We start from the raw sequence: 55,143 nt of genomic DNA, 5'->3' as shown, positions 1-55,143 counted from the left end.
GGGAAAGTAGTCCTGCAGGAAGGTCTGATCCGTGCGCCGCCAGAAGGCGCCGGGGGTGTCGAGACGGGCCATCATGGCGTCGAAGGTGGCCTCGGACGGGCGCGCGGTGAAGACACCGGAGTTCATCCGGTGAAAATCACCGAGGCTTTCGTAGACGTTCGGCGCCGCGCAGAACTCGGGGAAGTCGAAGAGCCTGTCGATATTGCGCAGGACCAGCGTATCGGCATCCAGAAAGACGACACGGTCATAGTCCAGCTGCCAGAGACGCAGCTTGCAGAAATTGTCGAGCGGCGTGTGGAAAGCCGGCTTTTCGCCCTTGGTGAAGGGCGCGGCCCCATGCAGGGCCTCCCGCGCGTGGGCGGCGTTGAAACCCTCCGAGGTGGGCAGGAGGTCGGTTTCCACCAGTCGCGCGCCAAGGGCGGCGAGCGGCGCCAAAGCCTCGGCAGGGGCGCCGCCGGTGTGCAGGACGACGCGCTCCGCCGTTGTGCCCGTCGCATCAAGAGAGTGCAGCAATGCCTTGGCGCCCAACGCAAAATCCGCGTTGGTCACCAATGTCACATAGGCAAGTTTCACGACACGGACCGCAGCGCCTTGCCCTCGGGGTCATGGTCGACCTTGGCCGCGATGTCCTTGGTCCAGGCCGAAACGGCGGCCACGCGCGACCGGTCGATCCGGTGGGCGTATTTCTTCGCCACGTCCACGACTTCGGACAGCAGGCCTTCGGCCAGTGTCGTCGGGTTCAGGCCCAGGGCCAGGAACTGGTCGTTCTTGACGATCAGGTCGTTCTCGGGCGCTTCCTTGCGCGGGTTGGGCAGGTATTTCACCTCCGCTCCGGTCAATTCCGCCACCTTTTGTGCCAGGTCGCGGACGCGGTGCGTCTCGGTCATCTGGTTGAAGATCTTGACGCGGTCGCCCCGCTCCGGCGCATCCGCCAGCGCCAGTTCGATGCAGCGCACCGAATCCTGGATGTGGATGAAGGCCCGTGTCTGCCCGCCGGTGCCGTGCACGGTCAGCGGATAACCGATGGCGGCCTGGATCAGGAAACGGTTCAGCACCGTGCCATAGTCGCCGTCATAGTCGAACCGGTTGATCAGCTGTTCGTGGCGGCGGGTCTGGTCGGTGTGCGTGCCCCAGACGATGCCCTGGTGCAGGTCCGTGATTCGCAACCCGTCGTTCTGGGCGTAGAACTGGAACAGGATCTGATCGAGGCTCTTGGTCATGTGGTAGACAGAGCCGGGGCGCGTCGGGTAGAGGATTTCCTGCTCTTTCGGACCGTTGGGCGTGTCGATGGTCACGTCCAGGTAGCCTTCGGGGATCGGCGCGCCGACCGAGGAATAGCCGTAGACGCCCATCGTGCCGAGGTGCACCAGATGTGCGTCGATGCCCGATTCCACCATTGCGGCCAGCAGGTTATGCGTCGCATTGGTGTTGTTGTTGACGGTGTAGACCTTGTGGCGGTCGGTTTTCATCGAATAGGGCGCGGCGCGCTGTTCGGCGAAATGGATCACCGCCTCGGGACGATGTTCGCCCATCCATTGCTTCAGGCGCTCGTACTCATTGGCGAGGTCGAGCAGGTGGAAATGGATGGTCTCTCCGGTGACGTCCTTCCAGATGCGGCAACGCTCCTGGATCGAATCCATCGGGGTCAGGGACTGCACGCCGAGTTCGGTATCGATCCAGCGCCGGGACAGGTTGTCGAGGATATGCACCTCGTGCCCCTGGGCCGAAAGATGCAGACAGGTGGGCCAGCCGACGAATCCGTCGCCGCCAAGGATCGCGATACGCATCGGGGTCTCCTCATGGATGTTTTCGCGCGCTCAAAGCCGCATTAACGTTTGCCCGTAGGGTGCACAACCGGGGAAGTAAAATGAAGCTTTCTTGACAATTGCTGCCGTGGGAATGCCTCTTTCCAATTGAAAATGCTTTGTTTTCAAAGGCGGGACGCGGAATTGATACAGGGGTGATATCGGCGGATCGCCGCCGCCCGGTATATCGGGCGGCGGCGTGGAGCTATTGCCGGAACCGGATCGTGATCTGTTCGGGATAGTGGCGGGACGCCGTATCCGCCGGGTCTGCGATGGCCGTTTCGGGCAGGTGGCGCAGGGTCGTGCGGGCCAGCCGGGGGCCAATCTGTGCGCTGCAGTCGATGTCCAGCGGTTCCTGCGCTCCGGCATGGACCGGGATCGAGAGCATCACCGGGGTCGTGACGGTGACCGTCTGCCCTCCGCGCGCGATCTCGCAACGCGCGGTGTTCAGTTCCGCCAAAGAGGACGAGGCGCCAACCAGAAAGGCGCTGACGGTCACGGTTTCGCGTTGAAGGACAGGTTTGCTGGGCTCGGGCGGCAGCGCCACCGGCGTTGCCGGCGGATCGTAGTCCGCGGCGCAGGCCGAAAGGGCAAGCACGGCGGCCACAAGCAGCAGGCGCAGGGACATCAATCCTCGACCCCCAGCACCAGGTGGATATTTGCCGGGTAGTTGAACTCATCCTTGAGCGGATCGCGCGCGGCCTTGGCGATCCCCTTGGCGGCGGCGGTCAGGGCAATGCCCAGAATCCCGCCCGAGGTCGTCGAGGACTGGTTCATCCGCAACAGCGTCATGTTGATTGGCTTGACGGTCTTGTCCGTCCGCTCCTTGTCGGTGCGGCAGGTGACGGTGATCGGGTCCGCCGCACCCTTATAGGCGGGCATCTTGACGATTGCGGGGGTGACGAAGGCGGCTTTGAAGCCGGTCCCGGCCAGGGTGCAGCGTACACCGACCAGTTCCTGGTTGTCCTTGCGGCCTTTGGCGGTGCTGCGGAAGCTGCGGAAGGTGGTTTCGGAATAGCCCTGAACCGCCGCCTGGGCGCGTTTCTGGGTAAAGCTGACGGATTGCGGCGGGGTCTTCACCTCGGCGTAGTCGACACAGGCGGCCAGCAACAGCGGCAGGGCCAGGGGCAGGTAACGGATATTCATCGTCATTCGGCTCTTTGAAATTGCAATGGCGCGCTCTTAGGGGTGACGCCAAATGGCGTCGAGCCTGCGCAGAGTGTTTTTTTTATACGTGATACGGTCTGTGTGATCTTCCAGGCACGGGTATAATTTCCTGAATTGGGAATGACCCGTGTTTCCCGCGGGTTTCTCCGCAGATGGCGTGCGTGGCGCGCGTCCGGGACGCAATGGGCGGTTGCACACCGGGGGGCGTAAGGTCATGCTGCCCATCCAGGGCGAAGAGGTGCGTGCTTGAATTCCGGCGCAGTAACCCCATCTTTGACCCTCATGACCGGAGGCGACCTCAAGCTGCCGCGAAGCGGGGCAGGGACGTCTTGCCAAGAACAGGACACGAGCATGAAACAACCCCTCAATCCTTCCTACCCGGTGCTGCCGCTGCGCGACATCGTCGTGTTCCCGCACATGATTGTGCCGCTCTTCGTTGGGCGCGAAAAATCCGTGCGTGCGCTGGAAGAGGTGATGAACGATGACAAGCAGATCCTGCTTGCCAGCCAGATCGACCCTTCCGACGACGATCCGGACACCAGCGGTATCTACAAGGCTGGCGTGCTGGCCAATGTGCTGCAGCTGCTGAAACTGCCCGATGGCACCGTCAAGGTGCTGGTCGAGGGCCAGAGCCGCGTGCGCATCGACGAATACCTTGAAAACGAGAACTTTTTCGAAGCTAAGGCTGAGCACCTGACCGAGATGCCGGGCGATACCGCCTCGATCGAGGCGCTGGTGCACACCGTCGGCGAAGAGTTCGAGCGTTACTCCAAGATCAAGAAGAACATCCCCGAAGAAGCCCTGTCCGCCGTGGGCGAGGCCAACGACCCCGCGCAGCTGGCCGACCTTGTCGCCGGGCACCTGGGCGTCGAGGTGGAGCAAAAGCAGGAATTGCTTGAGACGCTCTCGATCAGCGAGCGGCTGGAGAAGGTCTATGGCCTGATGCAGGGCGAACTGTCTGTCCTGCAGGTCGAGAAAAAGATCAAGACCCGGGTCAAGTCGCAGATGGAGAAGACCCAGCGCGAATATTACCTGAATGAGCAGATGAAGGCCATTCAGAAGGAGCTGGGCGATGGCGAGGACGGCGAAGGCGAAATCGCCGAGCTGGAAGAGAAGATCTCTGGCACCAAGCTGTCCAAGGAAGCCCGGGAAAAGGCCGATGCCGAGCTGAAGAAGCTCAAGAACATGTCGCCCATGTCGGCCGAGGCGACCGTCGTGCGCAACTACCTCGACTGGATGCTGAACATTCCGTGGGGCGTGAAGAGCCGCGTGAAGAAGGACCTGAACAAGGCTCAGGAAATCCTCGATCACGACCACTACAGCCTGGAAAAGGTCAAGGAGCGGATCGTCGAGTATCTCGCCGTGCAGGCGCGCTCGAAAAAGCTCAAGGGCCCGATCCTCTGCCTCGTCGGCCCTCCGGGTGTCGGCAAGACCAGCCTCGGCAAATCGGTGGCCAAGGCCACGGGACGTGAGTTCATCCGCATTTCGCTGGGCGGCGTGCGGGACGAATCCGAGATCCGCGGCCACCGCCGGACCTACATCGGCTCGATGCCCGGCAAGATCATCCAGGCGCTGAAAAAGGCCAAGACCACGAACCCGCTCATCCTGCTCGACGAGATCGACAAGATGGGGCAGGACTTCCGTGGCGACCCGGCCAGCGCGATGCTGGAGGTTTTGGACCCCGAACAGAACGGGACATTCGTGGACCACTACCTTGAGGTGGAATACGACCTGTCGAACGTGATGTTCGTGACCACGGCCAACAGCTACAACATGCCTGGGCCGCTCTTGGACCGGATGGAGATCATCCCGCTTTCGGGCTACACCGAGGACGAGAAGATCGAGATCGCCAAGCGGCACTTGCTGGACAAGCAGGTCAAGAATCACGGGCTGAAGGCCAAGGAGTTCTCGATCACCGATGGCGCGCTGACCGATATGGTGCGGTACTACACCCGCGAGGCTGGCGTGCGGAACCTTGAACGCGAGATCGCCAAATGCGCGCGCAAGGCCGTGACCAAGATCGTCAAGAAAGAGACGGATGTGGTCGCGGTGACCTCGGACAATCTCGATGATTTCCTGGGCGTGCGGAAGTTCCGCTATGGACTGGCCGAAGACGAAAACCAGGTCGGTGTCGTCACTGGACTGGCCTATACCTCGGTTGGTGGCGATCTCTTGCAGATCGAGGCGCTGAAACTGCCGGGCAAGGGCCGGATGAAGACCACTGGCAAGCTGGGCGACGTGATGAAGGAGTCGATCGACGCCGCCTCGTCCTACGTTCGGTCCATCGCGCCGGAAATCGGGGTGAAGCCGCCGAAATTCGACAAGCTGGACATCCACGTCCACGTGCCCGATGGCGCGACGCCCAAGGACGGCCCCTCGGCGGGTCTGGCGATGGTGACCTCCATTGTCTCGGTCCTGACCGGCATCCCCATCCGCAAGGACATCGCCATGACCGGCGAGGTCTCTCTGCGCGGCAACGCCATGCCCATCGGCGGGTTGAAGGAAAAACTGCTGGCGGCCCTGCGTGGCGGAATCAAGACCGTTCTCATCCCCGAAGAGAACGAAAAGGATCTGGCCGAACTGCCGGACAACGTGAAGAACGGGTTGGAGATCATCCCGGTCAAGCACGTCTCCGAGGTGCTGGACATTGCCCTGGTCGGCAAGCCCGAGCCGGTAGAATGGGACGAGGCGGCGGAAGAAGCGGCCGCCGCAGCATCGGCCAAGAAGGCCGAGGATTCGGTGGCAGGCGCAACCGCGCACTGATCACTGGCCCGAAGGGTCTGAAAACAGGAACGCGCGGTGGGCAACCACCGCGCGTTTTCTTTTGTTCGAATAGGGGCCGAACGGCCTGTTAGTAAACAGGGTAGAAATAATGGTGCCCGCCGTTGCCGGAACTGGCCGCCGTCGCAACGATAACCAACAGTAACAGCGGAATCAGCAGCGCCGCGCCTGACGATGTGGTGCCTAGTTCGGCGCTTTGCGACGAGACGATCATGTCGTTGCGCAGTTGCTCCGGGCTCATCTTGGGCGCGGGCTTGCCGTCTGCAAATGCGGCATTGGCCACCGACAGGCACAGCGCGGTGGTGAGTACGAGTTTCTTCATCTTATCCCCCGTGATTAATGCAGTAGACAGTCAACTGGATATGGAACCAATGCGCCCGAAGGCGCTGTTGATATCTTGAACCTAATTGACGTTGGGGCAAGGTGGCAACGCGTGCCAGCTATCTTGCCGCGACCAAGATGCAACAGGCACTCTTGCCCGTGTCGAAACGGACCATACAGAAAAGGGCCCCGCAGCCATGCTGCGAGGCCCTTGTCCCCGGTTGGTCCCGTGCTGGGGTCGGTTTCGTCCCCGCGTCCCCGGGCCAAGACCCCACGGTATCGCCGTGAGGCCGGAACGGCCGGGCGTGGCGCCCGGGCCGAACGTGCCTTACTGGCTGGCGGCCACGCCGAAGACCACGATGGTCATCAGCGCAAGCAGCATGCCGGCGCTGCTGCTGGTCTGTTGCGTCTCTTCGACGACGACCGGCGGCGCGACATAGGGGGTTTCATAGCTTCCGGCGATCGATGTGGTGGTCGTTGCAGCGATCAGAAGACTTGCGGCAGCAATTGTCTTTTTCATGTGAGTCTCCAAACCCAAGTGGCAGATAGGAAAACCCTGCATTGGAGATTCGCTGCAAGTCAAGCGACCCACAGCCGCGCTGTTGTTTTCGCGCATCGACTGTGCTGATGCTGCCTCTCTGGGCGCGCGATCCAGGGAGGCTGCAAGAGGGTCATTTTTTGGGCGCCAAGCCTCTTGCGCAGGGCTGCGCTTGCCGGTAATAGGACCGCCACCGGGTGATTAGCTCAGTGGTAGAGCGCTTCGTTCACATCGAAGATGTCGGGAGTTCAAATCTCTCATCACCCACCAGGTTTCCCGGAAAGCGCGCCCCGAACGGCGCGCTTTCCTGCTTTCTGGGCCCTTCCTTCAGGGCTGTTGCGGGTCACGGGGCAGACTGCCGGCGGGCCACCTCCCGCAGGGCGTCGGAGAGGCGCATCGTGGCCAGTTCTTCCTGCACCTCCCGGCATAGCTGGCCACAGCGCGGGGCTGGGGCGATGAGGCGGGCAAGGAAGCCGCTCATGACCGGCCTCCCTGATCCAGGTCCTCGGGCTGCAATCCGACATCCCGCAAGAGGCGGGGATCGGCGCGCAGTTGCGCCTGTCTGCGGCGGTCGGTGCCCCGGCGGAACAGGCGGGCCATGCGGTTGCGCCACCGCGCCGGACGCCTGCGCGACCGGTGCCTTTCGTCGAGTTGTTTGAGCGCTTGGGCGGACATTGCGGTTCTCCTTGCAGATTCGGTTTGTTTCCCTAGGCTGCTTCCTCAAGTGAACTTGAGGTCAAGAAGAATGTCCGGAAAGACTGGCCCGCGCCGCGTGCGCAGCAATGATCTGACTGTCGGGGAAATGGCGCGCCGTGCGGGCGTTGCGGTGTCGACCCTGCATTATTACGAGGCCGAGGGGCTGATCCAAAGCTGGCGGACAGAGGCCAACCATCGCCGCTATGACCGGCGAGAGCTGCGCCGCGTGGCGGTGATCCGGATCGCCCAGACGCTTGGCATTCCGCTCGCCCAGGTGCGCGAGGTGCTGGCGCAGGTGCCAACGGGGGGCGCCGTGCGCAAGGCTGACTGGCAAGGGGTGTCCGAGATCTGGCGCGAAGAAATCGACCGTCGGATGGAGCTTCTGGCACGGTTGCGGGGGCAACTCGATCACTGCATGGGGTGTGGCTGTCTTTCGTTGGAAAACTGCCCGCTCTACAATGCGCAGGATCGTCTGGGCGAAAACGGCGCGGGCCCGCGTCGCTGGCTGGGAGAACAGGAAGAACGCGAAGCACCACCAGACCCACTTGCGCGCTGAGCCGTCCTTCGCTACATCGCCTCCTGCCGGGTGATTAGCTCAGTTGGTAGAGCGCTTCGTTTACACCGAAGATGTCGGGAGTTCGAGTCTCTCATCACCCACCATTCCCCCGTGGTGCGGCGCAAAAGTCCCGAACCGGGTCGAGTGTCTTTGTGCCGCTTACAATGCCCTCATCCCGGTGGGATTGGCCGCAGTCCGGGTGCCCCCTGTGGCGGCTGTGCATAACATCCTCGCGAGCTGTGCCGCGAGGGTTGCTTTCACACCCTCAAACTTGTCATTTGTAACTTTGACTGTCCGTGCCCGCCCGGCGCTGCCGGGTGTTTGTCCAGCCAGGCGGGATGCGGAGAAAATCGTTCATTTCCTTTGAAGGCGGCAGGCCGCTTTCCCGGGACAACGCGAGAGGAAAATCGTGCGACCCAATAGCTTTATTTGCGCCACAGCGGTGGCGGGTATTTCCGCCGCATTCCTGCAGACCGCGCCCGCACTGGCAGAGGCTGGCGGTGTGTTGGACCCGCAGACGCGCGCGCTTCAGATGCAGCAATACAACGAGGACCGCACAAAAAGCATTCTCGAACTGCAACCCTTCCGTACCACCCAGACGGCCCAGGGTGCCGACGGCACCAATTATGAACTGGTCTCGCTGAACCCGGGCATCAATTCCTGGTACCTGCTGACCGTCAGCTCCGAGGGGTTCTGGTCCAGCACGCGCCAGTTCCACCTGGAACTGGCCGATCCGGAACATTCGGTCATGGCCCTGGCCGGTGGCGCCGACCCCGAACTGGTCATCACCGGAGAAGCCACCGAATACCGCTGCGCCCCCTGGTCGGGCCGCAGCCCCGAGCTGGACGAGGCCCAGTACCGGGGGCTGCCTTTCGCGCCGATCTGCGAGGAACGTGTGTTCTTGCGCAACCAGGTGCGCGGCAACTCCACCAACCGCGAGGCGGTGGCGGAATTCCTGCGGGACAACGTCGTCTTTGGCGAAAGCATCGTGAACATGATCAAGGGCTCCTTCTACGAGGACGCCTTCATGAACTCCGGCCCCGTGGTCGAGGGCGCCGATGCGGGCGAGACGGTCAAGGCGCTTGGCAAGGCCAAGCTGGACAATGCGCCGGTTTTCCGCGCCAGCTTCAACTTCGATCTCGAAGGCGCCGAGGGAGGCCGCGTCGAGGCGGGCAGCTGGTACGCCATCAAGGACGTGCCCGGCGTCTATGCCAGCGCGATGAAGCCCGGCATGATCTCGCGCGACGTTCTCAGCCGCCCGGGCGAGACCCACGGGCTGGACGGGGTGGAACGCGGCGCCGACGTCTACATGCTGGCCTTCGACCTCGAACAGTTCGAGCTGGGCTATGAACTGGGCACCGAACACCCGCGTGTCGGCTGGTCGCCTCGGCCCTCGGGGGCAGGGCGCAACTACCGCATTCCCGGCCCCGACGGGATCGACGATGTCGCGCCGCTGGTGCGCTCTGGCATGCTCTCTCCGGCCAAGACCGACCGCGTGGTGGGCACCTTCGCCGCCGGGTTCAAGCGCAGCCACGGCGCCTGGCGCCTGACGGAGAAGGCCTATACCAACTACGGCCACCACTACGGGTTCATCAGCGAAGGCGTGGTCTTCTCCAAGCTGCAGCCCGACCTCGTCACCATCCTCGTCATGGATGACGGCACCATCGACATGCGCAAGTGGACAAAAGAGGATGAAAAGTTCTTGCCGCGCATCCGCTTTGCCCGTCAGAACGGCGTGCCCCTGGTCGAGCCTGATCCCGTCACCGGCGAGGGCGTGCCCGGGAGCGAGGTGCGCAGCTGGATGGGCGGCAACTGGTCCGGCGACGCGGACGCCAAGCTGCGCACCCTGCGCGGCGGCGCCTGCATGAAAACCGCCGCGGGGCGCAAGTTCCTGATCTACGCCTATTTCTCGACCGCGACGCCTTCGGCGATGGCGCGGACCTTCCAGGCCTATGGCTGTGACTACGCGATGCTTCTGGACATGAACTCGCAGGAACACACCTATGCCGCCGTCTACACCCAGGAAGACGGCACCGTGGTGCCGCATCACCTGGTCAGCGGCATGGCCTCGATCGACGACCGCCGCCGCGACGGAACGCCGATTCCGCGTTTCGTGGGCTTCGCGGACAACCGTGACTTCATCTACCTGTTGAGGAAGTGAGCGACATGACGAAAAGGCGCAAGGTGATCGGAGCGGCCCTGGGGGTCGTGCTGGCGGGGCTGATGGGCGCATCCGAAGGCGCCGCCCAGACCCTGCAACAGAACAACGAGGCGATGTTTCGCCAGATGCAGGCGGCGCGGGGCGTGACCAATGCCGAGATCCAGCGCATCCGCCAGATCTTTGCGGGCTCTCGCTGGATCGGGCAGGGCAACCCTGCAGTGACGCGCCACCCGCTGACTCCGGAACAGGCGCAGGCGCGCTTGCCCGCACCGGCGCTGGAGTTCTATCGCAACAAGCGGTTCGAAAAGATCTGCGGCGAGAAGTACATGGCGCCGCTCTACGATCCGGCGACACAGCAGCCCGAGGATGCCAAGGTCTGTGCCGACATGTTCGAATGGCCGAACGTGCCGCTGGCCTATCCTGTGACCTGGGTCCGCGCCCGCGAGGCGGCCGAGCTTTGCTGGGCAGAGGGCAAGCGGATCGGTGACGCGCATGAATGGGAGGGCGCCTCGCACGGGGCGCTGACCCCGCCGGACTATTTCTTTGGCATGAGCGTGCAGGCCGCCCGGGCGGCCCACAATCGCAAGTATCAATCCAGCGCCCGCTACAGTATCGGGCCAACCTGGAAGAGGGGCGTCTGCGCCACCGGCAGCTCCAAGAGCGGCGGTTGCAACGGCGGCAGCTTTACCGGTTGTGGTTCCAACACCTATCCGGCAGGCAGCTTCCCGAACTGCAAGAGCCCGCTGGGTGTCTACGACATCGACGGCAATGCCGCCGAGCACATGAACCTGCCGCTGGCGGCCGACCAGATGGCCAGCCGGGGAAGTCGCAAGCTGGGCGTGACCGAGATGAAGGGCAGCTGGTTCATCTGGGATACCGTGCGCGCCCATACCCACTGGAGCCGCTGGCGCGCGCCCTACTGGCACGGCTCGCGCGTGCTGGCGAAGGGCAGCCACCACAATTATCACCTCGGGTTCCGCTGCTTCAAGGACGTGAAGTAACGCACCGAGTTCCCCAAAAGGAAACGCCGCCCGGCCCCAGGCCCGGCGGCGTTTTTCATGTGGTCATGTCTGTCAGCTTCAAATGCTCTGAAACGCTGTCCCGATAGCGGGCGCGTCCGTGTTTCTTTGGGCCGAAAAATACCTCCGGGGGTGAATTGGCCATCAGGCCAAGAGGGGGCAGAGCCCCCTCTCTCCGGTCGACACTGACGGAGCGCTACGGAGCGGCGCGCCTTCAGTTGGCGCTTGCGACCCGCAGTTGCGCGGCGCGGATCGGACCCTCGTCGCTGATCACAGAGGCATAGTCCGGGTCGGCCATCAGGTCGGCCAGGCGCACCGGGCGACCGTTCAGATAGGCGGTCTGGCTGATCAGCCGGACACCGTGGCTGTAGTCGGCATAGGTGGCGCCGTGGACGGTGCTCAGTGGCTGGATCGCCCGGCCGTTGGTCCGATGCCAGCCATAGATCGCCACACGGCCGCGGTTGCTGCTGAGACGGTTGGTCAGCACCAGGTCCTTCTTGTGGCCCGAGGTCAGGTGCCCGGCGACGGAGGCGCCGCGCAGCTGGCCTTCGACGGTGCGATTGTGGCGCACAAGATAGTCGGTCGAGGACATCTGCGGACCCGGGGTCATCGGGCGCGGGGCCACGCGCTTGTCGGCGGCGCGATAGATCTGGTCGACCATGCGGCGGGTCGGCAGCATCATGTCGAAACGCCCTGCGATCTGCATCGCGGCGGGCAGGCCCATCGGGACGCGCACGAAATCGCGGTCGCTGCCGACGGCAAGGTAATCGGGCGTCGCGCAGAAGGTGATCCGGATCGGCGATCCGTCGCGGGCCCGGCCCGAAACCTCGACGGGGACCAGGTCCTGCAGGAACGACGGCATGTTGCCGGCCAGAATTTCGCGCGCAACGATGCGGTCACGCTCGGTGCCGCTGGTGCGCATCAGGCCGGCCATGACCGCGTCGCCACCCTTGGCGGACCCGCGGCGGTTCGGCATGGCGCGGGTCAGGCGGGTGTTGCAGGTCGCGCCGGACACGGGGCGCTCGATGGCGCGCGGCAGGGCGGCCAGCGTGGCGGTCGGTGCCTCTGCGTCGGGTGTGGGGGCGATGCTGGGGGCTGGAAATTTCAAACCGTCCGGACGCAGTTTCGGGCGCAGCGACACGGCAACCTGGATGGTTTCCGGCGTTTCGGGAATGTCCAGCTCGGGACGGGCGCGGGGGCGGATCGCCCCCAGCGTCGAGACCTGCGGTACCAGGGAGGATTTCTGCACTTCCTTGTCCGGCTCCGGAGAGGCGTCGCGGGCGAGGTTGCGGGGCAGGGAGGCCAGCGCCAGCGGCGAGCTGTCCATCTCCGGGGCAGGCAGGCCATCCGCGCGCGGGGCCGCAAGCGCGCCGGGTGCGTTGCGTGCGATCCCTGGTGCGGCGAAGCGGGCGCGTTCTTCAGGCAGCTGGTGCGGCGGGTGCCAGGTCTGCGCGCGCGGCAGACGGTGGACCACTTCGCTCAGGATCGCGCGCTTGGGTTCGGCGGCCGTGGGCAGCTTTGCCGTCGGGGCCAGCTTGCTGACCGTGACCGGCGTCGCGGGCGCGGCGGTCGGCCCCTGATCGTCGGGCAGCATGACCAGAACGGTCACGGCGGCGGCCGCGTTGAGGGCCGCGAACCCCAGCGCGGCGGCAACGAAGCCGGGACGACGTGCGGCGGAATCAAGTCTGGATAACCAGCCCTTGCGATCCGCGGTGATTTCTAGTTCGGAGGAGTGTGCCTGCATCATGACGCTGCCTCCTAGTCGTGAAGCGTTAAGCGAACAATGACGATGCGCACAGCAGACCCCGCCTTGGGCGGGAACTCGCCAACCCGGCCTGCAACCATCCTGTGGCTGCAAGGCCGCAAAGCGGATCATGCACCGATGTGTCCGTTGATAGGGTTTGATCTCATCCAATTGGAATGAAAGAGTAACTCTGGATTTAAGTCAAACTGCTTCGGCAACCGGTGGCGGATTTCCGCGAAGACTTGCATCTGGGCAACAACCCACATGTCATTTGCGAAAATTGCGTCGAAAAGTTGAAAGGAACGCGCGGATGATCCGTTCGACACGAGATCTTGCAAAAGTGATTCTTGCTGCGGCGCTGATGCCGCTGGCGGCTCCGGCCCAGGCTGAAGGGGCCGAAGAGGCCGCCAGGCTTTGCCGCGAGTTGGCCGGCCCGGCCACGGCCGAGGCGCCGGTGAGCAAACAGGCGGTCAGTGACTACTTCCGCGCGTTGCGCTCGGCCCGGGCAGCCTGCGAACGGGCGGTCATCGGCGCAAACCCCGACCCGGATGCGCTGTTCCAGGTCGCGGTGCTGATGCAGGCCGATGGCGAACATGCCCTTGCCCTGGAAACCTTCGGACTGGCCGCAGAGGCGGGGGTGGCCGCAGCGCGCACCAAGCTGGGCGATTATTTCAACTTTGGCACCGGCGACGTGCCCGAGGATCTGGATCGGGCCATTGCCGAATATCGCGCGGCTGCGGATGCGGGCGATTTGCCCGCCAAGGCGACGCTGGCGATGATGAGCGGGCTGGGGCGCGGCACATCGCGTGACTTCCGCCAGATGGTCGACCTGCTGCAGGAGAGCGCGGATGCGGGGTATCATTTTGCCCAGCTGCGCCTGGCCTCGATCTATATGAACCCGCGCAGCCTGCCGCGTGCCCTGGCCGAGGAACTGGGCCTGCCGGACGTGGTCAAGGCGGCCGAAATGCTGGAGCTTGCCTCGAAGCAAGGCAACGAGGATGCGGCGCGCGCCCTGTCACAACTTTATTCCGAGGATGGTCCGGTCACCGACCCTGCGCAGCGCGCGGCGCTGATCCGGCGATCGGCGCAGGGCGGCGATCCGGCGGCGATCAACGCGCTTGGCTTCCTTCATGAGCGGGGCGAAGGGGTGGCGTACGACCCCGAGCAGGCGGCGTCGCTTTACGTCCAGGCGCTGGAATCGGGTCAGGTCTCGGTCAACGAGATCCGGGGCCGGGTGGATGGCCGTGCCGTCGCATGGGATCGCGATACGGCGCTGGCCTTCCAGCGCATCCTGCAGGAACGCGGGCTGTATGACGGCGCGCTGGATGCCAAGGTCGGCCCCGGCACGTTGCGCGCGGCACGGGGACTGGTGCAGCAGTGAGCCAGCTTCGACAGGTTGGACAGAAGAGGTCCCGGGTCAAGCCCGGGACTGCGTCTCTCGGGGCCTGAACGTCAGCCCAGCAGGCGGACCCCCCGGTCGATCCCTTCCAGCGTCATCGGCACCATGCGGTCCTCGAAGATCTCGCGGATCATGGTGATTGACTGGGTATACTGCCAGTGTTTCTCGGGCACCGGGTTGATCCAGAGGTGATCGTGCCACTGGTCGCGTGCCCGCTGCAGCCAGACTTGCCCAGCCTCGGCGTTCCAATGCTCATTGGCGCCGCCGGGATAGGCCACCTCGTAGGGCGACATGGAGGCGTCGCCGACAAAGATGCACTTGTAGTCCGGCCCGTAGGTGTTCAGCACCTCCCAGGTCGGCGTCTGCTGGTCATACCGCCGGGCGTTGTCGCGCCAGACACCTTCATACAGGCAGTTGTGGAAATAGTAGTGTTCGAGGTGCTTGAACTCTGACCGCGCGGCCGAGAATAGCTCTTCGACCACTTTGATGAACGGGTCCATCGAGCCGCCAACGTCCAGAAACAGCAGCACCTTGACCGCATTGTGCCGTTCGGGACGGGTGACCACGTCAAGATAGCCATGTTCCGCAGTGGCGCGGATGGTGCCGTTCAGGTCCAGCTCTTCGTCAGCGCCCTGGCGCACCCAGCGCCGCAGCCGTTTCAGCGCCACCTTGATGTTGCGCGTGCCAAGCTCGACGCTGTCATCCAGGTTGCGGAACTCGCGCTTGTCCCAGACCTTGACCGCCCGCTGGTGGCGGGATTCGTCCTGGCCGATGCGCACGCCCTCGGGGTTGTAGCCATAGGCGCCGAAAGGCGAGGTGCCGGCGGTGCCGATCCACTTGTTGCCGCCCTGGTGGCGCCCCTGCTGTTCCTTGAGCCGCTCTTTGAGCGTCTCCATCAGCTTATCGAACCCGCCAAGCGCCTCGATCTGCGCGCGCTCTTCCTCGGTCAGGTGCTTTTCGGCCTGTTTCTTCAGCCAGTCGGCGGGCAGGTTGATCGCCTCGAAGACCTCTTCGGCGCTGATCTGCTCCAACCCCTTGAAGGCGGTTGCAAAGGCGCGGTCGAACCGGTCGAGATGGCGCTCGTCCTTGACCATCGCGCTGCGCGCCAGAAAGTAGAAGGACTCGACATCATAGGTCGCCAGCCCGGCGCGCAGACCTTCGAGAAAGGTCAGGTATTCTCGCAGCGTGACGGGCACGCCGGATTTCCGAAGGGTTTCGAAGAAGGGTACGAACATGGCGCGACGCTATCCCGATTTGCCGGGCATGAAAATGGGCGACATCACGGCAGGTCGATCGCCCGCAGGGCCCGTCATCTTGGCCATTGCCCGGACGCTTCCGCCGATGCCTCAGCCCAGCAGGGACTTTTCCAGTGCGATGGTCACAACCAGCCCCAGCAGGGCGAAGGCGATGGCATAGATCACCGCGTATTGCGCGATGTCGGCCCAGTTGCCCTTGCGCCGTTTGGCGGTCGTTCCGCCGATGATGGCGCCCAGAAGCGCCCCGAGGATCACGATCATAGCGTCCCTTGTCCCTGCCTCGCGGGATTGAGCGATCCGATCTCGCGCAGTTTCGCGCGCACCGCCCAATCAGAGCCGAACCCGTATCGCGCCCAGCCAAGCGAGTCCACCCGGACGCTGCGGCCCTCGGCGACTCGTCCCGACAGTTCCAGCGCCTCGGCCCGCAGCATCAGCAGGGTCGCCAGCAGGGCTGCGTTTTCATGCCGGGCGGCGGTGTCCAGATGCGGGCCGATCAGGGCCAGCGCCTGGTCGGGGTTGCCGGAGGCGATGGCATAGGCCCCCAGTTGAGAGGCGACATAGGCACGGTGCAGCGCGGTGTCCCGGCGGTGGCCAAAGTAGCGTTGTGCAAGAACGAATTGATCCTGCGCCGCCTGCGGGTCGGTGGCTTGCAACAGGCGCCCCATCGCATAGTGGGAAAAGGCCCGGCGGTGATCCGTCCAGCCCATCGCCGAGGCAACCTGCAGCGCCTCGATGGCGGCGGCGCGGCGCTGTGCCGGGTTGGCGCCGGGGCCGAGCGCGGTCTGCACCGAGTCGATCCAGACCCTTGGGGTTTTCGCCAGCCGCTGCGGGATGATCCCCTGACCGCGCGGGTTCACCCGCGCCAGGATGGCGGGCAGACGGTCGGCAACCTCGCGCCGCGTCATGCCGGTGCGCAGCGCCGGGTCGTAGTAGACGCGCAGGATCATCATGTCGTAGCCGGTCAGGACCGTGTGCACGTTGTCGTCGTTGAACACGCTGTCGGGCAGACGATAGAGATCGTTCAGAGGGCCGATGGCCTGGGCCAGTTCCTCGTGCAGGCAGTCGCGGACTTCCTGCGGCGAGGCGTCGTTGGGCAGGAAGATCGCCAGACGTTCGCGCCGTTTCAGCGTCGTCCAGCTAACGGCGCGTGACCGGCGCTTGCTGCGATATTCCGCCAGCGATGAGACGTTGGGCACCACGAAACAGGCGGCCTGGGGCAGGGCGGCGCGGATCTCGGCCCGGCTGACGGCCTGCACGGTGATATTGGCCTGCGGGTCGCCGCTGAGCGCGATGTCGATGCCGGCCTCTGACCGTAGACGGTGCAGCAGGCGGCGCAGGTCCGGGGCCAGCGAGGCCGGGGGCGCGCCGGTGACGCGGACGGTGATTGGCGTGTCGAACCGGGTCAGGCTTTGCAGCGGACGGCCTGATTCAAGCGTAAAGGCCAGGTCGAGGAAATCCCGTGCCACGTCCTGGTTGGAGGCCAAGGGCGCTTGCGGGCGCGGCGCGGCAAAGCTTTTCATCGGGGGCAGGCTGCTGGCCCCGTCGACCGCCGCGCGGGTGGCGGCGGTGTCGGTCGGCGTCGCCGGCATGCAGGCGCCCAACAGCAGGTAGAGCGGGAGCATGAGGCGTCGGGATCTGCGCATCACGTCCTCTGGTACTTGATGAAGGGCGTCAGCGTCCCGATCCGGTCGTAAAGCTGGCGGGCCGTGGTGTTGAACTCCTGCGTCAGCCAATAGACCGTTGCGGCGCCATAGGCGTCGGCCTCGTCGTAGACGCCCTGGATCAGCGCGCGACCGATGCCCTGACCGCGCACATCCGGGACCGCGTAAAGATCCTGCAGGTAGCAGACCTCTTCGATCTTCCAGGCGTGCCGGTGAAACAGGTAGTGCGTCAGGCCGACCAGCCTGCCGTCAAGCTCCGCGACCAGGGCGTTGTAGTCGCGCGGATCGTCGCCCAGAAGGCGTGCGAAGGTGGACGCATAGACCGGTTCGGGAACGGAGCTTTCGTAGAAGGCCAGATAGGCCGTCCAGAGCTCACGCCACGCCGGTTCGTCCGCGGCGGCCAGGGGGCGCACCGTGAGAGCCGTATTTGGGGACACTTTTGAAGCCTGCCTGCTTTGTGTTCCGTGCGGATGCTCTAAGACATCCTTGGATTTTTTGTCCTCTGTGGGATCACTATAGGGCAAAACCTTGGTTTCTGCCCAGTTCTATGCCGGCCTGTGGATAATTTTTTCCCGATTTCGGGAAGGTGATTGAGAAATCTTTAATTTAAAGGGGATTCATCCAATCGGGTGAGTCCGAATTGCCACTGTTTGCGCCTGTTGGTGCCTCCGCCGCCCGGTCAAGAATGGCGGTTTTGGGGCAATTCAGGCCAGCGAGGCCAGAGAAAACAGCGACAGGACGCTGGTCCAGATGATGACCGGCGCGATGGCATCCGTACGCACGCCATAAAGCAACGCCAGCGCAAAGGCCATTGCGCCGGACGGGCCGGCGGCGGTCAGGGTGAACAGGGTCTGCCAGGCCTCGGGTGGCGCTATGGCCCAGACGGCGCCTGCAACCAGCGCCGGGAAGGCCAGGAGTTTCAACGCCGAGACCGTGGCCACCAGCGGCGTCGGCCTCAGCGCGTGGCCAGACAGGATCACCCCCAGCGCAAAGAGGGTCAGCGGCGCGGCTCCGGCTCCGGCAAAGCCCATCGCGGTCAGGATCGGCTCTGCCACCGGCAAGCCGGTGACATTGACCACCATGCCAAGCGCGATGGCAATCAGCACCGGGTTGGCCGCGATGCGCCGCAGCGCCGGGCCGGGACCGGCGCCCCGGTTGGCCATGAGATCGGTCGTCACGATGAAGAAGGCAAAGCTGATCGCCGCGTCCCAGGCCACGATGGCGGTGACCGGCAGGGCGGCGGCCTCGCCATAGATCAGAAAGCTGATCGGCCAGATATAGAGCAGCGTGTTGACGAAGATCGTGGCCATCGCCAGCAACCAGGACTCCAGCAGCTCGCGCCGGAACAGCAGGCGGCAGATCGCAAAAGTCAGCAGGAACAGCGCCACCTGTGAGGCGGCATAACCCGCCAGCGCGCCCACCCGAAAGGACGACCAGTCCAGCGCCGAGATCAGCGGAAAGATCAGCGCCGGTTGCAGGATCAGAAAGGCGATCCGATTGATCGCGCCCGCCTCGGTCTTGCTGACCTTGTCGAGACGGCCCAGCACAAAACCCAGGGCCAGCATCGAGAAGACCGGCAGGATGTCATGGGTCAGGATCTGGAGCATGGGGCCGTCCGTCTTTGTCCCTCGGGACAGAGCATGCCGGGCCGCCGGGTGCAAGGCACCGCCGGGCCCGGCGCCGACGTCAGTCCGCTGTCAAAAGATGCTCGTACCGCGCATCGGTCAGCGTTTTCAGGAAAGCCACCAGCGCATCGATGCGTTCATCGTCCAGCGCCGGGCCGTGGGTCAGCTCCTTTTGTGCCAGCGTTCCGGCGACCGGCGGCGGACCAAAGGGGGCGCCGGTTTCCGGATTGATCTGCCGTGCGGCGGACTTGCTGTTGTAGCGGTTGTAGAACAGGATCACCGTCCGCAGGTCCTGGAAGACGCCGTTGTGCATGTAGGGGCCGGTCACGGCCACGTTGCGCAGGGTGGGCGTGCGGAACTTGCCCCGCTCGCCCGGATCCGTCACCGCCGGGTTGTCCAGCAACCCGTTGTCCACCTGGTCCGGCGGGGCGCCGTTCAGGGCCCGCAGTTCGGCATTCTGCGGCACGCCGATGTTGTGATAGCGGTAGTCGGTAAAGGTCTCATGCTTGTCCATCTGGCCGCGCCCGACCTGGTGGCAAAGATTGCAGTTGGTGAACTGCTGCGAAAAGAACAGCAGCCGTCCCAGCTCTTCCTGCGGCGTCAATTCCACCTCGCCCCGCAGAAAGCGGTCGTACCTGGAATCGAAAGGGGCAAAGGCCTCGGTTTCCTCGAAGGCGGCGATGGCCTGTGTCATGGCCGCAAAAGCCGCCTCGGGATCCTGCCAGATCCCGGCACCGAACAGGTCCGGAAAGGCCGCCGCGTAGGCTGGGTCCTCGCGCAGGCGGTCCACGACCGCCGCCTTGTCGGGCATCCCCATCTCGATCGGGTTCAAGGGCGGGCCGCCCGCCTGGTCGGCCAGCGTCGCCGCGCGGCCATCAAGGAACTGCCCGCCTTTCCATTTGCCCTCGGCATCGCGGTGAAAGGCGGGCGAAAGGGCGGCATAGCTGGCCGTCGGCGCGTTCCGGTCGCCAAGCGACAGACCGTCGTCCCCAAGAGAGGCCATGCCGCGCGGATCGGCAAAGCCGGTGGCGGGATCGTGGCAACTGGCGCAGGATTGAGTCCGGTTGGCCGATAGGTTCACGTCATGAAACAGCAGCGCGCCAAGCTCTGCCTCTGTCTGCGGCGCCTTGGGGCCATCGCCGGAAACCACGGCCCCAAGGGCGCTTACACCCAGGGTCAGGGCGGCAAGAACGGACAAGCGAAAGCTGGGCATGACGACTCCTATTGGCTTGGGTCGTCGCATACGCCGAAAACAGTCCTGAGTAAATTGGTCAGGATCAAGCCCCGGCAGATTGGCCGGGGCAAGACCGCCTCAGCGCTGGCGCCGCGCCATGAAGGCCAGCCGTTCGAACAGATGCACATCCTGCTCGTTCTTGAGCAGCGCGCCATGCAGTTTCGGTAGGGCGCTGGCGCCCTCGCGTTTCAGGTCTTCGGCGTCCAGATCCTCGGCCAGCAGCAGTTTGAGCCAGTCCAGCACCTCGGAGGTCGAGGGCTTCTTCTTCAGGCCCGGCTGGTCGCGCAGCTCGTAGAACTGGGTCAGGGCCGTGGTCAGCAGCGCGGGCTTGATGCCCGGGTGATGGACCTCGACGATCTTGCGCAGGGTCTCGGTGTCGGGAAACTTGATGTAGTGGAAAAAGCAGCGGCGCAGAAAGGCGTCGGGCAGTTCTTTTTCATTGTTCGAGGTGATGATGACGATAGGGCGCTGTTTCGCGCGCACCGTCGCGCCGGTTTCGTAGACGTGGAACTCCATCTTGTCGAGTTCCTGCAAAAGGTCGTTGGGGAACTCGATGTCCGCCTTGTCGATCTCGTCGATCAGCAGCACGACCTTGCCTTCGGCCTCAAAGGCCTGCCACAGCTTGCCCTTGCGGATGTAATTGGCCACGTCGTTCACGCGCTCGTCGCCAAGCTGGCTGTCGCGCAGGCGGCTGACGGCATCGTATTCATACAGGCCCTGCTGCGCCTTGGTGGTGGATTTCACCGCCCATTCCAGCATCGGCAGCCCCAGCGCCTTGGAGACCTGGCGCGCCAGCTCCGTCTTGCCGGTGCCGGGCTCTCCCTTGACCAGCAGGGGGCGTTCCAGCGTCACCGCCGCGTTCACCGCCATTGTCAGATCATCGGTAGAGACGTACTCCTCGGTGCCTTCGAAACGCATGGCGCGACCTTTTTGCTTTAACCTGTCGTCAGAGGGGTAGTGCGGGGCGGGCGCCTTTGCAAGTGCAGCACCGGCGCCCATCCGTGGCGTCACGGCGCCGTCCTTGCTTCAAGGCGAGGGAGGGGACTCGGCTGGACGGCACTGTCCAGACGGACAGGGTCACAGGCGCCGCTGTCGTTTGGGTCAGGTCCATGTCAAGGCGCGTGGGGCCGAGTTCGGCAGGTCCCCGGAGCCGCGTTTTCAGCGTGCACCGGTCGCGCCCGCCCGGCGTGGTTCCGGGCACCGGTGCGGGTAGGTCGCGCCGGAAATCCTGTCCGGAGAGGGGCTTGGCCCGGGCGCCCCAAGCTTGTCACAAAGTTACCCAGGGGCAGCCGCAAATCGGCCGAGGAAAGACGCTAATGTGACGTGACAACGGTCGCGGCTTGCTTTAATGGCTGCCCGCAGGGGTGCCAGATATCTGAGGAATTTCTACATGGCGGATATTGGCGTTGATGAGGGAGCGGATATGAAGCCTGAGACCTTTCTGCCCGATGATTACCGTCCGGCCGAAGACGAACCATTCATGAACGAGCGGCAAACAGAGTACTTTCGCCGCAAGCTGCTGGCCTGGAAGGCCGAGCTTTTGTCCGACAGCCGCGATACCATCGAAGCGCTGCAGGAAGGCACGCGGAACATCCCTGATGTGACCGACCGTGCCAGCGAAGAAACCGACCGCGCACTTGAATTGCGCACGCGCGACCGCCAGCGGAAACTGGTCAGCAAGATCGACCAGGCGCTGCGTCGCATCGACGAAGGTGAATACGGTTACTGCGAAGTGACCGGCGAACCGATCAGCCTGAAACGGCTGGATGCCCGTCCGATCGCCACCATGAGCCTTGAGGCGCAGGAACGCCACGAGCGCCGTGAGAAGGTGCATCGCGACGACTGAGCCGCGACCACATGGACATGACATGGTAAACGCCGGGGCCTTGCCTCGGCGTTTTTCCTTTGCCAATGGAAGCGCATGGAACTGACAGGCCGCGACATCACCATCATTGGCGCCGGGATCGGCGGCCTGACCGCGGCGCTTGCGTTGCGGGCGCAGGGGGCCGAGGTCCGTATTCTCGAACAGGCCGAGGCCATCCGTGAGGTCGGCGCCGGCATCCAGGTCAGCCCCAATGGATTGCGGGTGATCGAGGCGCTGGGGCTGGGCGAGGGGTTTCGCGCCATCTCAGTCGCCGGGCGCGCGGTTTCGCTGCGCGAGGCCCGTGGGCGCGAGGTGCTGCGGCTGGACCTGACCCGGTTGCCTGCGGACCAGAGCTATCGCTTCGTGCACCGGGCCGACCTGGTGGATCTTCTGGCCGCGCGGGCGCGGGCGGCAGGTATCCGGGTGCGCCTTCTGCAGAAGGTAAAGGAGGTCGTGCCGGGCACGCCGCCACGCGTCCTGCTCTGCAATGGCGATGCCACCGAGGCGGACCTGGTCATCGGCGCTGACGGGCTGCATTCAGTGCTGCGCCCGGGTCTGAACGGACGTGCCGACCCCTTCTTCACCGGCCAGGTCGCCTGGCGCGCGGTGGTGCCCAACTCGGTTGGCCATCCGCCCGAGGCCCGCGTGCACATGGGGCCGGGGCGCCACATGGTCAGCTATCCGTTGCGCGGTGGCGATCAGGTGAATGTCGTCGCGGTCGAAGAGCGGCGCGGCTGGGTCGCGGAAAGCTGGAGCCACCAGGACGCGGGCGACAATTTGCGTGCGGCCTTCGCGGGCTTCGGCGGTCTGGTGCCCGGCCTTTTGGCGGGGGCGGACCGCCCGGGCCTTTGGGGGCTGTTCCGGCATCCCGTGGCGGCGACCTGGCATGGCGAAGGCGTGGCGCTGCTGGGCGATGCGGCGCATCCGACGCTGCCTTTCCTGGCCCAGGGCGCCAACATGGCGATGGAGGATGCCTGGGTTCTGGCCGATGCCCTGTCATTGGCGCCCGACATGGCGTCGGCCCTTGGCCGCTACCAGCACCGCCGCCGCGACCGGGTGGTGCGGGTGATCGAGGCGGCCAATGGCAACGCCTGGAAGTACCACCTGCGCAATCCGCTGGTGCGCGGCGTGGCTCATCTGGGTCTAGGCGTCGTGGGGCGCCTGGCGCCGGGAAAGATGCTGCACCAGTTCGACTGGCTCTACGGGCATGATGTGACGCGCGGCGGCTGATCCGTCCGACCATTGAAGGGGGGGACTCCGCGCGCCTACATGATACACAGCACCTGTCAGATGGGAGAGGCATTCATGGATACGGTCGACGCGATTCCCGAACAGGCGCTGGCCTGGCATCGTGCGGGCGAAGGCGCGGTGCTGGCCACCGTGGTTGAAACCTGGGGGTCCGCGCCCCGGCGCGTCGGCAGCCAGCTGGCGATTTCCGGAAAAGGCCAGATCGAAGGCTCGGTTTCGGGCGGCTGCGTCGAGGGGGCGGTGATCGTCGAGGCGCTGGAGGCGTTGGACGCGGGCGAGCTGCGCGAGCTGGAATTTGGTGTTTCCGACGATGACGCTTTTGCTGTGGGCCTGGCCTGTGGTGGCACGATCCGCGTGCTGGTGGAACCCGTGGGCGATGTCCTGCCAGAGGTGTTGCTCGAGGATCTGGTCAAGGCCCGCGCCGCGCGGGACCCCGTCGCCTATGTGGTCGATCTCGACCGCAGCGACCGCTGGCTGGACCGACAGGGCTTTGCCGACCGTTTTCGCATGGACCGCTCGGGGTTCGAGCCGGACAGCCGCGTTTTTGTCGGCATCCACAACCCGCCGCTGCGTCTGATCGTGGTGGGGGCGGTGCATATCGCGCAGGCCCTGCTGCCGATGGCGCGCATCGCGGGCTATGACCCGGCAGTGATCGACCCGCGCGAAACCTTTGCCTCGACCGAGCGGTTTCCCGACACGCGGCTGCTGCACGACTGGCCGGACGAGGCCGTCGAGACGCTGGGGCTCGACACGCGCACGGCGCTGGTGCTGCTGACCCACGACCCCAAGCTGGACGATCCGGCGCTGGAAAAGGCGCTGCGCTCTGGCTGTTTCTATATCGGGGCGCTGGGATCGACCCGGACCCATGCCAAGCGGGTGACACGGCTGACCGAGGCCGGATTCACCGAAGACGAGATCGCGCGCATCCATGCGCCCATCGGGCTGGACATCGGTGCCGCCGGTCCTTCGGAAATCGCGGTGTCGATCATCGCGCAGATGACCCAGGTGCTGCGCCGCGGGGATTTGCGGTGAAATTCGGCGCCATCCCGTTGGATGAGGCCGAGGGCGCGGTGCTGGCCCATAGCGTGGCGCTGGACAAGGGCCGCCTGCGCAAGGGCCGGGTGCTGTGCTCCGAGGATCTCGACAAGCTGCGGGACGCCGGTCTGGACGAGGTCATCGCGGCCCGGCTGGACCCCGGCGACATCGGCGAAGATGCCGCCGCCGCGCGCCTGGCGCAGGCGCTTGTGCCCGATCCGGTGCGTGCCGGATTGAAGATCGGCAAGGCCGCCACGGGCCGGGTCAACCTGCACGCCGACGCCCCCGGCGTCGTCGAGGTCCTGGCGGGCCGCATTCACGCGCTCAACGCCCTGCATCCGATGATCACCGTGGCAACAGTGCCCGAGTGGCAGCGCGTGGCTGCGGGCGGTATGGTGGCGACGGTCAAGATCATCTCTTACGCCGTGCCCGAAGCCGCGTTGGAGGCGGCCTGCCTCGCAGGTCAATCCGGCCTGCGCCTGCGGCCCGTGGTCTGCAGGACCGCGCAGTTGATCCAGACCACGGTCGATGGGACGGAAAGCGGCGACAAGGGGCAGAAGGTGACGCAGGACCGGTTGGACCGGCTTGGGGTTCAGATCGGACCGCAACAGGTGGTGCCGCACCGGGTTGGGCCGCTGGCCAAGGCCGTCGCGGAGGCGCAGGCCGACGCGGTGCTGATCCTGACCGGTTCCGCCACCTCTGACCTGCACGATGTCGCGCCCGAGGCGGTGCGGCAGGCGGGCGGGTCTGTCACACATTTTGGGATGCCGGTCGATCCCGGCAACTTGCTGTTCTACGGCGAACAGGCGGGGCGCCCCGTCATCGGCCTGCCGGGCTGCGCCCGCGCCCCGGCGCTGAACGGTGCCGACTGGGTGCTAGAGCGGTTGCTATGCGGTGTACCTGTCACCCCGCAGGACATCGCGGGCATGGGTGTCGGCGGACTGCTCAAGGAAATCCCGGCACGCGGTCGCCTGCGCGAGGCCTGAGAGCGGGACAGGGCGGCTGCCGAACTGCTGCCAAATCCTCCATCGGCCTGAAATCCGGGCCGTTTCATGTGGATAACTCTTTACACTCGCTTCGCACGAAATGCCTGATATGGTACATCGGCAAGAATGTGCCACTATTGGTCGTGGCCTGCGCAAGATGAAGTGTGCTGTAGCTTTCGGGGGGAAGATGAATATCACGGAAACCATTGGCATGATCTCGACCGGGGCGCTGATTGCGCTGGGGGCGGTCTATCTGCTGGACGGGGGCGACAGCCCGCAGCCCGGGCCGCAACCGGCGGCGGTCTACCAACCCAGCGCCCCGGCCACCCCGGCCCGGACCCCGGACCCGGCGCCCGAGACCGTGACCCGTACCAAAAGCGCCGACCTCGTGGGTCTTGGCGGGGCCGACCGGGCCGAGCGTCTCCAGAGGATCGTGGCCCTGTCTCAGCAGAGCCTGAGCCGCACCGTCTCGCTGACCCCGGAACAGGAAGAGGCGATCGCCTTCTTCGAACGCCTCGCGCGGCAGCACAACCAGTCCGACCGCACCGGCAACGACGGGGTTTTGCGGTTTTCCAACATGGCGGTGGACAGCCTGACGGTAAAATACTTCTTCAGACTGGACGCGCCCTATATGGCGCTGACCGCGCCCGAGCTGGACGAGGCGCTGCAACAGCACGTGTCCGGAATGCTCTGCGGATCCGAAGCGGTGCGCAAGCTGATGACCGATTACGGCTTTAGCTATGAGTATTTCTATACCGGCTCCGACGATCGCCTGGTCAAGCGGCTGGCGGCCAACGCCGGTTTCTGCGTCTGAGAGGGCAGGGCGCCGCGCGGATCAGCGCGGCGCATCCCCGATCAGGTCGACCAAGGCCGAACGGCCCTTGTGACCCGCGCCCTCGTTCAGCTCTTGTTCGTATTCCGCAAGCCGCAGCAGAGTCAGGTCCGGGAAGGCGTCGCGCAGCATATCCGCGGTGTACATGTTGGCAGGATCGCCCGGTCCGCCGGTGCCATACTCCACCTGTTTCGGCGTGTAACCATGCAGCATCAGCCGCCCGCCCGGTGCCAGAGCACGGCGCAGCCCGGCAAAGACAGGCGTGCGTTCCTCGGGTGAGAGGAACTGGAAAAATACAGCGACAACAAGGTCGTAGGTCTGGCTCCAGTCCCAGCCCTCGATCGTCGAGACATTGAAATCGGGTGAAACACCCGCCGACCGCGCCAGCTTTTCGGCCTTGGCGATGGCATTGGGCGACAGGTCAAAGGCGGTGACGTCGCAGCCCTGCTGCGCCAGCCAGACCGAATTGCGCCCCTCGCCGTCGGCGATGCACAGCGTCCGCGCGCCCGGCGGGATCAACCCGGTATGGGCGGTCAGGAACCCAGAGGGCGCGGTGCCAAAGACATAGTCGGATGTGTCGAAACGCGTATTCCAATCCATGGGGACATCCCTTTGCACAAAAGCTGATTGGCCTCAGGCGCGGCGCAGCACCAGCAGGCGGTTGTTCGCAGGCATCGCAATCAGCCGGTCGAAGATCAAGCCGTGTTTCTGCCCGAGGTCGCGCAATGTCTCGACATCCCGGATGCCCCAGTCGGGATTGCGCCGCTTGAGATTTGCGTCAAAAGCGGCGTTGCCGTCACCCGTATGCCGACCGCCTTCCGTGAAGGGGCCGTAAAAGATCAGCAGCCCGTTTGGCGCTAGCGCCTGTCCGGCGCCGCGCAAAATGCCCTCGGCCACGGTCCAGGGCGAGATATGGATGACATTCCCGGAATACACGAGGGAGAGCGGGCCGAGGGCGGCAACCTCTGGCTGTGCCGGCCAGTCGCCCGCTGCATCCAGGTCCAGCACCCGCGGCGGCAGGTTATGGGCCGCGGCCCAGGCGTCGATGGAGGCCCGGTGATCGGCGTCCGGGTCGGAGGGCCACCAGTCGAGTCCGGGAAAAGCCAGCGCGAAACTGGCGGCATGCTGCCCCGTCCCCGCGCCGATTTCCAGCGCGGATCCCGTCCTGCCCGTCAGAATCGGGGCAAGCTCGGCTAGGATGGGCGGCGCGTTTCGCTGAAAACTGGGGGAGGCGAGCCGCGCGTCCCGCGCGGCGTCTCCTTGGTGTGGGTAGAGCCGTTTTCCATCACTTGAAACCGGCTCGCCCAAACTCATTTGGCGGAGGGGCCGATCATCATGACCATCTGGCGGCCTTCCATCTTCGGCATGTTCTCGACCTTGCCGATTTCCTTGACGTCTTCCGCCACGCGTTGCAGCAGTTCGCGGCCAAGGTTCTGGTGCGCCATCTCGCGTCCGCGGAACCGCAGGGTGACTTTCACCTTGTCGCCGTTCTCAAGGAACTTGAAAACGTTGCGCATCTTGACCTCGTAGTCATGAGTGTCGGTGTTCGGGCGGAACTTGACCTCCTTGACTTCGATGATCTTCTGCTTCTTGCGCGCCTCGGCCTCGCGTTTCTGCGTCTCGTACTTGAACTTGCCAAAGTCCATGATCTTGCAGACCGGGGGCGTGGCATTGGGCGAGATTTCCACCAGGTCGAGCCCGGCCTGTTCGGCCAGGTCCATCGCACGGGCAGGGGTGACGACACCGACGTTTTCACCTTCGGCGCCGATAAGCCGGATTTCAGGGGCCCGGATACGGTCGTTGACTCGGGGGCCTGTGTCGCGCGTGGGCGGCGCGTTATGAGGTCTGCGGGCTATCGGAATGCTCCATTTGCGGTTTTCATCAGGGTGGCAAGGTAAACTTGGGCGCATAGGCTTTCAAGCGGCAATTCCACGCCTGTGCGCCACTTGCGGACGGTTTCCCCCTTGAAGCTGACCGGGGGGCAGCGCACACCCCCTTTCAGGTTCCCTGCGCACCGGCGCGCGGGGCGGAACGTGATGGAGGTTCTCATGAGAAACCTGATCTTCGTCCTTGTGGCGGTTGCAGCAGTCGTGGGCGGCTATTTTTGGTACGCAGACCAGCAGGCAAAGGAAGAAGCGGCGCGCGAAGCGGCCGAGGCGGCCCGGGCTGCCGAAGTCGCCGCTGCCGAGGCTGCCGAGAAGGCCAAGGACGCGGCAGAGGATTCGGTTGACGTTGCCAAGGACGCGGCCGATGCGACCGTCGACACCGCCAAGGACGTGGCCGACGCGGCCAAGGATGCGGCGGATACCACGCTGGACGCGGCCAAGGACGCCGCCGACAAGACCGTGGATGCCGCCGAAACGGCCCTGGCGGATGCGGCCAAGGACGTGGCAGAGGGCAAGGCCAAGCTGGGCGACGCCCTGGCCGGTGCCGCGGACAAGACGCTGGATGCTGCCAAGGACGCGGCGGAGGCGACGGTTGACGTGGCCAAGGATGCGGCTGACGTGACCGTGGACGCGGCCAAGGATGTCGCCGATGCGACGGTGGACGTGGCCAAGGACGCCGAGGATCTGGTCGACACCACCCTGGCCGATGCGGATGCGCCCGAGGCTGTCGACCCGGCGCTCGCCGCAGAGCCGGTCGAGACCGCTGATCCGGCTTCGGAACCGGTGCTGGAGCCCTCGGCAAGCGCCGATCCGGTGGTCGAACCCGTCGAGACCGCCGAGCCGGCTGCCGAACCCGCGGCAGATCCCGCCGCAGAGCCTGTCGAAACGGCGGAACCCGCCGCTGAGCCGGTCGCCGAGCCCGTCGAGACGGCGGAGCCCGCCGATCCCGCTGCCGAGCCTGCCGAAACCGCCGAGGCGCCTTCGATCCAGGAGCTGCTGACCGTCGATGGTTTCGACTATGACAAGGTGGTCGACTACATCGACAACTCCGAGCTGGGCGAGCTGAAGAAAGCCAGTGCCAAGGCCGCGCTCGAAGCTGTGCGTGACACCCCCGAGATCACGCAGGCCGCTCTTGACCAGATCAAGGTTCTGTTGGGCCTCGAAGAATAAGTTTGTATCACCGTGCAACGCAGAAGGGCCGCCCGATTGGGCGGCCCTTTCGCTTTCAGGTCCTGGCTGGTCTCAGTCCAGGAACGCCTTTTCGACGACGTAGTGCTTGGGATCGGAGTTCGCGCCTTCCTCCAGCCCGTATTCCTCGAGCATCTCTTTCAGTTCGAGGTTGAAGGCGAGGTTGCCGCAGATCATGGCCCGGTCGGTATCTGGCGTCAGCGGGGCCACGCCCAGATCCTCAAAGGCCTCGCCCGAGCGCATCAGGTCGGTGATGCGGCCCATCTTGGCGCTCTCTTCGCGGGTGGTGGTCGGGTAATACTTGATCTTCTTCCAGAAGCCCTCGCCGATCACCTCGGCCAAGAGTTCGTCGGTCTTCAGGCTTTCGATGATCTCGCGGCCATAGGTCAGCTCTCCGGCCTCGCGGCAGGTATGGGTGATGATGACCTCGTCGTAATCCTCGTAGGTCTGCGGCTCGCGCAGCAGCGACGAGAACGGCGCAAAGCCGGTGCCGGTGGCAAAGAACCACAGCCGCTTGCCCGGCAAGAGCGCGTCATGCACCAGCGTGCCCACGGGTTTCGGACGCAGGATGATCTGGTCGCCCACCTTGATGTGCTGGAGTTTCGAGGTCAGCGGCCCGTCCTGCACCTTGATCGAGTAGAACTCCAGCTCTTCGTCCCAGGAGGGCGAGGCGATGGAATAGGCGCGCAAGAGCGGTTTCTGCTTGCCGGTCTTGGGGTCTGGGTCGCCCATCAGGCCGATCATGACAAACTCGCCCGAACGGAACCGCAAGGACGCGGGCCGCGTGCAGCGGAAGGAAAACAGCCGGTCGGTGTAATGCTTGACCTCGGTCACGGTCTGGGCGTCCGGCACGGCTAGGGTGCGGGGCGCGCGGGCGGGCTCGGTTGCGGTGGCGTCGGTCACGGGGCTCATCTCTGTCATGTCGTCCTGCCGGCTAGGTAAACCGGCACCTCATATCTAGCTTTGATCTGTATCAGGTGAAAGGCGGCGCAAGGGCGCGGGCCGGGAAGGCCCCGGCCCGCGTCGCCAAAACGTCGCGAAAGGCGTCAGGCGGTGCCGCGCATCCGGGCCTGGTAGTCATGCGATTGCCAGTCGGCGCGGAAGACCCATTGGTCCTCGGGCTGGCGTTCGGCCAGCGCCTCGTCGATCTCGACCTCGTCAAAGCCGGAGCGGCGGGCCATCGCGTATTGATCCGCGATCACATGGCCGCGCGCCCGCAGGCGGCCGGTGTAGCCGCGCAGGCGCAGAAGGCGCGCCAGGGTAAAGCCGCGCCCGTCCGCAAAGCTGGGAAAGTCGATGCGGATCAGCCCCGTATCGTCGTCGAAGGCGAGGTTTTCGGGGGCGGTGTCGGACGGCAGGTCCTGGGCCGCCGGGCCGTCGAAGTCACCGTTCCAGTCCTCGGCGTGAAAGCCGTCGTCGCGCACGATGATCGTCATGCCTTTTCTCCTTGTGTCTTGCCGCCACCGGGGGCGTTTCTGACGGGGCGGCCATTCACGAAATGGATGCCGCATTCTTCCTTTTCCTGCCCGCGCCAGCGGCCCGAGCGGGGATCTTCGCCCGGTGCCACCTTGGAGGTGCAGGGCAAACAGCCGATGGACGGATAGCCCTTTGCCACCAGTGGATGCTTGGGCAGGCGGTTTTCCTCCATGTAGGCGCGCACGTCCTCGGGCGTCCAATGGGCCAGCGGGTTCAGTTTGATCCGGCCCGTGCCGTCCTCCAGCTCAAAGAACTCCAGCGCGGCGCGGGTGCCGGACTGATAGCGCTTGCGCCCGGTGATCCAGCCGTCGAACCCGTCCAGCGCGGCGTTCAGCGGCTCTGTCTTGCGCAGGGCGCAGCAGGCGTCGGTGTCCGACATCCTGAGCGCGCCGTAGGGGTCCCGCTTGTCCAGCGTGGCCCGGTCGGTGCGGATGATCTGCAGGTTCTCCAGCCGCAGCCGTTCCGCCACCTCCTGCTGGTAAGTCAGGGTTTCCGCGAACAGCAGCCGCGTGTCGATGAAGAGGACCGGCGTCTTGCGGTCCACCATCGCCACGAGGTGCAAGAGCGCCACGGATTCCGCCCCGAAGGAGGACACCAGCGCCAGTTGCCCGGCATCGGGATCGCGCAGCGCACCTTCCAGCACCGAGGTGGCGCTGTGATGGCGATAGCGCGCGTTCAGCGCCGCGACCCGTTCGGCGCGGTCGGATGGGGCCTGCCGCGTGTCCTGCGCGGCAGGTCTGGACGGGGTGAAGGCATTCATCGGCTCAGGCCGCCTCGGACCGCTTGTCAGCCTTTTCGCCGTAGAGCGCCGTCTTGAAGGGCGCCATGCCGAGACGGCGATAGGCCTGCAAGAAGGTCTCTTCGGCGCTGTCGCGGTGATCAAGGTAGGCGTCCACGATACGTTCGATGGCCGGAACGATGTCCTCCGCCGAAAAGCCGGGGCCGGTGCGGTCGCCCAGGGCGGCGGTTTCGGTGTGGTCGCCGCCCAGGGTGATCTGGTAGTTCTCCACCCCCGCGCGGTCCAGGCCAAGAATGCCGATATGGCCAACATGGTGATGCCCGCAGGCGTTGATGCAACCCGAGATCTTGATCTTCAGGTCGCCGATCTCATGCTCGATCTTCAGCTCGTCGAACCGCGTGGCAATTTCCTGCGCGATCGGGATCGAGCGCGCGGTGGCCAGGGCGCAATAGTCCATGCCAGGGCAGGCGATGATGTCCGAGACCAGCCCGATGTTGGCGGTGGCCAGCCCATGAGATTTCAGCCGCGCATGGATCACCGGCAGGTCGTCCTTGTGGACATGCGGCAGGATCACGTTCTGCTCATGACTGATGCGCAGCTCGTCGTGGCCGAATTCCTGCGCGATGTCGGCCATGACGCGCATCTGGTCCGCCGTGGCGTCGCCGGGCGTTTCGCCATGCGCCTTGAGGCTGATCTGCGCGATGGCATAGCCCTCGGCCTGATGGTCGGACAGGTTGGTATCGGCCCAGGCGCGGAACACCGGGTCATTGTCATAGGCGCGAGTGTAGGCCGAAACAGGGCGGTTCGTGAACGAAGGCGCCGTGAAGTGGGCCTTGATCGTTTCGAACAGGTCCAGATCGGCGCCGTTGAAGGCGGGTTTGGTCTCGGCAAAGCGGGCCTCGACAAGGCGGCGGATCTCGTCGATGCCGTGCTCGTGCACGGTGATCTTGATGCGCGCCTTGTACTTGTTGTCGCGGCGGCCCAGCAGGTTCCAGACCGAGACGATGGCCTCGACGTAAGGAAGCAGGTCTTCTTGCGGGACAAATTCGTTGATGACCTTGCCGATCATCGGCGTGCGGCCCAGCCCGCCGCCGACCAGAACTGCATAGCCGATCTCGCCCTCACGCTCGGTGATGCGGATCGCGACGTCATGCGCGGCGGTCACGGCCCGGTCGTTGGGCGATCCGGTGACGGCGATCTTGAACTTGCGCGGCAGGAACTGGAATTCCGGGTGGTCGGTCGACCACTGGCGCAGCAGTTCTGCCACCGGGCGCGGATCGGCGATCTCATCCGCGGCGGCACCGGCAAAGTGATCGGCGGTCACGTTGCGGATCGTGTTGCCAGAGGTCTGGATCGCGTGCATCTCAACCTCGGCCAGCGCGTCCAGCATGTCCGGCACGTCACGCAGTTGCGGCCAGTTGTACTGGATGTTCTGGCGCGTGGTGAAATGGCCATAGCCCTTGTCCCAGCGGTCCGCGATATAGGCCAGCTGGCGCATCTGGGCGCTGTTCAGCGTGCCATAGGGGATGGCGACGCGCAGCATATAGGCGTGCAGTTGCAGGTAGAGGCCGTTCATCAGGCGCAGCGGCTTGAACTCGTCCTCGGTCAGGCTGCCGTCGATGCGGCGTTCGACCTGGGCGCGGAACTGGCGGTTGCGTTCCGCCACGAATGCGGCGTCGAAGTCATTGTATGCGTACATCTGTCGTCTCCTTTGCGCCTTGGCGCGTGGGGTCGGAAAATCTTACAGCTCGGCCTGTTTGCCGTGCGCGTAGTTGGACGGGCCGGTGCGGCGGAAGGCCTCTCGAAAGTGCGTGGGCTCGGGACCGTTGGCGCCCGGTTCCATGTCGGCGAGGTAGACACCGACCACTTCGGCATGCCGCGCGCTGGCCTCGACCAGCCGCAGCTGGGCATGGGCCTCGTCGGTCAAGAGTTCGGCGTCGCGCAGGTCCACGCTCCAGCGGTTGTCGGCGGTCAGATAGACGACGTCGCCAGCGAGGAGGGCGTTTGCGGTGACGACTTTGGGTGTGAATTTGCGGGCCAAGGGGAAGCCTCCTGATCGAAGTTCGTGACGGGAAGGCCGTCGCGCGGGGCGAGGCCGTAGAGCATGAGGGCGGGGCCGTCGAAACCGGCCTCCGCGAGGTCGGTCGAGAGCCGGTCGAGCCTGGTGTCCAGCACCCGCTGGTCGGGGCGCGAGGCATTCTCGACCACGGTGACGGGAGTGTCGGGGGCTGCGCCGTGCATCATCAGGCGCCCTTGCAGGAAATGCGCGGCGCGCTTGCCCATGTAGATCGCGGCGACCTCGCCCGACTGTGCCAGGCTGCGCCAGTCGTGATCGGCAAAGCCCTGCATGTCGTGGCCGGTCATGACGCGAGCCGAGGCATTGCGCCCGCGTTTCGTGATCGACTGGCCGATGGCGGCGACGGCGGCAGAGGCCGCGGTGATGCCGGGCACCACATCATAAGAGAGGCCCGCAGCCAGAACCGCCTCGATTTCCTCGTCCAGACGCCCGAAGACGGTACAATCGCCGCCCTTGAGCCGCACCACCTGCGCGCCTTCCAGGCCGTGCTTGACGATCAACGCGTCGATGTCTTCCTGGCGGGTGGAGGGGCCGAACCCGGTCTTGCCCACGTCGATCATGGTGGCCTCGCGGCGGGCCAGTTCCAGGATCGGCTGCGGCACCAGCCGGTCGTGAATCACCACGTCGGCGGCATCCAGCGCCTTGCGCGCCTTCAGCGTCAGAAGGTCCGGGTCGCCGGGACCGGCGCCGACAAAAGAGATATGGCCGGGACGTTGTTCGCGCTCGAGGTGACGGGCGAGAAGGTCTTCCAGCGTCTGGTCAACCGCTTCCTCACCCTGGGTGATCGCGCGGGGGCCCGCGTTGAAATAGTAGTCCTGCCAAAAGTCGCGGCGCGCGCGGCCAAAGGGCAGGGCCTCTGCCATCTTGCGAAAACTCTTGCCGATGCGCGCCAGCCTGCCCAGCGTGGCGGGCAGGTGCTCTTCGAGGTCGGCCTTGATCGCGCGGGCCAGCACCGGGGCGGCGCCCTCGGTCCCGATGGCCACCGTCACCGGGTCGCGGTCCACGATGGCGGGGGTGATGAACTGGCTGTCCTGGAGGTTGTCGACAACGTTGACCAAGGCCCCTTCGGCCCGGGCCAGCGCGGCGGTGCGGGCGTCTTCGTCCGCGTCCTCGTTGGCGCCGTAGAACAGCACGGCGCAGACCGCGTCGCCCGGCTCCATCGCGCGGGGAACCAACGCCAGCGCGCCTTCGGCAGCCCAGGTGATGATCCGGCGGTCGGGGCGGGCGGCAAAAACGGTGATCCGCGCCTCGGTCTTGAGCAGCAGGCGCAGCTTGGCCAGAGCGGCATCGCCGCCACCGGAAACAACCACCCGCCGCCCGGCGAGATCGAGAAAGATCGGGAAGTGCTGCACTTCGGAACTCCTTGCGTCTTCCCCTTATATTAGGAAATTGTCCCCTGTTTTGCCTATGGGGCTGGGAAATTAAGAACACTTGTTCTAAAGGGGTGGCTGTGATGGATGGGAATTCCAAACTCTGCTGCAAGGGAGAACAGCCGTGAAGATCGACGAGACGGATCGGAAAATTCTTGCGGAACTGCAGCGCGATGCGGGGCAGTCGCTGGACGAAATCGCCAAGAAGGTGGGGTCGTCCAAGACCCCGGTCTGGAACCGGATTCGCAAACTGCGCGAGGGCGGTGTGCTGGGTCAGCAGACCGTCGTACTGGATGCAGAGAAGCTGGGGTTCGAGGCAACTTTCTTTGTCCTGATCCGCACGTCGGAGCATGAGGCGGACTGGCAGGCGAAGTTCCTCAAGGCGCTGCGCGAACGCCCCGAGGTGCAGGAGGCGCACCGGCTGGCGGGCGACATCGACTATATCCTGAAGGTGCGGGTGAAGAATGCCCGCGCCTATGACGTGTTCTACCAGGCGCTGATTTCAGAGGTGAAGGTGCACAACGTCACCGCGCTGTTGTCGATGGAAGAGATCAAGGCGACGACGGCGCTGCCCTTGTGAGTAGCGGCTGCGATGCGGTCGCGCCCTGGGCCTCTGATGTCCCGCTCAATGCGCGCTGACCCACAGGTGTTCCAGCCCGTGAAAGTGATAGAGGTTGGCATAGTTCGGTGGCTTTGACAGGCGCAGGGCGGGCAGGCGGTCAAAGAGGATCGGCAGGGCGATCTGCAGTTCCAGCCGGGCCAGCGGCGCGCCGACGCAGAAATGCAGACCGGCGCCGAAGCTGGTGTTGGCGCTGATCGGTCGCGCGGGATCAAAGCGCGCCGGGTCGGGCCAGACGCCGGGGTCGCGGTTGGCGGCCCCCAGCAACAGCGCAACCTGGTCGCCGCGCGCAAACCGATGCCCGAAAAGCTCTACCTCTTCATAGGCATAACGCGTGAACATGTGCAGCGGCGGGTCGAAGCGCAGGATTTCCTCGACACGCGTGTCGGCGGTGTCCGGCGTGATGCCAAGCCCGCGTTCCAGCAGGCACTTGATGCCGTTGCCCATCGTGTGAACTGTCGCCTCGTGGCCCGCGTTCAGCAGCAGGATGCAGGTGGTGATCAGCTCTTCGGTCGACAGCTTCTCGCCATCCTCCTCGGCGGCGATCAGATGCGTGATCAGGTCGTCGCCGGGCTGGCTGCGCCGGGTCTCGACATAGCCTTTGAGAAAGTCCGAGAATTCCTGCGCCGCGCGCGGCGCAGTGTCCTCGATCGCACGGTCGCGGCGAGCCTGGTACATGGCGACCATCGCGTTCGACCAGGCCAGCAACTGATCTGCATGGGACTCGGGCACGCCCAGCAGGCGGCAGATCACGATCACCGGCAGGGGCTGACAAAAGCCGGTCAACAGGTCGCAGTCACCCTCGGGCAGGCGGTCGATCAGGTCATGAGACAGCTGCGCGATCTCCGGCCCTAGCGCCTTGATCCGGCGCGAGGTGAAGGCACGCAGCACCAGGCCGCGCAACCGCGTGTGCCGGGGCGGTTCCAGCTCCAGCATGGAATGCGCCTCGATGGCATAAAAGGGCGCGAGGTGGGGCGGGATCGCGGGGGCCTGTTGGGGGGGGATCTCTCGCCCGAAACGGCGGTCGCGCAGAAGCGCGCTGACCGCCCGGTGCGAAACGGCACAGGGCATCGCGTAGTCTTCCCAATAGGCCAGGTCACCGGCGCCGCGGAGACGCTCGTAGAACGGGTAGGGGTCCTGGACGAATCCGGTTTCAGTCGGGTCTTGGGAAAATCGCTGCATGGCGGGATGCTTGGCCCGTCTTGGCAGCACTGGCAAGAGGGGTCTATGATCGCGGGCCATGAGAGACAGAGCCACAGCACGCGCGCCCATCGTCGGGCTCTTTCTGGCCGCGGTCGCGGGGCTGGGCTGGATCGTCTGGACCACCAGCTATGCCGAGGCCCTGCGCCAGGTCGAGTCGCAGGGCCGGTCGGACCTGAGACTGGCGGCCGACCGTCTGGTGACCGGGCTGCAACGCTATCGCTCGCTTGCGGTGTCGCTGGCCGATCATCCGGCGCTGACGGCGCTCCACGCCGGGGGTGACCGGGACGCGGCAAAGGCCGTGTTGTTGCGGAACCTGGATCAGACCGGGGCGCTCAACGCCTTTTATGCCGACCGCGAGGGGCGCGTTCTGGCCTCTGCCCAGGGCGAAGTTCCCGTTGACCTGGCGGCCCGACCCTGGTTCCTGCGGGCGGTTAACGGGGCCTTGGGGGCGGACCGGGGGATCAGTGCCGGCGCCGCACGGCGGGCCTATTTCCACGGCGTCCCGGCCTTTGGCCCGGATGGCAAGGTGCGCGGTGTGCTGGTCCTCGTGGCCGACATCGAGGCGCTGGAAAGGGAATGGAGCGGGTCGCGCCCCTCGGTCTTCTTTACCGATGCTCTGAACCAGGTGTTCGTCACCAACCGGTCGGAATTGCTGTTCTGGCAACGCACCGACACGGCGATGATCGGTCCCGGCGGGGATGTTGTCGGTGTCGATACGCGCATGGTTGGCGACCACGAGGTCTGGCATCAGCGTCTCAGCCCCTATGTCCCGCGTGCCGCCCTGCATCTGGTCCAGCCCCTGCCGGTGATCGGCCTGACGGGCGAGGCGCTGGTGGACGTGGGGCCGGCGCGCAGGCTGGCGTGGTTGCAGACCGCCGTTGTGGCAGTGCTTTGCCTCTTTTTTGGTTCGCTTCTGTTCCTGGCGACCGAGCGGCGGCGTGCGCTCAGCATCGCCAATGCGCGGCTGGAAGGAAGGGTCAAGGACCGCACAAGGTACCTGGAACAGGCCAACACCGCGCTGCGGCGCGAGGTGTTGGAACGCGAAGAGGCCGAGGCCGCCCTGCGTCAGGCGCAAGCGGAGTTGGTCGAGGCGGGCAAGCTGAGCGCGCTTGGCCAGATGTCGGCAGGCATCAGCCACGAGCTGAACCAGCCGCTGATGGCGATCCGTCAATTCGCCGAGAACGGCGCCGCCTTCTTGGACAAGGGCAAGCCGGAAAAGGCGCGGGCCAACCTCGATCGGATCGCCGGTCTGGCGGCGCGGGCGGCTCGGATCATCAAGAACCTGCGCGCCTTCGCCCGCAACGAGTCCGAGCCGATGGGCAAGGTCGACGTGGTGGCGGTGCTGAACTCGGCGGTGGAAATGACGGAGGCGCGGTTGAAATCCGATGGCGTGACACTGCACTGGAGCCCGGCATCCTGGCCCGCGCCGATCTGGGTCATGGGCGGCGAGGTGCGGCTGGGGCAGGTTTTCGTCAACCTCATCAACAATGCCGCCGATGCCATGTCGGGGCAGCAAGTCAAGGTGATCGAGATCACGCTGGTGCCGGGCGACCGGCTGGAGGTGCGGGTGCAGGACAGCGGGCCGGGCATTGCCGATCCCGACAAGGTGTTCGAGCCTTTCTACTCGACCAAGCAGGTGGGAGACGGCATGGGATTGGGCCTGTCGATTTCCTACGGGCTGGTGCAGAGTTTTGGCGGCCGCATCCGCGGCACCAATACCGAAACCGGGGCGCTGTTCTCTGTCGAACTGGATTACTGGCGGGCGGAGATGGCCGCGTGAGGACGTTGGACGACGCTTGTCCCGTCCTGCGGACGGAACCTCGCCCCGCCCACCGTCCCTTTGGAGGTCGGACATGATGATCAGCCGCGTTCTGCTGGTCGACGACGACGCCTCGGTGCGAGAGGCGCTGGGGCAGTCGCTGGACCTGGCGGATTTCGACACCCTGACGGCGGGGTCCTTTGTCGAGGCCAAGGACCTGATCCGGCCCGATTTCGAGGGGGTGATCGTCTCGGACATCCGGATGCCCGGGCGGGACGGGTTTCACCTGTTGGATTATGCCCGCCAGCAGGACCCGGAACTGCCGGTGATCCTTCTGACCGGCGAGGGCGACATTCCGATGGCGGTCCGGGCGATGTCGCAGGGGGCCTTCGACTTTCTGGAAAAGCCCTGCGGCCCCGCGGATTTCACCGCCGTCGTCCACCGCGCGCTGAAGACGCGCGGCCTGGTGCTGGAAAACCGGCGGCTGAAGGCGCAACTGGAAACCGGCGACCCGGCCGCGCGGTTGATCTTTGGCATATCGCCCGCGGCGGAGCGCCTGCGCGCCCGAGTCCGCATCGCGGCGCGGGCCGGGACAGAGGCGCTGGTGACAGGCGCGCCGGGGACCGGCATTTCCAAGGTGGCCGAGGTTATTCACCTGGCCTCGCCCCGTGCCAAGGCGCCGTTCCAGAAACGCGCCGCCGCCGGGTTGGACCGGGCCGAGCTGCAGGCGCTCTGGCAAAGCTGCGCGGGCGGGTCGCTGTTTCTCGACGGAATCGGCGCGCTCAGCCAGGACACGCAGCTGGCCCTGATCGACCTCATGGAACAGGGCGACGCGGTCCTGATCGGGGGCAGCACGCAGGACCTGGCTGAGGCAGCGGAACGCGGCGAGATGTCCAGCGACCTCTACTACCGGCTGGAGGTCTGCCAGGTGCGCATCCCCTCGCTGGCGGAACGCCCCGAGGACATTCCGGTCCTGTTCCGCCATTATGTCGCCCAGGCCGCCGAACAGGCCGGCCTTGCGCCGCCGGAGATCACCGAGGACCTGATATCCAGCCTGATGGCGCAGGACTGGCCGGGCAACGCACGCGCCCTGATGAGCACGGCGATGCGCTTTGTGCTGGGGCTGGGCGACGTGGCCGCGCCGGAAGGCGGCCTGGGGCTGGCCGAGCGTATGGCGCAGGTCGAGAGGTCGCTCTTGATCGAGGCGCTGCGCAAGAACGAGGGGCAGGCGCGGCTGGCCGCCGAGGCGCTGAAACTGCCGCGCAAGACCTTTTACGACAAGCTGGCCAAATACGGGCTGAAGCCCGAGGCCTACCGGGGCTGACGGCGCGCCGCGCCGGCCCTAAAGGGGATTCGCGAACCGCCTGCTTTCTGTGCGGATTTCCGCACAGTGAGCGGAAACAGCTGTGCGGAGAATCGCACGCACTGCGATGGGTTCGGCGTGGATCACCCTGGCGTTTCCGTGCATGGCATTGATACTGTTAAAGAAAATTGGAATGACAGACTTTTCGATCACGCCCACTTGATCCGATTCGGAACAGGCGGCTTTCTATGTGGCATCCGGCTCCTCGAGGAGGGGGGCCGCGAAACTCAAAACCGTATCTGGGAGGATACCCATGAAAAAGTTTCTGATGACCGCCGCGGCGGCCGCTCTTGTCGTGACCGGTGCCACCGGCGCCCAGGCTGCCTGCGACGAGGGTGAGCTTGTCATCAAGTTCAGCCACGTCACCAACACCGACCGTCACCCCAAGGGCATCGCAGCCACCCTGCTGGCCGAGCGGGTGAACGCCGAGATGGACGGCAAGGCCTGCATGGAGGTCTTCCCGAACTCGACCCTCTACAACGATGACCAGGTGCTTGAGGCGATGCTGCAGGGCGACGTCCAGCTGGCCGCGCCTTCGCTGTCGAAGTTCGAACAGTTCACCAAGCAGTTCCGCATCTTCGACCTGCCGTTCATGTTCAACGACATCAATGCGGTCAACGCCTTCCAGCAGTCCGACACCGGTCAGGAAATGAAGGAATCGATGACCCGCCGCGGCCTGCTGGGCCTGGCCTTCTGGCACAACGGCATGAAGCAGATGTCGGCCAACAAGCCGCTCGTCAATCCCGGTGACGCCAAAGGCCTGAAATTCCGTGTACAGAACTCGGAAGTGCTCAAGGCGCAGATGGCGGCCCTGGGTGGCAGCCCGCAGCCGATGGCCTTTTCCGAGGTTTACGGCGCGCTGCAGACCGGCGTTGTCGACGGTCAGGAAAACACCTGGTCCAACATCTACGGCCAGAAGTTCTTTGAGGTGCAGGACGGCATCACCGAGACCAACCACGGCGTGATCGACTATATGGTCGTGACCAACGTGGACTGGTGGGAAGGTCTGGACGCAGACCTGCGTGATCAACTGGCGACCATCATCGCCGAAGTGACCGAGACCCGCAACGCGGAGAGCTTCAAGGTCAACCAGCAGGCCAAGCAGGCGATCATCGACGCGGGCGGCACCGTGCGCGAACTGACCGCCGAGCAGCGTGCGGCCTGGGTCGATACGATGAAGCCGGTCTGGGAAGAGTTCGTGAAGGACGTGGGCCAGGCCAACATCGACGCAGCACAGGCGATCAACAACAACATGTAATGGCCTGAGCGCCGAACGCCCGGCCCCCGTGACGTGATGGGGGCCGGGTTTTTTGTACCCGATTCAGGGGCAAGGAGGGGACCATGTCAGCTCATAATCCGCCGAACGGGATGTTCGGACGTTTCATCGACGAACTGGAAGAGACGGTGATCGCTCTCATCCTGGGCGCGATGACGATCATTACCTTCATCAACGTCGTGCTGCGCTATGGCGTGAACAGCCAATTCGGCCGCTGGCTGGAAGGCCTGCTGGGACTGGACTTGCCCGGTGGCCTGATCTGGGGGCTCGAGGCGACCTCGTTCCTCTTTGCCTGGCTGGTGCTTTTCGGGATCAGCTACGCGGTCAAGAAGACCGCCAACCTGGGCGTGGACGCGGTGCTGAACATTGTGTCCACCCCGGTTCGCAGGGCCCTGACCCTGATCGCCGCGGCGGTCTGCATCGGCTATGCCTTCCTGCTGCTGAAAGGCGCCTGGGACTACTGGGCCAATTTCGCCAACCTGCCGCAGACCACGGGCCGCTGGTTTCCCACGGGTTTCGAGGAAATGGGCCGCACGTCCTACCGCAGCTGGTACGAGGTGATCGATATCCCGATGCCCGAGTGGCTGCGCTTTATCGAGCCCTGGATCAACGAGGGCGAAGCCTATGAAAAGATCCCGCGCTTCATCCCCTACGTCATTCTGCCCTTCGGCGCGCTCTTGCTGCTGGTCCGGTTCGTGCAGGCCACCGTTCGCATCTGGCGCGGCCAGTCCGAGAGCCTGATCGTCAGCCATGAAGCCGAAGACGCGGTCGAAGACGTCGCGCATATGAACAAGGACTGATCCGATGGATGTTGTCATTCTCTTTGGCATGGTGATCGGCCTGATGCTGATCGGTGTGCCGATCGCTGTCTCGCTCGGGTTTTCCTCGATCGTCTTCCTGCTGGTGCTCAGCGACACCTCGCTTGCCTCTATCGCGCAAAGCTTTTTCCAGGCGATGGCAGGGCACTATACGCTGCTGGCGATCCCCTTCTTCATCCTGGCGTCCAGCTTTATGTCGACGGGCGGCGTAGCACAGCGGATCATCCGCTTTTCCATCGCCTGCGTCGGCCACCTGCCGGGCGGACTGGCCATCGCGGGTGTCTTTGCCTGCATGCTGTTTGCCGCGCTGTCGGGGTCCTCGCCCGCGACCGTGGTCGCCATCGGGTCCATCGTGATCGCCGGCATGCGCCAGGTGGGCTATTCCAAGGACTTCGCCGCCGGTGTCATCGCCAACGCGGGCACGCTGGGCATCCTGATCCCGCCGTCGATTGTCATGGTCGTCTATGCCTCGGCCACCGATGTCTCGGTCGGGCGGATGTTCCTGGCCGGTGTCATTCCGGGCCTCATGGCGGGCACCATGCTGATGGCCACGATCCTGATCATCGCCATCATGCGTGACCTGCCCAAGGGCGAATGGAAAGGCTGGGGCGAAGTGGCCGAGGCCGGGGGCGATGCGCTCTGGGGTCTTTTGCTGATCGTCATCATCCTGGGCGGCATCTATGGCGGTATCTTCACCCCGACAGAGGCGGCGGCGGTCGCGGCGGTCTATGCCTTTATCATCGCCACCTTCGTCTATCGGGACATGGGGCCCCTGGCGAACAAGGAGGGCGGGCCGAACACGCCCCTGCTCCGCAAGCCCATCGCCCTGATCACCGCCTTCTTCCACAAGGACACCAAGGACACGCTGTTCGAGGCGGGCAAGCTGACGGTCACGCTGATGTTCATCATCGCCAACGCGCTGATCCTGAAGCACGTCCTGACCGACGAGCAGATCCCGCAGCAGATCGCGGCGGCCATGCTGGACGCAGGCTTCGGCCCGATCATGTTCCTGGTGATCGTCAACGTAATCCTGCTGATCGGTGGCCAGTTCATGGAGCCCTCGGGCCTGCTGGTGATCGTCGCGCCGCTGGTTTTCCCGATTGCGCTGCAACTGGGGATCGACCCGATCCACCTGGGCATCATCATGGTGGTGAACATGGAAATCGGGATGATCACCCCTCCCGTTGGTCTGAACCTCTTCGTGACCTCCGGCGTGGCGGGCATGCCGATGATGCGGGTCGTCAAGGCCGCGCTGCCCTTCCTGGCCGTGCTCTTCGTCTTCCTGATCATGGTGACCTACATCCCGATCATCTCGACGGTGTTGCCGGACAACGTGATGGGGCCGCAGATCAACTGCGAGGGGGCACCGCCCACCAACCAGCTTGAGGCCGCCTTCTGCGAGGCGCGCACCGCAGAATAAGGAAAAGGGCCGGGAAACCGGCCCTTTTTTCTTGTCCCGGTTATGGGAGTCTTGCGCCTCAGGCCTCCATCGGGGCGGCGTTCAGGGCCTCGATGATGGGCAGGAAATCCGCCGCCTTGAGGCTGGCGCCGCCGACCAGCGCGCCGTCGACATTGGGCACGGCAAAGATTTCTGCCGCGTTGCCCGGTTTGACCGAGCCGCCGTAGAGCAGGCGGGTCGAACGCCCCACACCTGCACCAAAACGCCGTTCAAGGCGGGCGCGGATAAATCCGTGGACCTCTCCGATCTGTTCCACCGTCGGCACCTTGCCGGTGCCGATGGCCCAGACAGGCTCATAGGCGACGACCAGGCGGTGCGCGGTGGCCCCGTCGGGGATGGAAGCGGCCAGCTGCCCGCCGATGATGTCCAGCGTGTTGTTGGCGTCGCGCTGGTCCAGGGTTTCGCCAACACAGACCACGGCGGTCAGGTTCGCGTCCCAGGCGGCGCGGGTCTTTTCCCGGATCATTGCATCATCCTCGCCATGATCTGCGCGGCGCTCGGAATGGCCCAGGATGACATAGCTTGCGCCGGCATCCGCCAGCATAGGCGCCGAGATGTCACCGGTATGGGCGCCCGAGGGCGCAGGGTGGCAATCCTGACCGCCGATGGCGATGTCTGTCACGGCCCGAGCCGCCGCCGCGATCAGTGTGGCGGGCGGGCAGACCAGGATTTCAGCCGCGCCCTCCGCAGCAGGACCCATCGCCGCCAGTTCGTCCAGCGCGGCGCGCGTTCCGTTCATCTTCCAGTTGCCCGCGGCCAGTTTGCGTCGCATATGCCTCTCCTTCTTGCGGGGCCAAGTGTCACCGGGCGCGGCGCGACGTCAAGCCCGCTTGCGGCGCGCGCGACCTCGTGACAAGGGGGCGGCCAAAAGGAGAGGCTGATGATCCCCAGACTGGATGCGGCGAAGATCGCGGCGCGCGACGCCGAAACGCTGGCGGCGCTCAAGATCGGCGCCGAGGAAAGCGGCTTTCTGACCGTGTTCAACACCGGTATCTCGCCGGCGCGGATGCGCTTTGTTCTGGCGGCCTACCGGGCCTTTTTCGATCTGCCCGAGGCAGAGAAACGGGCGGTGGACATGGCGGCCACCGGGTCGAACCGCGGCTGGGGCGCGTCGCAGAGCGAGCAGGTCGACCCCGAGGCCAACCCGGACTACAAGCAGGTCTTCGACTGTGGCTTCGAGGCGCCGGAAACGGGGCTGTCGGTCTACGCGGCGAACCTCTGGCCGGAGCATCCGGAGGGGTTCCGGCAGGTGATCGAGGCCTATTACCGCGATGCGATGGCGGTGGCGATGGACCTGCTGCGCGGGATCGCCGAGGCAATCGGAGAGGACCGGGGATTTTTCGACGACAAGTTCGCGCGTCCGATGGCCTTGCTTCGGGGCAACTATTATCCGCCGCGCCCCGGTTGGGCGGGGGAGAAGGATTTCGGCATCGGGGCGCATACGGACTATGGCTGTCTGACCCTGCTGGGGACCGACGGGGTGCCAGGGCTGGAGGTGCTGACACCCGAAGACGACTGGCTGCCGGTGCGGGCCGATCCGGGCGCGTTCATCATCAACTTTGGCGAGATGCTGGAGATCTGGACCGGCGGGCGGGTCAAGGCGACGTTGCACCGAGTGCGGGGAACGGCGGAGGAGCGGATTTCGGTGCCGCTGTTCTTTAACCCCGATCGGGAAACGAACGTGGCGCCGATCGGTTCGGAAGAAGTTGTCTCGGCGGGGGACCACTTGGAGAGGCGTTTCAACGAAACCTACCTGCATTTGAAGACCGGCTGACGGGGGCGGCGGGACGGGACTGTTTGCGGCATGCGCCACAAAGACGCCCGCCCGCCGACCCTTTGGAACAGGCTGCGCCTGTTTTGGCTTCGGGAGTCACCAAGGAACAGTCTGGTTTGGTGTGTTGACGTGGGGCGCTCAGAGGTGGCGCAATGCGTCGCGGGCGAGGGCGACGGCCTCTTCGGGATCATCGAGGGCGGCACCGGGCAGGGTCCAATAGGGCATGGCCGCGCTTTGGCCCGTCTTGCGGGTATAAGTCCAGCGGACGCTGCCCATCTCTTCGAGCCTGTCGATGAAGGCGCCCGCACCCTTGAGGTAGATACCGCCCTCGGGGTGCAGGATCGCGAAGATCGTGCCCTCGTGGTAAAGGCACAGGCCACCCATCATGCGGCGGGTGGTGATGTCTCCGAGGCCGGAAAAGAGATCGCGGGCAAAGGCGATCTCTTCGGCGGAGACGCTCACCCCTGGCTGCCCTGTTCCGCCGAGAGTTCCTCGACGTCCTTGAACTTGATGGATTCGCCGCATCCGCAGGCGTCCACCACGTTCGGGTTGCGGAACTTGAAGCCGGACTCGAGCAGCGATGTCTCGTAGTCGATTTCCGTACCGAAGAGGAACATCTGCGCCATCGGCGCGATAAGGACACGTGCGCCGTCCTGTTCCACGACCTCGTCATTGGCCTCGGAACCGTCGACGTAATCCATCGTGTATTCCATGCCCGCGCAGCCGCCTTTCTTGACGCCGATGCGCAGGGCGTAGCGGCCGTCCCGCTCCATCAGCTTGCGGATCTGCGCCACGGCGGCGGGGGTGATCGTCACGGGGGACTGACCGGGTATGCCAAACATGTGTGAAACCTCACTTTCACACACAGACTTAAGGGAGCGGGGGCGTCTACTCAAGGGGAAGGCGGCGCGCGGTGTTGTCGCCGGGCGTTTCAGAAGGGGGATCGGGATTGAGATGGAACGTTTTTTCGGGATGATGGCCTTTGACCCCGGCCATGATTTCGGGTGGGGCGGTCATTGCCGATGAGTCGCAGGTCGATGTCTGTGCGGTCTTATTCGGGTGGCGGCAGTCCTGTATCGATGTTTTCGACGCGGATATGATGCTGAAGGAGTGTCGGCGGGTGCTCTGCCCCGAGGCGGTGGCCGCCTGGCAGGCCGAGGTGGCGGGGATGACGGCCACGCGCGCCGAGGAGATTGCGGCATTTTTCAATGCGTTCGTCGGCGTGGGGTCGCTGCTCTTGTCGCCTCATCGCATGCGGATCGTCACCAGGCGTCTTGTGCCGGATCCGATGGCTTGTCTGCGCAACATCGTCCTTGTGGAAATCGTGAGGTATCCTGGGGCTGCACTGGCCGGGGGCCTGACGCCGACCTGCGTGGTCCCGTCGACCTGGAATTCTGCGGTGGCTTACGGCGGCCCAAAGGTACAGTCTGACCGAATTGTCTAGCCTGCCGGTTCCGGCTGATGGTCCGGGCGCAGGGCGGGCAGGGCGGTCAGGACCGAGAGCAGCGCCAGCCCCCAGAGCAGCCAGATCAGGCGCGTCGGGTCGGGTGTTGTCCCCAGCAATGCGCCGGACACCGAGGTCATGGCCGCGCCGCAGCCGACGGTCACGGCCCCGGACAGGCCTGCCGCGCTGCCAGCGAGGTCGGGGCGCACCGACATGGCTCCGGCCATGCCCGCCGGTGTGCTGAGCCCGTTGGCCACGCCGATCACGGGCATCAGCAGGAAAAAGCTCAAGGCGCTGCCAGGGCCCAGGGTCCAGAGCAGCAGGGCCAGGCCGAGGCCCAGCACCGAGACCAGCCGCCCGGCAAGAACCATCAGTGGCGGAGCCACGCGGGTGCCCAGGCGGCGCGAGAGATACGAGCCGATGACAAAGCCGACCGGGGGCAAGCCGATCAGCGCCCCAACCGTGCTTTCGGAAACGTCGAAATAGGCCGCTCCCAACAGGGGCGTCCCGGCGAGGAAGGCAAAGAAGATGCCCATGCCCAGACCCATCGAGACCGTGTAGGACCAAAAGCGCAGGTCCGTCAGCAGGGCCGGATAGGCGCGGAAATGGGCGGCAAAACCCTGTCCCCGGCGGGGATTGGTTTCGCCCACGTCCACCCAGCAGAGCCAGAGAAGTGCCGTGCCCAGGCCGGTGAAGGCCCAGAGCGTTGACCGCCAGCCCAGGGCCTGGTCCATCACGCCGCCGACCACGGGGGCGATCATCGGCCCCAGGGCGATGGCCATGCCGATGCTGCCCAGCCGGCTGGTGGCCTCGCCGGGGGGCGAGGTGTCGCGCACGATGGCGCGCGACAGGACATTGCCCGCGATCACGGCGCTCTGCAGCACGCGAAAAACCATGAAGCTGGTGAAATCCGGGGCCAGGGCCGTGCCGAGAGAGGCACAGGTGAACAGGGTCAGCGACCACAGCAGCACCGGGCGCCGCCCGTAGAGATCCGACAAGGGGCCGATGACCAGCTGCAGCGCTGCGGTGATCAGCATGAAAAGCGAGATCGCAAGGCTGGCCGTTCCATAGGAGATGGAAAAGCTGCGGGCCATGTTCGCCAGCGAGGGCAGGAACATGTTGACCGAGACGATGCCCAGCACTGTCATCAGGACAAGCGTGACCAGGCTGGGCGGAGAGGCAGGAGGCTGTCGCATGGGGGGCAATCAATTGGTGTCCCCGCGATACCCGTTTTTCCTGCCGGGTGACAGGGCCGATCTGGAGGATCTGCCCGGAGGCGCGAAGAGGCGCGAAAGCGTGAAAGGGCCGCCCGAAGGCGGCCCCGACGCAGGTCCTGTTCCCGAGGCGAGCGGCTCAGAGGCCCATGCAGTTCGCATAGAACGTGGTGGTGGCGGGCCAGTCCGAAAACACGCCTTTGACGCCGACCTGCTGGGCCAGAACGTCCAGCAACTCGAAATAGTCGCCGTCGCGGTCGGTGGCATCCTTGACCGACTGGAAGTACCAGCCGCCGCCCGAGGTAAGCGGGCCGGAGCGTTCCAGCGACCAGGTGATGATGTTCAGACCGGCGGCATTGGCCTCTTTGGCATAGGTCGAGGGCACCATCGCGCCGGTGTCGTCCAGCGTCACCAGCATCCACAGCGGCGGCGCGATGTAGTTGACGCCCATCTCTTTCAGTTCGGCCATCGTCGGCTTGAAGGTCGTGGCGTCCATCGGGTCGATCAGGCCTTCGTCCTCGTCCGAGGCTTCGTAGCGGTCATCGAGATAGACCGCCTGAGCGCCGAACTCGGGTTCGTTCTCGATCCAGTAGAGCACGTCCGACAGGTTGAACGACTGGGCCCAGACGCGCGACGGGTCGATGCCGGCGGCCTTGTATTCGTCGATCATCTTTTGTGCGTAGGCTTCCTGGGTGAAGCCGTTGAAGGGCATCTCGACCGAGGGGGACTTCAGCTCGGGGGTGAAATCGGCGCCGAGGCTGTCGAACAGCGCGATCGACTCGGCGTGGGTCATCAGGGTCGCGCCGTTGGCATAAAGATCGGTGCGCCAGTTGGCGGTGCCGCCCAGGTAGGCTTTGGCCGTGGTGGCAGACGCATCGGCGGAATCCATCTTGGGCGCGAGGGTCTTGAACTCTGCCAGGGTCAGGTCCGAGGTCCGGCATTCGGCGCTGGCCTTGGCATCGCCAGAGGCCGGGGCAAAGGGCGTGGTGCACTTGGACGCCAGCGGGCCTGCGACGATGTCGGTGGTGGTGTGCAGGTCGTTCTGGGCGTGGCGGCAGACCAGTTCCAGATCGGCTGTGAAGGTCACGTCACATTCCAGGATGCCGGCGCCCATGCCCGCAGCGGCGCGGTTCGATTCAACCGTATGCTCGGGGAACATCAGCGGCGCGCCACGGTGGCCGACCGAGAAATGCGTACGCGTGGGTGTGTTGCCCAGGCAGGACTGCAGCTTGTCCTTGAGCGCACCGTCTTCCATCCGCGACACCAGGTAGGCGGGGCGGACACCATAGGTGAGATCGGCGTCATAGGACTGGGCATGGCTTTCGGCCAGGACAGGGCCGGCCAGGGCGGCGCAGGCGAGGGCGAGTGTGAACGTCTTCATGAATAAGGACCTCCTGTTGAGAGGCTCTTCTCATCGGGGCGCAGGGTAACGGGCGCGTGACGGGTATGACAAACTTCGGTAACGGTCTGTCAGAGCTTGTCAGGGCTGGGCGATCTGCATCAGGACCAAAGTGCCATAGCTGGCGCCAAGCGCCCAGGCGAAGGAGGCCAGCGTGCCGATGATCACGTATTCGCTGGCGCGGTGATCCTCCTTGGCGGTGTCGAAGCGCAGCACCGATTTGGCGGCGATCAGGAACCCGATGCCGGTGGGCTCCCCGATGGTGACAAAGAGAAAGATCAGCGCCCGTTCCAGCTGGCCGATCAGGCGACCGGCCTCTGGCAGGCCTTTCAGAGGCACCTCGAACCGGGCGGTCAGCATCCCCACGACATAGCCGCCCGCAAGGACCGTGCTGATCAGCCCGGCGAGGAAGATCGCGGGCGCGACCAGATGCGGTAACCAGGGCGCCCAGAGCCCCTGTGACGCGGCAGCGGGCCACCACAGTGCGGCGGCCAGCAGGGTGAGCAGATGCGCGCCCTGATCCAACAGAAAGGCGCCCAGCGTGTCGCGCCAGCGGGCGGGGGACCATGCCTTGACCGCGTCGATGGCGAAATGCGCCAGGGCCACCATCAGCGCAACGACCCAAGCGCCGCCAAGCGCGCCCCAACTGAGGACAAAAACCACGCCGACATGCAGCAGCAGCACCGCGAGGTTGCGCTTGCGGTCGACCATCCAGCGGGTCTGAAAAACGAAATCGGCCAGGACATGCGCCAGGAACAGCGCGGCAAAGCTCTGCGCGGCTTGCGGATCGAGAGGGGGCAGCATGGGGGGCATCACAGGGCGTCCCGGATCGTGTCGATGCGGCTTTCGTAGACCCTAAGGGTTTCCTGCAGCGCGTCGAGGGCCGTGCCGGACAGGCGGCTTTGGACCGCCTGCCGGGTCACGCCGACTTTCTGTGCGATCTCTTCCTGGGTTAGGGTCTGGATGCGGAGCGCCTCGAACAGGGCCTGTCCCTGCGTGCGGTTCCAGCCCTGTGCCTCACGATCCACAAAGAGCATGAGAGCGCCAAGCGCGTCGCCCAGGGCGCCGGGAATTGGGGGCAGGGCCAGATGCGTGCCGCGCGCCAATCCTGCCAGCACGTCGCCCGCCATGTGGAAGGCCGCGCCGGAGGCGGCGGCGAGGTTGCCGTCATCGGGGATGTGGGCCAGGCCGACGCCGATGCCGATCCGGGTGGCCAGCGACCCGGCGGCGGCAAGCGCGGCCTGGATACGCAGCGCGGCCCGCAAGCCGTACTGCCCCATTGGCAGGACAAGCTGCCAACCGTCGCCGCGATGGCGTTGAAAGACGGGTTTCGTGTCCAGATCCTCGCCGATGTCGCGGCTGGCGCGGTCCAGTACCTGCATCGCCTCGTCCAGGGCTTCGGCCCCATGCCTGCGTGAGGCGACAAGATCGCCGGTCAGAACGCTGGCAAAGTCATGGGCGAGAGCCTGGGTCATAGGCAAAATTAAACCCTTGCATCGGAAAAATGCAAGGGTTTTAATTTGCTTCCTGGATGAGCCAGAAGATAGTCCTGCGTTACATGAACCCCAGCTCAAGCCGCGCTTCGTCCGACATCATCTCCATCCCCCAGGGCGGTTCCCAGGTCAGATCGACGTCGACCTGCTTTACGCCGGGCAGCGGTTCGATCGCTTCGGCAACCCAGCCCGGCATCTCACCCGCGACGGGACAGCCCGGCGCGGTCAGGGTCATGATGATGCTGACTTCGTTCTGGTCGTTGATGTCGACGGTATAGACCAACCCCAAGTCGTAGATATTGACCGGGATTTCAGGGTCATAGACCGAACGGCATGCCTCGACCACCGTGTCATAAAGAGGGTGATCGGTGCTTGAGGGCGCGATCAGCGGGGCGCCCTCCATCTGCGTGTTCTGCTCGGTCATTGCGGTCCTCGTGTCCGAATAGCTGAGCAATTATATAGGAAATGTAGGGGGCGCGGTAAAGAGCACGGAGCGGCATTCCCTCGAAAGATCCTCGGGCGCTTGCATCGCGTCGTTTTCTGCCGGGGTGGGCCAAGACGGAGGTCCGCCGTGGCCCTGATCGGCTGTCGCGAAGAAATGAACAATTCAAGACATCTCTATCGTGACAAGTTCACAGAGTTTACAATACAACTTTGAGATGTTTTATTTGGAGGTGCGAGACAGGCAGTTCGCCCACGACTCTCATCCCGCTGCAATCCCGCAGCAATGAAGACACGACCCTGGATCGGCTTGGACTGGTGAGAAAAAACCTCACAATCTCAACATTGGCGTCTGTTCTGGCATTTCAGCAGGACAGGGGCGCGCTTCAGCGAACCAACCTGAGAAAATCGGACCAATCCGACCGTCTCCAATGGTCGTTGGGGTACGGTTGGTGGATTATCCCGGGGGCGTTGCTGGGGCTGGTCTTTTGGATCGTGATCATCTGGTGGATTGTTGGGCTTTTCTTCCCGAACTGACCGGACCTGACCCGCCCCCCTGCCGGTTCAGCTGTCGTCTTCCTTGCTGATGCGTTTGACCGGGGCCGGGCGGACCTTGGATTCCAGGTGCTCATACAGCTTTTCGGCCACGTTCTTCTTGGTCGCCGTCTCGATCCCCTCAAGGCCGGGGCTGGAGTTGACCTCGAGCACTTTGGGGCCCGCCTCTGACCGCAGCAGGTCCACCCCTGCCAGGTTCAGGCGAAAGGCGCGGGCGGCGCGCAGGGCGGTCTCGCGCTCTTCCTTGGTGATGCGGACCACCGTCGCCTGACCGCCGCGATGCAGGTTCGAGCGGAAATCGCCCTCGGCCCCGGTGCGTTTCATCGCGGCCACGACCTTGCCGCCAACGACCAGACAGCGAATGTCTTCTCCGGCGGCCTCCTTGACGAAATCCTGCACCAGGAAATTCGCCTTGAGCCCGCGGAAGGCGTCGATGACGGATTCCGCCGCTTTCTTGGTCTCGGCCAGCACAACGCCCTTACCTTGGGTCGATTCCAGAAGCTTGACGATCAGGGGCGCGGTGCCCACCAGCCGCATCAGGCTTTGCGTGTCCTTGGGTGAGGCAGCAAAGGCGGTGTTGGGCATGCCGATCTTGTGCCGCGCCATGAGCTGATGCGCATAGAGCTTGTCACGCGAGGCGGTGATGCCTTCGGAGCCGTTGACGCAAAAGGTGCCGATGGTCTCGAACTGGCGGATCACGGCGGTGCCATAGGAGGTGACGCTGGCGCCGATGCGCGGGATCACGGCGTCGTAACGGGGCAGGCGTTTGCCGTCGTAATGCACCTCTGGCGACAGCGCGTTGATCGCCATGTAGCAGCGCGTGGTGTCGATCACCTCGACAGTGTGGCCGCGCTTTTCGCCCTCTTCGACAAGCCGGCGGGTGGAGTAATTGTCCTCGCGGCTCAGCACAGCGATCCGCAGCGACCGGTTCGGCGCCGCCTGGCGGACGCGTGCGGTGGTGTAGACATCATAGCTGAGCTTGGGCTGTTGGAAACGGTCGGTGGCCACGATTGTGATGTGATCCTTGAGTGCTTCTCGGCCTAGCAACATGCGCGAGGCCATCGTCGAGCGGTCGGTCAATGTCATCTCGATCCGCCAGCTTTCGTCGCCCACGCGGATGGTGGAGGCAATGACATAGCGGGATTCGGATTCGCCGTTCGACGAGGTGACGGTACGGCGATCGACGATCCGGGCCGAACAGGGGATCACCAGGTCGTCCCGTCCGGGTACCGGGTGAACGGTGAACCGAACCTTGGGCGCCGAGGCCGGGCCGAATGTTTCGATGTCGAAGGCATGCAACGCCGAGGTGCGGGCCCCGGTATCCACCTTTGCCCGAAGGGCGGGAAGGCCGAGATCGGGCAACGAAACCCATTCCTCCCAGCCAAATCGGATCATTCCGGGCAGTGGTTCAAGGCTATCGTCCATGCGGCCCTCCCTTCAGAGCCTTTACAGCCCTAGCAAGGCCAGCGCCGCACAGCAAGGCGCAGGCTGGGGGGAAGAGGATAACGCGGCGGGATCGTGTTTTGTGCAAAAATGCACAAAAGGACGTAATTCGTCGGTATATCGTTCAGGATTTGCGGGCCTATATTGCAAGAGGTCAGACAGGAGGACATGAGATGAGCTGGAATCCCGCCCTTGATCCGCAATGCCCCACCGGCGATGCCGTGGACAGTATCGACACAGTCATCATCCCCCGTGCCCGCGATCTGGGCGGGTTCGAGGTGCGGCGCGCCTTGCCCGCGCCGCGTCGGCAGATGGTGGGGCCTTTCATCTTTTTCGACCAGATGGGCCCGGCAGAGTTCCTGCCCACCCAGGGATTGGACGTGCGTCCTCATCCGCATATCGGGTTGGCGACGATCAGCTATCTTTACCGGGGAAGGATGCACCACCGCGACTCTCTGGGCACGGACAAGTGGATCGAGCCGGGGGCGGTCAACTGGATGGTGGCCGGGCAGGGGATCACCCATTCGGAACGCACCGATGATGCCACCCAGGCCGGGCCGATGCCGTTTTTCGGCATCCAGACCTGGGTCGCCCTGCCCAAGGACCAGGAGGACAGCGCGCCTGACTTTATCCATGCGCCGGCGGATGCGCTGCCCGTGCTGGACGGCGAGGGCAAACAGGTGCGGCTGATCCTCGGGAATGCCTGGGGAGAGCGCGCGCCCGTGCGGACACCCTCCGAGATGTTCTATGCCGATGCGGTGCTGCAGCCGGGGGCGTCTCTGCCGCTGCCCGATGAGCACGAGGACCGTGGCGTCTATGTCGTCGAGGGCGCCATCGAGGTTGCGGGCACGCGCTATGAGGCCGGGCAGATGATGGTGTTTCGTCCCGGCGACAGGGTGTCCCTTCGGGCGGGGGCTGCGGGTGCGCGCCTGATGCTGCTGGGCGGCGCCACGCTGGAGGGCAGCCGTTACATCTGGTGGAACTTCGTCGCCTCCTCGCGTGAGCGCATCGAAGAGGCCAAGGATGCCTGGCGCCGGGGCGACTGGGAACATGGACGATTTCAGCTGCCGCCCGGGGACGACCAGGAGTATATTCCCCTGCCAGAGCGGTAAGCTGACCCGGCGGACCGGTTCAGCCGGCCGAGGCGGTCCGGACGAAGTTCCGGCTCTGCCAGAGCGGCCAGCCCATCATCTGGCTCATGGTGCCCAGCTTGATTCCACGGGCCGTCAGCCCGTCCAGGGTCCGCGGCATCGCGTGGACCGTGCCGTGCTGGATGTCATGGGTCAGGATGATGGCGCCCGGACGCGAATGCGACAGGATTCGGCTGGCCACAACGCTGGCACCCGGGCGACGCCAGTCCTGAGGGTCCACCGACCACAGGATCGTGGGCAGCTTGCGGGTGTTGTGAAGCATCACGCGCTGGCGCTGGGTAAAGGCGCCGTAGGGCGGGCGGAACGTGACCGGCGGGCGGCCCGTCACCTTGAAGATCGCGTCAGAGGTCCGGTCGATCTGGCTGAGCACGCCCGCGTTCGAATAGCCGGCCAGATTTGGGTGCGACCAGCTGTGGTTGCCGATCTCATGTCCCTCGTCTGCAATGCGCTTGACAATATCGGGCCATGTCACCACTCTCCGACCTATAAGGTAAAACGTGGCACGTAGACCACGGGCTTTGAGGATATCCAGGAGCAGTGGGGTCAGGGTCGGATGCGGCCCGTCATCGAACGTCATTGCAACAACTGGTGAGGATGTGTTCACGGCTGTGACCGTGATCGGATCCGTTTTTGTCACGTCCCCAGGCAGGGCAATGTCGGGGGCCGCCCAGAGTGTGTCGGGGCGAAAAAGGGCAACAGCAGCAGTGCCGGCGGACAGGAATGCCCGGCGAGAAAATTCAGACATGATACGACCTTGGCTAGGCTTGGGGCGTGCAGACCCTATGACAAAGCCGGGCGATCCGTGGAATCGCAAGGTGAATTGACATTGGCGTGAAACACGGCTGCTAACCCGTGACCAATGCGCCACTTTAGATTCTCCGGGCCGGATGAAAAAATGCGCGAATTCGGGGGTCGAAACCGCTTGACGGGGCAGGGGGCTGCGCATAGAAGGCCTCTCACGCCACGGCCAAGCGGTCACGGCGGCAGTCAAGCGGTTGTAGCTCAGTTGGTTAGAGTACCGGCCTGTCACGCCGGGGGTCGCGGGTTCGAGCCCCGTCAACCGCGCCA

56 protein-coding genes and 3 tRNA genes (1 of these 59 only partly in view) are annotated in these 55,143 nt (G+C 64.9%); 23 read left to right on the top strand and 36 right to left on the bottom strand.

Going from position 1 to position 55,143, the window contains the following annotated elements; translation table 11 throughout:
* The 4 genes from KZZ07_RS15950 to KZZ07_RS15935 form a co-directional block, all read right to left on the bottom strand.
* Positions 1–573, bottom strand: the 5' portion of a protein-coding gene (locus tag KZZ07_RS15950) for a glycosyltransferase (protein WP_219515685.1). 222 nt of this gene lie to the left of the window's left edge; 573 of the gene's 795 nt are visible here — the first part of the coding sequence; the start codon lies at positions 571–573; the stop codon falls past the left edge of the window.
* On the bottom strand, positions 570–1,787 hold the full coding sequence (locus tag KZZ07_RS15945; RefSeq protein ID WP_219515684.1) for an NAD-dependent epimerase/dehydratase family protein: 1,218 nt from the start codon (positions 1,785–1,787) through the stop codon (positions 570–572). The genes KZZ07_RS15950 and KZZ07_RS15945 overlap by 4 nt, the downstream gene beginning before the upstream one ends.
* Positions 1,788–2,010: 223 nt before the next feature.
* Positions 2,011–2,433: a hypothetical protein gene (locus KZZ07_RS15940; RefSeq protein ID WP_219515682.1), complete on the bottom strand. Its 423-nt coding sequence runs from the start codon at positions 2,431–2,433 to the stop codon at positions 2,011–2,013.
* The gene (locus KZZ07_RS15935) at positions 2,433–2,957 is read right to left on the bottom strand and encodes a hypothetical protein (RefSeq protein WP_219515680.1); all 525 of its coding nucleotides are present in this window, start codon (positions 2,955–2,957) and stop codon (positions 2,433–2,435) included. Before KZZ07_RS15935 ends, KZZ07_RS15940 begins: the two co-directional genes overlap by 1 nt.
* 366 nt (positions 2,958–3,323) lie before the next feature.
* On the opposite strand from KZZ07_RS15935, the gene lon reads away from it, so the two are divergent.
* Positions 3,324–5,735, top strand: coding sequence for an endopeptidase La (lon, locus tag KZZ07_RS15930; protein ID WP_219515677.1), 2,412 nt, complete (start codon positions 3,324–3,326; stop codon positions 5,733–5,735).
* 88 nt (positions 5,736–5,823) lie between these two features.
* Here lon and KZZ07_RS15925 read toward each other — a convergent pair whose 3' ends face one another.
* Positions 5,824–6,075 carry a hypothetical protein gene (locus tag KZZ07_RS15925; protein WP_219515675.1) on the bottom strand — a complete coding sequence of 84 codons (252 nt, stop codon included), beginning with the start codon at positions 6,073–6,075 and terminating at the stop codon, positions 5,824–5,826.
* 327 nt (positions 6,076–6,402) lie between these two features.
* Positions 6,403–6,594: a hypothetical protein gene (locus KZZ07_RS15920; protein WP_043143672.1), complete on the bottom strand. Its 192-nt coding sequence runs from the start codon at positions 6,592–6,594 to the stop codon at positions 6,403–6,405.
* A gap of 213 nt (positions 6,595–6,807) precedes the next feature.
* Here KZZ07_RS15920 and KZZ07_RS15915 point away from each other — a divergent pair.
* A tRNA-Val gene (locus tag KZZ07_RS15915) sits at positions 6,808–6,882 on the top strand.
* 73 nt (positions 6,883–6,955) lie between these two features.
* Here the strand turns inward: KZZ07_RS15915 and KZZ07_RS15910 are convergent.
* Both KZZ07_RS15910 and KZZ07_RS15905 read right to left on the bottom strand, forming a co-directional pair.
* Positions 6,956–7,093, bottom strand: a complete 138-nt coding sequence (locus KZZ07_RS15910; protein WP_219515673.1) for a hypothetical protein — start codon at positions 7,091–7,093, stop codon at positions 6,956–6,958.
* Positions 7,090–7,287, bottom strand: coding sequence for a hypothetical protein (locus KZZ07_RS15905; RefSeq protein ID WP_219515671.1), 198 nt, complete (start codon positions 7,285–7,287; stop codon positions 7,090–7,092). The genes KZZ07_RS15910 and KZZ07_RS15905 overlap by 4 nt, the downstream gene beginning before the upstream one ends.
* Positions 7,288–7,357: 70 nt before the next feature.
* On the opposite strand from KZZ07_RS15905, the gene soxR reads away from it, so the two are divergent.
* From soxR to KZZ07_RS15885, 4 genes are all read left to right on the top strand, one after another.
* Positions 7,358–7,864 carry a redox-sensitive transcriptional activator SoxR gene (gene soxR / locus KZZ07_RS15900; RefSeq protein ID WP_255564387.1) on the top strand — a complete coding sequence of 169 codons (507 nt, stop codon included), beginning with the start codon at positions 7,358–7,360 and terminating at the stop codon, positions 7,862–7,864.
* A 28-nt stretch (positions 7,865–7,892) separates the two neighbouring features.
* Positions 7,893–7,968 (top strand) — tRNA-Val (locus tag KZZ07_RS15895).
* Positions 7,969–8,273: 305 nt separating this feature from the next.
* A complete protein-coding gene (locus KZZ07_RS15890) occupies positions 8,274–10,025 on the top strand; it encodes a hypothetical protein (RefSeq protein WP_219515670.1) in 1,752 nt (583 codons plus the stop codon).
* 5 nt (positions 10,026–10,030) lie between these two features.
* Entirely contained in the window at positions 10,031–11,026 is a 996-nt protein-coding gene (locus KZZ07_RS15885; protein WP_219515668.1) for an SUMF1/EgtB/PvdO family nonheme iron enzyme, read from the top strand.
* A 232-nt stretch (positions 11,027–11,258) separates the two neighbouring features.
* On the opposite strand, the gene KZZ07_RS15880 is transcribed toward KZZ07_RS15885, so the two are convergent.
* The gene (locus tag KZZ07_RS15880; RefSeq protein ID WP_219515665.1) at positions 11,259–12,791 is read right to left on the bottom strand and encodes a hypothetical protein; all 1,533 of its coding nucleotides are present in this window, start codon (positions 12,789–12,791) and stop codon (positions 11,259–11,261) included.
* Positions 12,792–13,098: 307 nt separating this feature from the next.
* Here KZZ07_RS15880 and KZZ07_RS15875 point away from each other — a divergent pair, with 307 nt between their 5' ends.
* A complete protein-coding gene (locus KZZ07_RS15875) occupies positions 13,099–14,169 on the top strand; it encodes a tetratricopeptide repeat protein (RefSeq protein ID WP_219515663.1) in 1,071 nt (356 codons plus the stop codon).
* A 71-nt stretch (positions 14,170–14,240) separates the two neighbouring features.
* Here KZZ07_RS15875 and KZZ07_RS15870 read toward each other — a convergent pair whose 3' ends face one another.
* The 7 genes from KZZ07_RS15870 to KZZ07_RS15840 all read right to left on the bottom strand — a co-directional run bounded on the left by KZZ07_RS15870 (position 14,241) and on the right by KZZ07_RS15840 (position 20,881).
* Positions 14,241–15,422 (bottom strand): vWA domain-containing protein, encoded by a 1,182-nt coding sequence (locus KZZ07_RS15870; RefSeq protein WP_219515661.1) that lies wholly within the window; start codon positions 15,420–15,422, stop codon positions 14,241–14,243.
* Between the two features lie 111 nt (positions 15,423–15,533).
* The gene (locus KZZ07_RS15865; RefSeq protein WP_219515660.1) at positions 15,534–15,704 is read right to left on the bottom strand and encodes an apolipoprotein acyltransferase; all 171 of its coding nucleotides are present in this window, start codon (positions 15,702–15,704) and stop codon (positions 15,534–15,536) included.
* Complete coding sequence (locus tag KZZ07_RS15860; RefSeq protein WP_219515658.1) at positions 15,701–17,086, bottom strand: DUF2927 domain-containing protein; 1,386 nt, start codon at positions 17,084–17,086, stop codon at positions 15,701–15,703. Before KZZ07_RS15860 ends, KZZ07_RS15865 begins: the two co-directional genes overlap by 4 nt.
* Positions 17,086–17,541: a GNAT family N-acetyltransferase gene (locus KZZ07_RS15855; protein WP_219515657.1), complete on the bottom strand. Its 456-nt coding sequence runs from the start codon at positions 17,539–17,541 to the stop codon at positions 17,086–17,088. Before KZZ07_RS15855 ends, KZZ07_RS15860 begins: the two co-directional genes overlap by 1 nt.
* Before the next feature lie 267 nt (positions 17,542–17,808).
* A complete protein-coding gene (locus KZZ07_RS15850) occupies positions 17,809–18,711 on the bottom strand; it encodes an AEC family transporter (RefSeq protein ID WP_219515656.1) in 903 nt (300 codons plus the stop codon).
* 79 nt (positions 18,712–18,790) lie between these two features.
* A complete protein-coding gene (locus KZZ07_RS15845; protein WP_219515655.1) occupies positions 18,791–19,942 on the bottom strand; it encodes a cytochrome-c peroxidase in 1,152 nt (383 codons plus the stop codon).
* 99 nt (positions 19,943–20,041) lie between these two features.
* Positions 20,042–20,881 (bottom strand): AAA family ATPase, encoded by an 840-nt coding sequence (locus KZZ07_RS15840; RefSeq protein ID WP_219515653.1) that lies wholly within the window; start codon positions 20,879–20,881, stop codon positions 20,042–20,044.
* Between the two features lie 505 nt (positions 20,882–21,386).
* Here KZZ07_RS15840 and dksA point away from each other — a divergent pair.
* From dksA to KZZ07_RS15815, 5 genes are all read left to right on the top strand, one after another.
* The gene (gene dksA, locus KZZ07_RS15835) at positions 21,387–21,809 is read left to right on the top strand and encodes an RNA polymerase-binding protein DksA (protein WP_219515845.1); all 423 of its coding nucleotides are present in this window, start codon (positions 21,387–21,389) and stop codon (positions 21,807–21,809) included.
* Between the two features lie 75 nt (positions 21,810–21,884).
* Positions 21,885–23,057, top strand: coding sequence for an FAD-dependent monooxygenase (locus KZZ07_RS15830; RefSeq protein WP_219515651.1), 1,173 nt, complete (start codon positions 21,885–21,887; stop codon positions 23,055–23,057).
* A 75-nt stretch (positions 23,058–23,132) separates the two neighbouring features.
* Entirely contained in the window at positions 23,133–24,107 is a 975-nt protein-coding gene (locus tag KZZ07_RS15825; RefSeq protein ID WP_219515649.1) for an XdhC family protein, read from the top strand.
* Positions 24,104–25,096, top strand: a complete 993-nt coding sequence (locus KZZ07_RS15820) for a molybdopterin-binding protein (RefSeq protein ID WP_219515647.1) — start codon at positions 24,104–24,106, stop codon at positions 25,094–25,096. The genes KZZ07_RS15825 and KZZ07_RS15820 overlap by 4 nt, the downstream gene beginning before the upstream one ends.
* A 187-nt stretch (positions 25,097–25,283) precedes the next feature.
* Positions 25,284–25,910, top strand: a complete 627-nt coding sequence (locus KZZ07_RS15815; RefSeq protein WP_219515644.1) for a hypothetical protein — start codon at positions 25,284–25,286, stop codon at positions 25,908–25,910.
* A gap of 21 nt (positions 25,911–25,931) precedes the next feature.
* Here the strand turns inward: KZZ07_RS15815 and KZZ07_RS15810 are convergent, their stop codons facing one another.
* The 3 genes from KZZ07_RS15810 to infC are packed head-to-tail and all read right to left on the bottom strand — an operon-like array spanning position 25,932 to position 27,838.
* Positions 25,932–26,528 carry an SAM-dependent methyltransferase gene (locus KZZ07_RS15810; protein ID WP_219515642.1) on the bottom strand — a complete coding sequence of 199 codons (597 nt, stop codon included), beginning with the start codon at positions 26,526–26,528 and terminating at the stop codon, positions 25,932–25,934.
* A 33-nt stretch (positions 26,529–26,561) separates the two neighbouring features.
* Entirely contained in the window at positions 26,562–27,242 is a 681-nt protein-coding gene (locus tag KZZ07_RS15805) for a DUF938 domain-containing protein (protein ID WP_219515640.1), read from the bottom strand.
* Positions 27,239–27,838 (bottom strand): translation initiation factor IF-3, encoded by a 600-nt coding sequence (infC, locus tag KZZ07_RS15800; RefSeq protein WP_255564385.1) that lies wholly within the window; start codon positions 27,836–27,838, stop codon positions 27,239–27,241. The genes KZZ07_RS15805 and infC overlap by 4 nt, the downstream gene beginning before the upstream one ends.
* A gap of 138 nt (positions 27,839–27,976) precedes the next feature.
* On the opposite strand from infC, the gene KZZ07_RS15795 reads away from it, so the two are divergent.
* Positions 27,977–28,984 carry a hypothetical protein gene (locus KZZ07_RS15795; protein WP_219515638.1) on the top strand — a complete coding sequence of 336 codons (1,008 nt, stop codon included), beginning with the start codon at positions 27,977–27,979 and terminating at the stop codon, positions 28,982–28,984.
* A gap of 72 nt (positions 28,985–29,056) precedes the next feature.
* On the opposite strand, the gene KZZ07_RS15790 is transcribed toward KZZ07_RS15795, so the two are convergent.
* From KZZ07_RS15790 to cysG, 6 genes are all read right to left on the bottom strand, one after another.
* Positions 29,057–29,923, bottom strand: a complete 867-nt coding sequence (locus KZZ07_RS15790) for a ferredoxin--NADP reductase (RefSeq protein WP_219515636.1) — start codon at positions 29,921–29,923, stop codon at positions 29,057–29,059.
* Between the two features lie 125 nt (positions 29,924–30,048).
* Positions 30,049–30,438: a DUF934 domain-containing protein gene (locus KZZ07_RS15785; RefSeq protein ID WP_219515634.1), complete on the bottom strand. Its 390-nt coding sequence runs from the start codon at positions 30,436–30,438 to the stop codon at positions 30,049–30,051.
* Positions 30,435–31,238: a phosphoadenylyl-sulfate reductase gene (locus tag KZZ07_RS15780; protein WP_219515632.1), complete on the bottom strand. Its 804-nt coding sequence runs from the start codon at positions 31,236–31,238 to the stop codon at positions 30,435–30,437. Before KZZ07_RS15780 ends, KZZ07_RS15785 begins: the two co-directional genes overlap by 4 nt.
* A 4-nt stretch (positions 31,239–31,242) precedes the next feature.
* Entirely contained in the window at positions 31,243–32,916 is a 1,674-nt protein-coding gene (locus tag KZZ07_RS15775) for a nitrite/sulfite reductase (protein WP_219515630.1), read from the bottom strand.
* Positions 32,917–32,958: 42 nt separating this feature from the next.
* Complete coding sequence (locus tag KZZ07_RS15770; RefSeq protein ID WP_219515629.1) at positions 32,959–33,258, bottom strand: DUF2849 domain-containing protein; 300 nt, start codon at positions 33,256–33,258, stop codon at positions 32,959–32,961.
* Positions 33,189–34,646: a siroheme synthase CysG gene (cysG, locus tag KZZ07_RS15765; protein WP_219515627.1), complete on the bottom strand. Its 1,458-nt coding sequence runs from the start codon at positions 34,644–34,646 to the stop codon at positions 33,189–33,191. Before cysG ends, KZZ07_RS15770 begins: the two co-directional genes overlap by 70 nt.
* A 142-nt stretch (positions 34,647–34,788) precedes the next feature.
* On the opposite strand from cysG, the gene KZZ07_RS15760 reads away from it, so the two are divergent.
* Positions 34,789–35,244, top strand: coding sequence for an Lrp/AsnC family transcriptional regulator (locus KZZ07_RS15760; RefSeq protein ID WP_219515625.1), 456 nt, complete (start codon positions 34,789–34,791; stop codon positions 35,242–35,244).
* Positions 35,245–35,289: 45 nt separating this feature from the next.
* Here KZZ07_RS15760 and KZZ07_RS15755 read toward each other — a convergent pair whose 3' ends face one another.
* Positions 35,290–36,465 carry a cytochrome P450 gene (locus KZZ07_RS15755; protein ID WP_219515622.1) on the bottom strand — a complete coding sequence of 392 codons (1,176 nt, stop codon included), beginning with the start codon at positions 36,463–36,465 and terminating at the stop codon, positions 35,290–35,292.
* 58 nt (positions 36,466–36,523) lie between these two features.
* On the opposite strand from KZZ07_RS15755, the gene KZZ07_RS15750 reads away from it, so the two are divergent.
* The 5 genes from KZZ07_RS15750 (at position 36,524) to KZZ07_RS15730 (ending at position 43,122) form a co-directional block, all read left to right on the top strand.
* Positions 36,524–38,266, top strand: a complete 1,743-nt coding sequence (locus KZZ07_RS15750; protein ID WP_219515621.1) for a sensor histidine kinase — start codon at positions 36,524–36,526, stop codon at positions 38,264–38,266.
* Between the two features lie 76 nt (positions 38,267–38,342).
* Complete coding sequence (locus tag KZZ07_RS15745) at positions 38,343–39,569, top strand: sigma-54-dependent transcriptional regulator (RefSeq protein ID WP_219515842.1); 1,227 nt, start codon at positions 38,343–38,345, stop codon at positions 39,567–39,569.
* Positions 39,570–39,861: 292 nt separating this feature from the next.
* A complete protein-coding gene (locus tag KZZ07_RS15740) occupies positions 39,862–40,866 on the top strand; it encodes a DctP family TRAP transporter solute-binding subunit (RefSeq protein ID WP_219515619.1) in 1,005 nt (334 codons plus the stop codon).
* A gap of 83 nt (positions 40,867–40,949) precedes the next feature.
* On the top strand, positions 40,950–41,684 hold the full coding sequence (locus KZZ07_RS15735) for a TRAP transporter small permease (RefSeq protein WP_219515617.1): 735 nt from the start codon (positions 40,950–40,952) through the stop codon (positions 41,682–41,684).
* A gap of 4 nt (positions 41,685–41,688) precedes the next feature.
* Positions 41,689–43,122 (top strand): TRAP transporter large permease, encoded by a 1,434-nt coding sequence (locus KZZ07_RS15730; RefSeq protein WP_219515615.1) that lies wholly within the window; start codon positions 41,689–41,691, stop codon positions 43,120–43,122.
* 58 nt (positions 43,123–43,180) lie between these two features.
* Here the strand turns inward: KZZ07_RS15730 and tpiA are convergent, their stop codons facing one another.
* Positions 43,181–43,933, bottom strand: coding sequence for a triose-phosphate isomerase (gene tpiA, locus KZZ07_RS15725; RefSeq protein WP_219515613.1), 753 nt, complete (start codon positions 43,931–43,933; stop codon positions 43,181–43,183).
* A 108-nt stretch (positions 43,934–44,041) separates the two neighbouring features.
* On the opposite strand from tpiA, the gene KZZ07_RS15720 reads away from it, so the two are divergent.
* Positions 44,042–44,935, top strand: coding sequence for an isopenicillin N synthase family dioxygenase (locus KZZ07_RS15720; RefSeq protein ID WP_219515611.1), 894 nt, complete (start codon positions 44,042–44,044; stop codon positions 44,933–44,935).
* Positions 44,936–45,073: 138 nt separating this feature from the next.
* On the opposite strand, the gene KZZ07_RS15715 is transcribed toward KZZ07_RS15720, so the two are convergent.
* Positions 45,074–45,397, bottom strand: a complete 324-nt coding sequence (locus tag KZZ07_RS15715; RefSeq protein WP_219515609.1) for a TfoX/Sxy family protein — start codon at positions 45,395–45,397, stop codon at positions 45,074–45,076.
* The gene (locus KZZ07_RS15710; protein WP_219515607.1) at positions 45,394–45,777 is read right to left on the bottom strand and encodes a HesB/IscA family protein; all 384 of its coding nucleotides are present in this window, start codon (positions 45,775–45,777) and stop codon (positions 45,394–45,396) included. Before KZZ07_RS15710 ends, KZZ07_RS15715 begins: the two co-directional genes overlap by 4 nt.
* Positions 45,778–45,917: 140 nt before the next feature.
* Between KZZ07_RS15710 and KZZ07_RS15705 the strand changes: the two genes are divergently transcribed.
* Positions 45,918–46,379 carry a hypothetical protein gene (locus tag KZZ07_RS15705; protein ID WP_219515604.1) on the top strand — a complete coding sequence of 154 codons (462 nt, stop codon included), beginning with the start codon at positions 45,918–45,920 and terminating at the stop codon, positions 46,377–46,379.
* On the opposite strand, the gene KZZ07_RS15700 is transcribed toward KZZ07_RS15705, so the two are convergent.
* The 6 genes from KZZ07_RS15700 to rimK form a co-directional block, all read right to left on the bottom strand.
* Positions 46,376–47,575: a multidrug effflux MFS transporter gene (locus KZZ07_RS15700; protein WP_219515602.1), complete on the bottom strand. Its 1,200-nt coding sequence runs from the start codon at positions 47,573–47,575 to the stop codon at positions 46,376–46,378. The two genes, KZZ07_RS15705 and KZZ07_RS15700, sit on opposite strands and share 4 nt — an antisense overlap.
* A 157-nt stretch (positions 47,576–47,732) precedes the next feature.
* Positions 47,733–48,974 carry a glycerophosphodiester phosphodiesterase family protein gene (locus tag KZZ07_RS15695; protein WP_219515599.1) on the bottom strand — a complete coding sequence of 414 codons (1,242 nt, stop codon included), beginning with the start codon at positions 48,972–48,974 and terminating at the stop codon, positions 47,733–47,735.
* Positions 48,975–49,073: 99 nt separating this feature from the next.
* On the bottom strand, positions 49,074–49,796 hold the full coding sequence (locus KZZ07_RS15690) for a DUF3307 domain-containing protein (RefSeq protein WP_219515597.1): 723 nt from the start codon (positions 49,794–49,796) through the stop codon (positions 49,074–49,076).
* An 8-nt stretch (positions 49,797–49,804) separates the two neighbouring features.
* A complete protein-coding gene (locus KZZ07_RS15685) occupies positions 49,805–50,467 on the bottom strand; it encodes a hypothetical protein (protein ID WP_219515595.1) in 663 nt (220 codons plus the stop codon).
* Positions 50,468–50,546: 79 nt separating this feature from the next.
* A complete protein-coding gene (locus KZZ07_RS15680; RefSeq protein WP_219515594.1) occupies positions 50,547–50,909 on the bottom strand; it encodes an SUF system Fe-S cluster assembly protein in 363 nt (120 codons plus the stop codon).
* Between the two features lie 581 nt (positions 50,910–51,490).
* Entirely contained in the window at positions 51,491–52,906 is a 1,416-nt protein-coding gene (gene rimK / locus KZZ07_RS15675; protein ID WP_255564384.1) for a 30S ribosomal protein S6--L-glutamate ligase, read from the bottom strand.
* A 191-nt stretch (positions 52,907–53,097) separates the two neighbouring features.
* On the opposite strand from rimK, the gene KZZ07_RS15670 reads away from it, so the two are divergent.
* On the top strand, positions 53,098–54,036 hold the full coding sequence (locus tag KZZ07_RS15670; protein WP_219515592.1) for a pirin family protein: 939 nt from the start codon (positions 53,098–53,100) through the stop codon (positions 54,034–54,036).
* A gap of 19 nt (positions 54,037–54,055) precedes the next feature.
* Here KZZ07_RS15670 and KZZ07_RS15665 read toward each other — a convergent pair whose 3' ends face one another.
* On the bottom strand, positions 54,056–54,820 hold the full coding sequence (locus tag KZZ07_RS15665; protein ID WP_255564383.1) for a polysaccharide deacetylase family protein: 765 nt from the start codon (positions 54,818–54,820) through the stop codon (positions 54,056–54,058).
* Between the two features lie 246 nt (positions 54,821–55,066).
* On the opposite strand from KZZ07_RS15665, the gene KZZ07_RS15660 reads away from it, so the two are divergent.
* A tRNA-Asp gene (locus KZZ07_RS15660) sits at positions 55,067–55,143 on the top strand.

The sequence above is a fragment of the Mameliella sp. CS4 genome, from assembly GCF_019392335.1.
Lineage (GTDB): Bacteria > Pseudomonadota > Alphaproteobacteria > Rhodobacterales > Rhodobacteraceae > Antarctobacter.
Note: the sequence above shows the minus strand (reverse complement) of the source record. Positions and strands in the feature narration are given on the sequence as shown.

Coding starts and splice junctions, on each gene's coding strand:
- KZZ07_RS15735 (WP_219515617.1), top strand. CDS start 40,950: ATGTCAGCTCATAATCCGCCGAACGGGATGTTCGGACGTTTCATCGAC.
- tpiA (WP_219515613.1), bottom strand. CDS start 43,933: ATGCGACGCAAACTGGCCGCGGGCAACTGGAAGATGAACGGAACGCGC.
- soxR (WP_255564387.1), top strand. CDS start 7,358: ATGTCCGGAAAGACTGGCCCGCGCCGCGTGCGCAGCAATGATCTGACT.
- KZZ07_RS15710 (WP_219515607.1), bottom strand. CDS start 45,777: ATGTTTGGCATACCCGGTCAGTCCCCCGTGACGATCACCCCCGCCGCC.
- KZZ07_RS15745 (WP_219515842.1), top strand. CDS start 38,343: ATGATCAGCCGCGTTCTGCTGGTCGACGACGACGCCTCGGTGCGAGAG.
- KZZ07_RS15815 (WP_219515644.1), top strand. CDS start 25,284: ATGAATATCACGGAAACCATTGGCATGATCTCGACCGGGGCGCTGATT.
- KZZ07_RS15795 (WP_219515638.1), top strand. CDS start 27,977: ATGAGAAACCTGATCTTCGTCCTTGTGGCGGTTGCAGCAGTCGTGGGC.
- KZZ07_RS15825 (WP_219515649.1), top strand. CDS start 23,133: ATGGATACGGTCGACGCGATTCCCGAACAGGCGCTGGCCTGGCATCGT.
- KZZ07_RS15905 (WP_219515671.1), bottom strand. CDS start 7,287: ATGTCCGCCCAAGCGCTCAAACAACTCGACGAAAGGCACCGGTCGCGC.
- KZZ07_RS15685 (WP_219515595.1), bottom strand. CDS start 50,467: ATGACCCAGGCTCTCGCCCATGACTTTGCCAGCGTTCTGACCGGCGAT.
- KZZ07_RS15785 (WP_219515634.1), bottom strand. CDS start 30,438: ATGACGATCATCGTGCGCGACGACGGCTTTCACGCCGAGGACTGGAAC.
- KZZ07_RS15850 (WP_219515656.1), bottom strand. CDS start 18,711: ATGCTCCAGATCCTGACCCATGACATCCTGCCGGTCTTCTCGATGCTG.
- KZZ07_RS15665 (WP_255564383.1), bottom strand. CDS start 54,820: ATGTCTGAATTTTCTCGCCGGGCATTCCTGTCCGCCGGCACTGCTGCT.
- KZZ07_RS15870 (WP_219515661.1), bottom strand. CDS start 15,422: ATGTTCGTACCCTTCTTCGAAACCCTTCGGAAATCCGGCGTGCCCGTC.
- KZZ07_RS15860 (WP_219515658.1), bottom strand. CDS start 17,086: ATGCGCAGATCCCGACGCCTCATGCTCCCGCTCTACCTGCTGTTGGGC.
- KZZ07_RS15845 (WP_219515655.1), bottom strand. CDS start 19,942: ATGCCCAGCTTTCGCTTGTCCGTTCTTGCCGCCCTGACCCTGGGTGTA.
- KZZ07_RS15910 (WP_219515673.1), bottom strand. CDS start 7,093: ATGAGCGGCTTCCTTGCCCGCCTCATCGCCCCAGCCCCGCGCTGTGGC.
- KZZ07_RS15690 (WP_219515597.1), bottom strand. CDS start 49,796: ATGCTGCCCCCTCTCGATCCGCAAGCCGCGCAGAGCTTTGCCGCGCTG.
- KZZ07_RS15720 (WP_219515611.1), top strand. CDS start 44,042: ATGATCCCCAGACTGGATGCGGCGAAGATCGCGGCGCGCGACGCCGAA.
- KZZ07_RS15810 (WP_219515642.1), bottom strand. CDS start 26,528: ATGGATTGGAATACGCGTTTCGACACATCCGACTATGTCTTTGGCACC.
- KZZ07_RS15940 (WP_219515682.1), bottom strand. CDS start 2,433: ATGTCCCTGCGCCTGCTGCTTGTGGCCGCCGTGCTTGCCCTTTCGGCC.
- KZZ07_RS15925 (WP_219515675.1), bottom strand. CDS start 6,075: ATGAAGAAACTCGTACTCACCACCGCGCTGTGCCTGTCGGTGGCCAAT.
- KZZ07_RS15840 (WP_219515653.1), bottom strand. CDS start 20,881: ATGCGTTTCGAAGGCACCGAGGAGTACGTCTCTACCGATGATCTGACA.
- rimK (WP_255564384.1), bottom strand. CDS start 52,906: ATGGACGATAGCCTTGAACCACTGCCCGGAATGATCCGATTTGGCTGG.
- KZZ07_RS15935 (WP_219515680.1), bottom strand. CDS start 2,957: ATGACGATGAATATCCGTTACCTGCCCCTGGCCCTGCCGCTGTTGCTG.
- lon (WP_219515677.1), top strand. CDS start 3,324: ATGAAACAACCCCTCAATCCTTCCTACCCGGTGCTGCCGCTGCGCGAC.
- KZZ07_RS15920 (WP_043143672.1), bottom strand. CDS start 6,594: ATGAAAAAGACAATTGCTGCCGCAAGTCTTCTGATCGCTGCAACGACC.
- KZZ07_RS15805 (WP_219515640.1), bottom strand. CDS start 27,242: ATGAGTTTGGGCGAGCCGGTTTCAAGTGATGGAAAACGGCTCTACCCA.
- KZZ07_RS15670 (WP_219515592.1), top strand. CDS start 53,098: ATGAGCTGGAATCCCGCCCTTGATCCGCAATGCCCCACCGGCGATGCC.
- KZZ07_RS15790 (WP_219515636.1), bottom strand. CDS start 29,923: ATGACAGAGATGAGCCCCGTGACCGACGCCACCGCAACCGAGCCCGCC.
- infC (WP_255564385.1), bottom strand. CDS start 27,838: ATGCGCCCAAGTTTACCTTGCCACCCTGATGAAAACCGCAAATGGAGC.
- KZZ07_RS15680 (WP_219515594.1), bottom strand. CDS start 50,909: ATGACCGAGCAGAACACGCAGATGGAGGGCGCCCCGCTGATCGCGCCC.
- KZZ07_RS15730 (WP_219515615.1), top strand. CDS start 41,689: ATGGATGTTGTCATTCTCTTTGGCATGGTGATCGGCCTGATGCTGATC.
- KZZ07_RS15875 (WP_219515663.1), top strand. CDS start 13,099: ATGATCCGTTCGACACGAGATCTTGCAAAAGTGATTCTTGCTGCGGCG.
- KZZ07_RS15880 (WP_219515665.1), bottom strand. CDS start 12,791: ATGATGCAGGCACACTCCTCCGAACTAGAAATCACCGCGGATCGCAAG.
- KZZ07_RS15865 (WP_219515660.1), bottom strand. CDS start 15,704: ATGATCGTGATCCTCGGGGCGCTTCTGGGCGCCATCATCGGCGGAACG.
- KZZ07_RS15740 (WP_219515619.1), top strand. CDS start 39,862: ATGAAAAAGTTTCTGATGACCGCCGCGGCGGCCGCTCTTGTCGTGACC.
- KZZ07_RS15830 (WP_219515651.1), top strand. CDS start 21,885: ATGGAACTGACAGGCCGCGACATCACCATCATTGGCGCCGGGATCGGC.
- KZZ07_RS15775 (WP_219515630.1), bottom strand. CDS start 32,916: ATGTACGCATACAATGACTTCGACGCCGCATTCGTGGCGGAACGCAAC.
- KZZ07_RS15780 (WP_219515632.1), bottom strand. CDS start 31,238: ATGAATGCCTTCACCCCGTCCAGACCTGCCGCGCAGGACACGCGGCAG.
- KZZ07_RS15885 (WP_219515668.1), top strand. CDS start 10,031: ATGACGAAAAGGCGCAAGGTGATCGGAGCGGCCCTGGGGGTCGTGCTG.
- dksA (WP_219515845.1), top strand. CDS start 21,387: ATGAAGCCTGAGACCTTTCTGCCCGATGATTACCGTCCGGCCGAAGAC.
- KZZ07_RS15700 (WP_219515602.1), bottom strand. CDS start 47,575: ATGCGACAGCCTCCTGCCTCTCCGCCCAGCCTGGTCACGCTTGTCCTG.
- KZZ07_RS15695 (WP_219515599.1), bottom strand. CDS start 48,974: ATGAAGACGTTCACACTCGCCCTCGCCTGCGCCGCCCTGGCCGGCCCT.
- KZZ07_RS15755 (WP_219515622.1), bottom strand. CDS start 36,465: ATGCAGCGATTTTCCCAAGACCCGACTGAAACCGGATTCGTCCAGGAC.
- KZZ07_RS15945 (WP_219515684.1), bottom strand. CDS start 1,787: ATGCGTATCGCGATCCTTGGCGGCGACGGATTCGTCGGCTGGCCCACC.
- KZZ07_RS15750 (WP_219515621.1), top strand. CDS start 36,524: ATGAGAGACAGAGCCACAGCACGCGCGCCCATCGTCGGGCTCTTTCTG.